Source organism: Kitasatospora sp. Ki12 (genome assembly GCF_054601375.1).
In genome coordinates this window covers 1,646,990-1,704,660 of record NZ_BAAIHT010000002.1, presented here as the reverse complement: position 1 = coordinate 1,704,660, position 57,671 = coordinate 1,646,990, and the positions used below count along the sequence as shown (strand labels likewise).

Sequence of the window (57,671 nt, the reverse complement as noted above, 5' to 3'; positions counted from 1 at the left end):
AGGGACCGGCGGGAGCGCCCCGCCTGCCCGTTCAGGCTCGCACTGACTGAAAAGTCAGTCAAACTCGCGGGCGTGGCGTCACGCATCCTCGACGCCGAGGGTGCGGAGCGTGACGCCGACCGGCGCAAGCGTGGGGATTCCGTGCGGATTCCGCGTGACCGGGAACCGGTCCTGGCCGCCGAAAACGCGGGATCCGGCCCAGGAAGCGGACCCGGCTCAGGAGCCGAGCCGGGCCACCTCGGCGTCGATCGCGTCGGCCAGCAGCGTCCGGGCGTGCGCCAGCGGGAGGCTGCCGCTGAGCCAGCGGGTACTCAGCCCCTCCAGCAGCGCGGTCAGCCGCTCCGCCGCACCGGCCAGCGCGACCGCCGAGGACATCGGCCGCACCACGCCGAGCAGTTCGGCGATCTCCTGCACCCAGATCCGGGTGGCCCGCGCCAGGTCCTCGCGCAGCGTCTCGTCGAACACCGCGCTCGCCCGCAGCTCACCCCAGGCGGTGCTGTTCTCCCGCACCTCGACGGTGTCCTGGAGCTCCAGCAGCAGCGTCTGCTCCAGCTCCTCACGCGGAGTCGGCGGCGGCGCGTCGGCGGGGCGCTCGGTCGTGTAGCGCTCCGCCCGGTCGTTGATGAACTCCAGGGTCTGACGGAGGATCCCCGTACGGTCCTTGAAGTGGTAGTAGATGAGCGCGGTCGACACACCCGCCTCGGCCGCGAGCTCTTCCACCCGCAGCCCGCGCACGCCGCGCCGGGCGATCACCCGTGCCGCTGCTTCCAGGATCGACGTTTTACGACTGGCCACGATCGACCACCTTACCCGGGCACCCCGGCACGATCGGCACCGCGTCTGAGGAACCGGTCAGCCGGGGCGCGTGGAGACGGCGGCCGGACGGGGTGTCGGTGGCCCGGCGGACGGGAAGATCCCCGCTGCCCGTACGGTGCCCCTGCCCCTGCCCCTGCCCCTGCTGCGATCGGATGCCCGGCCTTGGACTCCCTGCTGCTCTCCCGCCGCGACCTCGACTTCCTGCTGCACGACTGGCTGGACGTCACCGCGCTGACCAGGCGCGCCCGCTTCGCCGACCACGACCGGTCCACCTTCGACGCGGTGCTGGACCTCAGCGAGACCGTCGCGACCCGGCACTTCGCCCCGCACAACAAGAAGAACGACGCCGAGGAGCCGCGCTTCGACGGCGAGCGGGTGCACCTCGTCCCGGAGGTGGCGCAGGCCCTGGCGGTGCACGCCGAGGCCGGCTTCATCGGCGCGGCCATGGACGAGGAGATCGGCGGGCAGCAGCTGCCCCACGTGGTCGCCAACGCCTGCCGGGCCTGGTTCCAGGCCGCGAACATCGCCACCGCCTCGTACCCGCTGCTCACCGTCGGCAACGCCAACCTGCTGCTGGCGCACGGCAGCCGGGAGCAGGTCGACACCTATGTGCGGCCGATGGTCGAGGGCCGCTTCTTCGGCACCATGTGCCTGTCCGAGCCGCAGGCCGGCTCCTCGCTGGCGGACATCACCACCCGGGCGGTGCCGCAGCCGGACGGCGGCTTCCGGCTCTTCGGCACCAAGACCTGGATCTCCGGCGGCGACCACGAGCTCGGCGAGAACATCGTCCACCTGGTGCTGGCGAAGATCCCCGGCGGTCCGGCGGGGGTGAAGGGCATCTCGCTCTTCATCGTGCCCAAGTTCCTGGTCCGCCCGGACGGCACGGCGGGGGAGCGCAACGACGTGGTGCTCGCCGGCCTCAACCACAAGATGGGCTACCGCGGCACCACCAACGCCCTGCTCAACTTCGGCGAGGGCCGGCACACCCCCGGCGGCGCCCCGGGCGCGGTGGGCCACCTGGTCGGCGAGGCCCACCACGGGCTCGCGTACATGTTCCACATGATGAACGAGGCCCGGATCGGCGTCGGCCAGGGCGCCACCGCCCTCGGCTACACCGGCTACCTGCACGCCCTCGACTACGCCCGCACCCGCCCGCAGGGCCGCCCGCTCGGGGGCAAGGACCCGGCCGCGCCGCAGGTGCCGATCATCGAGCACCCGGACGTGCGCCGGATGCTGCTCGCGCAGAAGAGCTACGTCGAGGGCGCGCTCGCCCTCGGCCTGTACTGCAGCCGGCTGCTCGACGAGGAGGCCACCGCCGAGCGGGAGGACGACCGCGCCCGGGCCCACCTGCTGCTGGACGTCCTGACGCCGATCGCCAAGAGCTGGCCCTCGCAGTGGTGCCTGGCCGCCAACGACCTCGCCATCCAGGTCCACGGCGGCTACGGCTACACCCGGGAGTACGACGTCGAGCAGTTCTACCGCGACAACCGGCTCAACCCGATCCACGAGGGCACCCACGGCATCCACGGCCTCGACCTGCTCGGCCGCAAGGTCGTCATGGACGGTGGCGCCGGGCTGCGGCTGCTCCTCGACACCCTGGCGGAGACCACGCTGCGGGCCCGGGCCGCCGGGGGCGAGGCTGCCGGGCTCGCCGATCGGCTGGACGCGGCTGCGGCCCGGGTGGCCAGGACCACCGCCGTGCTCTGGTCCACCGGGGACCCGGCGACCGCGCTGGCCAACGCCACCGTCTACCTGGAGGCCGTCGGCCACGTGGTGCTGGCCTGGATCTGGCTGGAGCAGTACCTCGCCCTCGGCGGCGGCACGGACGCCTTCCGGGAGGGCAAGCGGCAGGCCGCCCGCTACTTCTTCACCGTCGAACTCCCGCGCACCGGGCCGCAGTTCGACCTGCTGGACAGCCTGGACCGGACCGCCGCGGAGTGCCGCCCCGAGTGGTTCTGAGGAATCGGTGCCCCACCCTGGCCGCTGCCTCCCCGGATCGGCGGCGGCCCCGGGTCACCCTCAACGATGATCTTTGTACTGATCGTCATCACCACCGTGGTGGCGGCCTGGTCGCTGGTCGCCGGACGGCTGGAGACGTGGCACGTCCGGGCGCCGCTGGTACTGGTGCTCGCGGGGGTCCTCACCGGGGTGTTCACCCACAGCCACCTCGCCGCCACCATCAACTCCGAAGTCGCCCAGCACGTGGCCGAGGTCATCCTGGCCGTCCTGCTGTTCGTCGACGCCACCGAACTGCCCGGCGGACGGCTGTTCGGCAACGACCCCGCCTCGGTGGCCCGGGTGCTGCTGGTGGCGATGCCGCTGAGCCTGCTGGCAATGGTCCTGCTCGGCGCGCTCGGACCGCGCGGCACCACCTCCATCGTCTTCGGCCTGCTCGCCTTCAACGGCCTCCCGGACGGGCTCTACGTCGTCCTCGCCCTGGACACCATGACGCTCACGGTGGCCGGCAGCGTGGTGCTCCACGGGGCCGGCTGGGTGGCCATCACCCGGCTGCTGCACGGCCCGGCCCCCGCCGCCGCCGAGGCCGGCGGTGCCGCCGCGGCGGGTGCGGCGGCCGCGCCGTCCGCGGGCCGGGAAGACGGGAAGGGCGGCGGATGAGAGGGTCGTCCCCATGGAACAGCGTGTACTCGGCCGCACCGGACGGCCCGTATCGATCATCGGACTCGGCACCTGGCAACTCGGCGCGGACTGGGGGGACGTCCGGGAGGAGGACGCCCTGGCCGTGCTGGAGGCCTCCGTGGCGGACGGCGTCACCCTCTTCGACACCGCCGACGTCTACGGCGACGGCCGCAGCGAGCGGCTGATCGGCCGCTTCCTCAAGGAACGCCCGGACGCGGAGGTGTTCGTCGCCACCAAGTTCGGACGCCGGGTCGAGCAGCGGCCCGAGCACTACCGCCTCGACAACTTCCGCGCCTGGGTCGACCGTTCCCGGGCCAACCTGGGCGTCGACCGGCTCGACCTGGTGCAGCTGCACTGCCCGCCGACGCCGGTCTACTCCTCGGACGAGGTGTTCGACGCCCTGGACACCCTGGTGGCCGAGGAACGGATCGCCGCGTACGGGGTGAGCGTGGAGACCTGCGCGGAGGCGCTGACCGCGATCGCCCGCCCGGGCGTCGCCAGCGTGCAGATCATCCTGAACGCCTTCCGCCTCAAGCCGCTGGAGCGGGTGCTGCCCGCCGCCGAGGCGGCCGGGGTCGGGATCCTGGCCCGGGTGCCGCTGGCCTCGGGGCTGCTCTCCGGCCGCTACAGCGAGCGCACCGTCTTCGCGCCCGACGACCACCGCAGCTACAACCGCCACGGCGAGGCCTTCGACCAGGGCGAGACCTTCTCCGGGGTGGACTTCGCGACCGGCGTCGAGGCGGCCGCGGAGTTCGCCGCCCTCGCCCCGGAGGGCGCCACCGCGGCGCAGACCGCGCTGCGCTGGATCGTCCAGCAGCCGGGGGTGACGACGGTGATCCCCGGCGCCCGCAACGTGGCGCAGGCCCGCGCCAACGCGGCCGCCGCCGAGCAGGCGCCGCTGCCGCCGACCACCCTGGCGGCCGTGCGGGAGCTCTACGACCGCCGGATCCGGCCGCAGGTGCACGACCGCTGGTGACGGCGGTGCGCGTACGCCCGTGACGTCCCGGCGGCGCGGTGGCGCGGCGGCGTCAACCCGCGCCGCCGGGACGGGTGGTGAGGTCGAGGAAGCGGTCGCGGTCGGGCAGGGTGGCCGGCAGCGGGTAGTCCAGCAGGACGTGCAGGTTGCAGGCGGCGAGGACGTAGGAGTGCAGCAGCAGGTCCGCGGTGCGGTCGGCGCCGAGCTTGCGCAGCACGGTCGGGGTGGTGCGGCTCCTGGTCGTGAGCTCGTCCCAGCGGGCGCGCCGGCCCGGGTCGTCGCCCAGCAGCTCCAGCACCTCCTTGGCCCGGGCGGCCCGGGCGGCGCGGTCCGCGTCGTCGGCCCCGGCACCCCCGCCGGCCGCGTCGGCCGCGCGCGCGTACGCGTCGGCCACCCGGTACGGCGACTGCGCGATGTGGACCAGCGCACCGGTCGGCCCGCCGGTCAGCCCGGCCCGGGCGGACCACCGGACCAGCTCACTGCGCCGCAGGCTGGTGCCGACGTCGTACATCACGCTCTTGATCCGGACCAGCGCGAGCAGTTCGCCGACCGCGGGGACCCACGAGGAGCGGAACGGCTTCCAGGTCATTCCGGCCGAGGCGTTGACCACGACGATCTCGTCCAGCTCGTAGTCGACCTGCGGGTGGTCGGGGCGCCGCACCCGCTCGGCCAGCCCCACCAGCCACTGGTCGGCCATGTTGTCGTACACCCCGCCGTCGGTGAGCACCAGGTCGGCGGCCGGCCCGGCGGGCCCGGCGGGCGGCGGGAAGCGGTGGCGGGCCGTGGGGAGCCGGCGGACGGCGAAGGCGCCCGGCAGACAGGCCGAGGCCTGGACCGCCGTGGACAGCGGGAGACCGCCCGGCACGCCGGTGCCGAAGCGGAACCCGTAGACGAACCCGGGCGAGAAGTAGAAGTGGTCGCCGCTCTGCAACTCGGTGGTGCAGAAGACGTGGTCGACGGAGCGTCGCACGGCGGAGAGCTCCGTCGGGCGGCCGTCGCGGTGGAAGAACGCCCCGGCCAGCGCCCGGTCCACGACGGCGCTGCGCCGCCCGAACACCGCCAGCGCCCCGACCAGGAGCAGCAGCCCCGCGCCCAGCAGCACACCGGCGAGCAGCCGCAGACCGTCCACCGCGGTGACCACGACCCCGGCGAGCAGGGTGGCCAGCGCCAGCGCGGCGAGGGCGAACAGCGAACGCACGTACCGGTTGGTCGACGGCCCCCAGAAGAACAGGCCGGTACGGGCGCAGTGGTGGACCAGCGGGCGGACCCGCTCGGCGAACCCCTCACCCGGGTCCTGCCGGAAGTCGGTCTCGTGGGCGACCACCCCGTTGGCGACCGAGCCGCCGGACACCGAGGAGATCGCCACCACGTCCTTGTTCCGGCCGTGCTCGGCGAGGTACAGCAGGGCGCCGAGGCCCCACATGGTGGCGCGGTAGCCACCGCCGGACAGGGCGACTCCGATGCGGGCCATGACTCAGACCTCCACGGTCGTGCCGACCGCCGACGTCGCCGGGTAGACCGCGGTGTAGCGGCGCTCCTGCTGGAGCGCGGCGTCGGCCCAGGGTTCCGTCGTCGGGCTGCGGTAGTTGAAGACGATCTCGGCGGTCCCGGCGCCGCGGCTCCCGGCCGTGATCATCCGGTCGACCGCCGCCTTGTCGGGGTGCTTGAAGACGGCGCCGTTGGTCGAGACGAGGAAGCGGCGGGTGTCCAGCCGGGACAGCAGGCCGTCGGTGTTGTTGGCCGCGCTGCCGTGGTGCGGGACCTTCAGGGCGTCGACCGTCACCGTGTCGCCGCCGCGCTGCGCCATCAGCCGGTCCAGGCCGCGCCCGAGCACGTCCCCGTGGCTGTCGCCGGTGAGCAGCAGCCGGTGCCCGTCGTGCTCCAGCAGGAAGGCGATGCTGGAGCCGTTGGGGATCGAGGTGTCCGGCCGCTCGCCGCCGAGCAGGTCGTGGGCCAGGCCGCGCAGCCGCTTGCTCTCGGCCAGCAGAGCCAGGGCCTGGTCGGGGTTGCCGGGGGTCATTCCGAGGCTGCGCACCGTCTTTCCCCATTCCCCCATCAGCTTGTCCAGCTCGGGGCGACCGGGGGAGAGCAGGGTCGCCCGGGCGCCGCCGGGCAGTTCGGCGGTCGGCAGGTCCCCGGTAGCGGGGAGACAGAGGGCGTGCGGCGGGTCGCCGGGCGGGGACTTCCCGAAGGAGGCGTTCCAGGACAGCTGCTGGCGGTCGATCATCGCCTGGACCATCTCGCCCTGGGCGGGGCCGAGCAGGTCGGCCTCCTCGAAGATCTGCGGCCAGCCGTTGAACCAGACGTCGTCGATGGCCAGGCCGAGTTTGGGGCGGTCCAGCAGGAGGCGCACGACGCCCTCGATGTGGTCGGCGTCCACATGGGTCACGACCAGGACGTCCAGGTGGCGGCTGCCGGCCGGCAGCGCCTTCACCTTCTCGAAGACCGCCCGGTAGACCGTGCTCGGGCCGCCGTCGACCAGCATCCGGTGGACGTCCGTACCGCTGCCGGGCCACTCGACCCACAGCGCGTCGCCGTGCGCGGCGGGCAGCATCTCGATGGTGATCACGGCGTGCCTCCCGGTGGAGTGTCGGTGACGGCCCCCCGGTTGCCGACCAGCCAGCGGGCGTCACCGAAGGCCACCACCGCCATGGCGAGCGTGCAGCCCCTGAGCAGCAGCTGCCGCCGGATGTCGCGTACCAGCTCGCCGATGCTCAGGTCCTGGCGGGTGTTCCCGGCGAGCATCCCGCCGGCGATGCTCGCCATCACCGTCGCCTGGCGGCCGAGAGTCGGGACGAGCGTCCCGACCACCACCGGGGCGCTCTTCTCCAGGAACCGCGCCGCCACGTTCTGCCAGCTGATGTCCTCCTGCGCGGTGTTGCAGCCGAGCAGCATGACCACCGGGCCGACCTCGTGGTCGTGCCGGTCGGAGACGATGTGCCGGCGGTCGATCAGGAGCGACGGCAGCTCGCTCTGCTTGCCGATCACCAGGACCGGGATGCCTCCGGCGTCATGGGTGTTGTGGGGAACGGCCAGCAGCAGCGGGGGGCCTTCCGCCTCGACCACCGTCAGCCAGTGCCGCCAGCTCTCGGCCCGGTGCAGGGCGGTGCCGCCGAGGGAAGCCAGCAGGGCCTGGACGGCCTGGTCCAGGTCGGGCTTACGGCACTTCCGGCTCGCCGCGAACAGGGCGCTGTCGACCGGGCGCAGGGTGCTGCGGGTGCCCTGCGGGGCCTGTTCCACCACGGTGCGGTCGAGCCCGGCGCGTTCCACCCGGCGCTCGATCACCATCCGCAGACCCCAGAAGCCGAGCGGGCAGATCGTCCGGTGGCCGTGCTCGGGACCGCCGTCGGACGCGCAGCAGGCGCAGGTGCCGGTCTCCAGGCCCTGCCGCCACCCGGCGCAGAGGGCAGCGGTGTCGAGGGGATAGCCGTGGTCGTAGACGAACTCCAGCGGCCAGAGCTCGGCCGCCTCGGTCGAGACCAGCTGCAGCGCGACGGCGTCCTTCAGGTCGCCGAACCCCGAGTCGTCCAGCTTGCGGTAGAGGGCGCTGCCCTGTTGGGCGAGGCCGAGGAGCAGCCGGAGCGGGGCTGGTGCGTCGGGCCCGACGGCGGCGGCGTCCTTGTTCACGGAGTCACCGAGCAGTTCCCGGACCCTGGCCCGGAACGTGCCGAGCTCCGAGATCCGCACCCGGTTGTTCTCCCCGACGCCGACCACCAGTTCGCTGTCGCTCTCGATCCGGATCGTCTCCGAGCGGGTCGCCGCGGCCTGGTCGGGCTGGGGCTGCGGCGCGGCGAGCACGTCGAAGGCCTCGGTGTTGACCGCGATCTCCCGTCCGTCGACCGCCTCGTCGGACGCGGCGACGGGGCCGGTGATCACCAGCCGCTGCAGCTGGCGCTTGCGGTAGAAGACGCGGGCCGTGCAGCGGATCGTCCGCTCCCGCGCGCGGACCTCGACCGGGAAGACGGCCTCGCTGGACGCGCCGCGCGGCGGCAGGAAGACCTTCACCGGATCGTGGAGGGAGGCCTCGTCCCGCTCCTCGTCGAAGGTGACCGTGAGCCGCGCCGCCCCGCCCTTGAACTCCAGGCCCTGCTCGGGAAAGGCAGCCGTCGTCCGCCGCCACTCGGCGCTCTCCGGCCCCACCCGGATATGGATGTCGTTGGTCGCGTCGGGACGGAAGGCGTGCCGACGTGGGGTGCCCGTACCTCCGTCGGTGACGGACGCCTGGAGGTAGCGGTCCTCGGCGGGGGCGGTCGCCGCCTGGGCACTGCGGACCTTCCGGCCGGCGGCCGTCTTCTCGCTGAGCCTCGGCCGGGCGGACCGGACGGCGGCGCCGAGGCGGCTCCCGGCCTGGCTGAGGACCCTGGCGGCGCCCCGCAGCCGGCCGGAGGGCCCGGAGAAGCCGGACCCCTCCCCGCGGAGGTAGGCATCCGATGGCGCCGGAGGGAGGTTCGGCAGCGGGGGATTCGCGGTCCCACCGGCCGGTGTGTCCCTGAGCGCCGCGTGGAACTCCATTTCGTAGGGGTGGACCACCGTCAGCCAGGAGCCCGCGTGGTCGGCCGCCTCGTCGAGGGCGGGGTTCTCGCTGAGACTGCGGACGAACCGGGCGAGCCAGTCGGCGGCGTCGGTGTCCGAGAGGTCCGCGACGACCCAGCCGGTGGCGTCGAGGTGGCGCGCGGTCACCGCGAGTCGGGCCAGTTGGTGCGGATCGGGCAGCTGGGAGGCGCACCAGACCAGACCGGTGACACTGAGGCCGCTGTCGGTCGACAGCGTGTCGAGGTCGGCGGTGTCGGAGACGGCCAGGAGGTCGCAGTCCTCGTCCGGTTCGCCGAGGGGGTGCGCGTCGATCCCTCGCGCGACTTCCTGGGCAAGGCCGCCGAACAGCTCCTCGGCGGCCTGCGGGGTGACGGCGCGGACCCGCAGCGGCCACTGCCAGTTCGGCTCCGGCCGCAGGGTGTGGTCCGCGATGACGATTGCGCCGATCTCGGGGCGCGCCTGCGCCAACCGCGTCATCAGCACGTGCCGCTTCGTGCGCGGCACCCCGTACAGGGCCAGCCGCACCGGATCGGGGTCGCGCTCCGCGGCCTCGACCCAGCTCCGGCTCAGGTTTGCCTGCAGTTCGGCGTCAGCGGTGAGCCGGTCCAGGAGACCGGGGGACCAGCGCCAACGCCAGGGCCGCCCCGGATCCGGGGGCTCGATCGAGGCGCGCCCGCCTCCGACCCGCCGGCCCAGCACGCCCACGGCCGCGAGGGCCTCCGGGGCGATGGAGCGGAGGTCGTACTGCTGTGCCATGGGAGACCTCGGCAAGGACTCCGGGGGAGGTCGGCCACCGCTCAGGTCGCTCTCCCGGCCCCTCCACTCTGCCACGGATCGGGCGCGGCGGGGAGGGTGGCCGGCTGGTGCCGTGACCACGAACGTTCACGGTGGCGGCTGCCACGCCGTGGGCCGTTCCGGGCGCCCAGCTCGACCGCGCGGTGTACGTCGGCGGCGTAAGCCTCGGGCTGTTCCCAGGCTGCGAAGTGGCCGCCGGCACGGTGTTCCACGTAGTCGCAGACGTTCAGGAACGCCTCGGCGTAGCTGCGGGGTTCCGGTTTGATGTCGCGCGGGAACACGGAGAGCACGGTCGGAGTGTCGATCCGGTCAGGGAGGACGGCCGGTTCGACATAGGTGGTGAAGGATGTGCCGATCGTGCCGGTGACCCAGTAGGCGGTGACCCAGGTGAGAAGGTCGTCCGGCGTGAAGGCCGACTCGTCGGACCAGGACTCCAGTTTCTCGATGATCCAGGCCGCGAGGCCGGCGGGTGAGTCGCCGAGGGCGACGGCGAGTGTGTTCGGCCGCGTGGACTGCTCCGCGATGTACCCGCCCTCGGTCCGGAACCACTGCGCCGACCGGCGGAGGTAGGCCGCCGCGTCGGGCGCGAGCTTCGCCGGGTCCGCCGTGAGCGCACGCTGCGGGGCGATGTTCGTGAGGTGCAGGGCGGCCACCCGGTCCGGGTGTTCGGCCGCGAGGAGTTCCGCGACGGTGCCACCCACATCGCCGCCGGACACCGTGTACCGCGAGTAACCGAGTTCGTCCAGAGCGTCCGCGACGATCCCGGCGATCCGGTTGACGGACATGCCGGGAGTGGTGAGCGGGGGCGCGAACGGGAAGCCCGGCAGTGCGGGAACCACCACGTGCATGTCCGCGAGCAAGGGCAGGACACGCTCGAACCGCAACACCGAGTCCGGCCAGCCATGGAGCAGCACGACAACCGGAGCACCGGGACTCGCGGACCTCTGGTGGATCACCCGCAGGTCGGTGTCGCCTGCCCGCACCGTCGCCCAGGGGAACTCGCTGATGCGGCGCTCGTGCACGCCCCAGTCGTACCCGTTCACCCAGCGTTCGAGCAGTTCGTCGAGGTGGGTGCCGCCGATGCCGCGCGTCCCGTCGTCACTCCACGGGGTCGCGACACGCCGCGTTCGCCGGAGTCGTTCCCGCATCTCGTCATTCATGTGTATCAGCGTACACATGATGTGTATGCTCGTACACATGAATTCGCGCAATGCTGCCGCCACCAGGCAGCGGATCCTGGAACACGCGCAACGCCAGTTCGCCCAGCACGGGTACGCGGCGATCACGGTCAAAGGCGTGGCCGACGCGGCCGGGGTGTCGCCCAACCTCATCACGCGCTACTTCGGCGGCAAGGACGGCCTTTTCCTGGCGGCAACCCGGGTGGAGATCCCGGTCTCCACCTCCTTCGACGGCGACCGTTCCGCGCTGGGTTCGCGCCTTGCGGCGAGCATCGTCCAGCGCTGGTTCGGCGCACCCGGAGAGGATCCACTGCTCGTGCTGCACCGCGCGTCCGGCGAACGCCCGGAGGCAGCGGAGGCGCTGGCCGCCTTCCTCGACACGCACTCACTGGAGCCGCTGCACCGCTACCTGCGCGACAGCGGCCTGGACGACGCGGACGCCCGCAGCCGAGCCGCAGCGATCGACGCCTTCGTGCTCGGCGTCTCGACCCGCCGCCGGGTCCTACGTTCCGAACTCGGCGACCCCGCCGATCTCCAAGCCTGGCTGAGCGCCACCATCCAACGCCTCGCCGACGGGTGAGCACGACAGCAAGAAGTACTGGGACTCCGCTTCCGGTCAGCACCTGCGGTGCGGTCGTCGGCGTCTGTCCGACCATCGCGGTCACGGTACTGGCAGGCTGAAGGTCGAACGGTCGACCACCGTCGGCCAGGGGCCGCCGGGGGCCGGCCGGTTCGCCGTGAGGCCGTGGCGTTCGGCCAGTACGCCCGCCTGGAAGCGGCTCTCGGCGCCCAGCGCGCTGTACAGGCCGGCGATGTGGCGGCGGCAGTTGCGCAGGGAGAGGCCGAGCCGGCGGGCGATGACCTCGTCCTTCAGCCCGTCGGCCAGCAGCCGCAGGATGGTGGTGCGCAGTTCGTCGGAGACGGCGCGGGCGGCGGCCGGTCCGCTGCGGAAGGCGGCGCCCTGGTGCCAGAGCGTCTCGAAGGAGTCGGCGAGGTGGGCCACCACGGAGGGCTGGGTCACCAGGACCAGTCCGGCGGCCCGTTCACGCTCCGGCAGGAAGACGCACTCCCGGTCGACGACCAGCATGGCGCCGCAGCTCTCCCCGGTGGTCCGTACCTCGGCGCCGACGCCCGCGGCGGTCCGGGCCTGGTGCTGGGTGGTGAGGTGGAACCGGGCGGGGTGCTGGTGGACGATCCGGGTGCGTGAGGCGGGCCGGCCGCGGGGGAGACCGGTGAGCACCAGCTCGGCCAGCGCCGCGCCGGTCGGGTCGCCGCCGGGGCAGCAGAGCGAGACCTCGCGGGCTCGCGCCAGCCGCTCGCGGACCGCCGTGCGCGCCGCCGTCGGATCGAGGGCGTCGTGGTGGATCCTGGGGGCGGGGGCGGTCTCCGGGGCGGGGTCGATGGAGAACCGGGTGTCCATTCCGTGGCTCCCTTGGTGGGGGTCGGGGGACGGCTCCCGCGGGGTGGGGGAGCTCGGGGAGTGCCGGTGGCCGGGCCGGGCGCGGTGAACGCGGCGCGGACCCTTCTCCGTTCTTTCCTGGCACCCCTCGTGACAGCCGGGGCGATCCGCACCGTGTCCGGTGTTCGGTGCGATGCCCTGGCGGCTGTTCGATAGTCGCCACCGCGGGCGGCGGACGCCAGGGGCCGGAGGGTGACAGGAAGATGTTGGCCGACTGAGGAGGGGTGGATGAATCCGACCAATGCGGGCACGGTTCGGCCGTCGGGGCGTGCGGCGCTGCTCGATCACGAGGCCCGGCTGGTCTACGAGTGGGCGGTGCGGCACCGGGGGTTCGAGCCCGCCGACCGGGGGCGGATCGCCGACGAGCTCGGGCTCACCGAGGCGCAGTGCCGGCGGGCCGTCGACCTGCTGGTGGCGCTCTGCCTGCTGGTCCAGCGTCCGGGGGAGGGGCCCGGCCGCCTCGCGGCGGTCGGCCCGGAGGCGGCCGCGGCGCGGCTGACCGGGCAGGCGGAGGCCCGGTTGCGGGTCGAGGAGGCCGAGTTGGGCCGCCGCCAGGCCGAACTGGCCAGGCTGCGCGCCGAGGTGGCCTCGCTGGAACCGGTGTACCACTCGCAGGGCGGCGGCTCGGACGGCTCGGTCCGGCTGCTGGAGGACCGGCACGTGGTCCGTTCGGCCCTCGACTCGGTGCTGGGCGCCGCGCGGGAGGAGGTGCTGGCGGTCCAGCCGGGCGGCGGGCATCCGAGAGCGGCCCTGGTGGAGGCGCTGCCCCGGGACCTGGACATGCTGGAGCGGGGCGTCCGGCTGCGGTGCGTCCACCAGCACCTGACCCGCTTCGACCACCCGACCCGCTCCTACACGGAACTGGTCATCGCCGCGGGGGCGGAGATCCGGACCAGGGCCGAGGTGCCGGGCCGGCTGGTCGTGGTGGACCGGACGACGGCCCTCGTACCGGCCCGGCCGGCCGGCGGCGCGGCGCTGCTGGTCCGGGAGCCGTCCCTGGTGGCGTACTTCGTCCGGCTCTTCGAGCACGAGTGGAGCCAGGCCGTTCCGTACGACACCGCGCAGACCGCGGTCCGTACGGTGTCCCGCGACGTGGAGGACGTGATCGCCGTGCTCCTCGCGGCGGGGGAGAAGGACGACACGATCGCGCGCCGGCTGGGCATGTCGACCCGCACCTGCCGGCGCCACATCGCCGAGCTGCTGCAGCGGCTCGGCGCGCAGAGCCGGTTCCAGGCCGGGGTGCTGGCCGAGCGGGAGGGGCTGACCTTCCCGGCGGACGCCACGGCGCCCTGCTGACACCGGCGGGCGCGCGGGGCGGGGGATGAGCCGGGACGGGCGGCTGCCCGCCGGGTGGGGCCGGCGGGCAGCGACGTCGTCGACTGGGCGGTCGGTCCCGGGCGCCGTCAGGGCCGGGGGAAGTCCGTGAGGCCGGGCAGCGGCACCGGGCCGAGCACCGCCTCGTGCAGGGCGGTCAGGATCCCGGCGGCGCCGGTGGCGAGGTCGGCCGAGAGCCGCATCGAGCGGCCGCCCGGGGATGCCGGGCCACCCCGGTGGTTCATCACCTGCGACTCCAGCAGGCGCAGCTGGCGGTCGGCCTCGGCCGGGTGCCCGGTCCGCAGCAGGTGCAGCAGCAGCCCGGCCCGGCCCTCGAACAGGCCGGGCGCGGCGACAAGGTCGGGCGCGGTGACCGGGTCAGGCCGGCAGAAGAGTGCGGCGGCCGCCAGCGCCTCGGCTAACCGGGCGGGCAGCCGGTCCGGGCCGGTGCGCAGGGCCAGTTCGGCGATCAGGCCCGCGGTGCCGACACCGCCCGCCGCCAGGTACGGGAGCTTGCGGCGGTAGCGGTCCTCGACCAGGACGAGCATCCCGTCGCCGATGTCTGCGCCGTCGAGTTCGCGGCCCAGCGCCGTCTCGGCCGCCGTGAGCCAGCCCGGGTCGCCGGTGTGCCCGTGCAGCCGCAGGAACAGCGCGGCCTGCCCGCTCCAGCCGTCCAGCGGACCGCGCAGCCGTGGCGCGGGCTCCTCCCGGGCCAGCTCGTGTCCGAGCGCCAGTGCCCAGGTGGCGAGGCCGCGCCGGCCGACCGCCTCGGCCAGGTCGAGCAGTCCGAGCGCGAGGCCGGCCCGTCCGGAGCCGAGCCCGGGGTCGGCCGGCGGCTCGGCGGCGATCACCCGCTCGATCATCGCGCAGGCCGCCTCCCGCCGGCCCAGCCGGGCCAGCGCCCAGGCGATGCCGGTCAGCCCGTCGTACAGTCCGGGCGGCAGGTCCGGCGCGGCGGCGGCGCGGGCCACCAGCCAGTCGACGTGCTCGGCCGGGGCTGGGCGGCCGCAGGCGTGCAGCGCGTACAGCACGCCGGCCGCGCCGTAGGCGAGGCCGAGTCCGCCGTGGCCGGGGTCGAACTGCTGGACGTCACTTGGGAAGAGACGGTCCGTCCGGTCGGGCGTGGCCGTCGCCAGGATGCCGTCCGCCAGCGAGTCCAGTACCGGGCGCCAGGCCTCGGTGTCCGACGCCGGGGCCTTCGGCCAACTCTCGTGCGGAGGTGTGGAGTTGCGCTCGGTGGTGGCGGTGAACCGTCCGTCCGGGCGCTCGGCGCGGGCGGGGGCGTGGTGGCGCGGCGGGTCGGTGAGGCGGTGGCGCTCGGAGCGGTCGTCCACGGTGCCCGCCTCAGCCCGCGGTCCGCGGCCGGGGGCCGCCCGCGCCCGGTCCGGCGGCCGCCCGGGTGTCGGATGTCGTCGTCATGGGTGCCCCCCTGCCTGCAGTGGATCCCGCCGGTCGCGGGCTGCTTCCGACCCTGCCACCCGCCGTCCGCGGGGTCGACGGCCCCGATCCGCCACCTTCGTGCCAACCGGGGTGGGGGAAGTGCCGGTCGTCGGCGCGCCCCTTCGGCTCGCGGGCCGGGCGTGGGGCCGGGGCAAAGGTTTGGCGGGCGGGCCGGGGAATCTTGTATGGTTCCTGGCGAATCATCCAGAGGGGTGGAGGGACCGGCCCTACGAAGCCCCGGCAACTCCCCGTTCGACCCGGCGTCCGAAGTACGCGCCGTGCCGTCCGGGTCAGTGCCAACTCCGGCCTGTCGCCACTGTGGCGCGGGAAAGATGAGGAGACACGGTGCTCTCTGTGCTGTCCTTCGCCCGGGCGCTTCCCGCCCCGGCCCTTTCGCGTACCCGTCTCGTGCCCGGCGCAGGCTCTCGGCCGACTTCCCCGGCCCGTCCGCGCTGACCACCCCCCAGGCTCCCCGCGTGGAGCCTCCGTGAGCCGGACCCACCCGCCGCTCACGGGACTTGAGACGGAGTACCCATCCCATGCAGAACACGAGTGGCGTCGGCGTGCTCGACAAGGTCACCTCGATCCTCGGCACCCTGGAGGCCGGTCCCGCGACCCTGGCCGGGCTCGTCGCCGCCACCGGCCTGGCCCGGCCCACCGCCCACCGGCTCGCGGTCGCGCTCGAACACCACCGGCTGGTCTCCCGGGACCTGCAGGGACGCTTCGTCCTCGGCCCCCGGCTCTCCGAACTCTCGGCGGCCGCCGGCGAGGACCGGCTGCTGGCCGCCGCCGGCTCGGTCCTGACCCACCTGCGGGACGTCACCGGGGAGAGTGCCCAGCTCTACCGGCGGCAGGGCGAGGTCCGGATCTGCGTGGCCGCCGCCGAGCGGCTTTCTGGTCTGCGGGACACCGTCCCGGTGGGCATCACCTTCCCGATGAAGGTCGGCTCGGCCGCCCAGGTGCTGCTGGCCTGGGAGGAGCCGGAGCGGCTCCACCGGGGCCTCCAGGGCGCCCGTTTCACCGCCACCGCGTTGAGCGGCGTCCGGCGGCGCGGCTGGGCGCAGTCGATCGGCGAGCGCGAGCTCGGGGTGGCCTCGGTCTCCGCGCCGGTCCGGGGTCCGTCCAACCGGGTGGTGGCCGCGGTCTCGGTGTCCGGCCCGATCGAACGGCTCACCCGCCACCCCGGCGCCCAGCTGTCCCAGGCCGTCATGGAGGCGGCCACCCGGCTCACCGAGGCGCTGCGCCACCCCTGACCGGCCCCGCCCCTCCCCGCCCCCGCCCGAAACTCGCCGTCGCGCCGCCCGGTTCAGGTCCGGGGCCGGGCGACGGCGAAGGAGGGGCGGGGGATCCGGCTGACCACGGCGCCGATCAGGGTGCCGATCGACACCCCGAACACCGCCGAGACGGCCGCCAGCACCGACTGGGCGCCGTTCCCGACCTCGATCTGCGCGGTGTTCAGCAGGCCGAAGGAGCCCGGCACCACGATCCAGAACGCCGGCAGGTAGAGCACCTGCCAGAGCGGGCCGCCGGGCAGCCAGTGCACCAGGGTCGCCGCGACCGCCGCCGAGACCGCCCCGGCCAGGCCGCCGATGGCCGCGCCGTGCACCGATCCCACCACCACCTGGACGGTCACGCTCACCGCGATCACCACGACGATCCACGGGACGGCCGCGGGCGGGGCGTGGACGTTGACCACCACTCCGGCCACCGCGACCGCCAGCCCCAGCCCGATCACCCACCAGCTCGGTTTCGCCACCTGGACGTTGGCCAGCGCGGCGGCCGGCAGGCCGATCGCCGTCGCGGCCGCCGCCACCCCGGCCAGGAAGAGCGCCAGTTGCACCGCGCCGGACACCAGCCGGGCGGTCCCCGCGCTGGCCGCGCCCGCGGCGATCTCCGACAGGCCGGTGACCAGCAGCCCGCCCGGCAGCAGGATCGCCAGGGTGGCCACGATCGTCCGCAGGGGGCCGTCCAGCAGGGAGGCGCGGGCCAGCGACAGGACCAGCAGCGCCACCAGGAACCCGGCGGTGACGGGCAGCAGCGGCCGCAGGTACGGCAGGCGCCGCGCGAGCACGGTCAGCCCCACCACGATCAGCGAGCCGAGCCCGGCCGCCAGCACGTTGGCCGCCGCCGGCTGCAGGAACAGGCAGACCCCGACCCCGACGGGCAGCGCCCCGAGGTCCGCCACCCAGCCGGGCCAGCGGGCCGGCGCCCGCCGGATCCGGTCCAGTTCGGCGAGCGCCCGGGGTCCGTCCAGCTCGCCCGCCCGCAGCCGGTGCACCAGGTGCAGGACGTCCGCCGTCTGCTCGAAGCGAAGCGCGGCGCCCACCGGCTGGAACCGGGTGCCCTCGTCGGCGGTCAGCGCGACGAACAGGCCGTTGGTCAGCGCGGCGACCCGTACCTCCGGCGCCCCCAGCGCCCGGCCCAGTCCGCGGAGTTCCTCCTCCACCTCGTGGACGGGCAGACCACCGCCGAGCAGGGCTTCCCCCAGGTCGAGCAGCAGACGGCGGAGCGGATCGGGCGGGGCGGCGGCGTCCCGGACCGGCGGAGACTTTCTGGACATGGCAGGTATCGTCCCACCCCGCCCGCTTCGGTCCGCCTGTGCCCCGGTCCGTCCGCTTCCCTCCCGGCCGTGCCCCCGTTTCCGGAGGGCCCCGCACGGGATGTGGGGCAGGCGTGAAGGTCGCGGGTGGGGCCGGTGATCGGCCGTTGATCGCGCGTAGACGCCGAGCCTGGAGCATCGGGAACCGGAGGGAACCGGTTCGGAGGCCACAGCCTGACCACCGGGTCCCGTACGGCCGGACCACGGGCCGTACGGGTGCCCGGTGCTCACGCCGCCGGACCGGGCCTCCAGTGAGTGTCCGAACCACGGAAGGGCAGACGAGGCATGGACAGCGGGCAGTCGGTGCAAGCGGTGAGGACGGCGGCGGGCTTCGGAGAGCTGCTGCGGGTACGGCGCGAGCGGATCGGGCTGACCCAGCAGTGCCTGGCCGACCACGCCACCCTGAGCGTGCGGGCGATCCGGGACATGGAGGCCGGCCGGGTCCGCCGGCCCCGCAACGAGACCGTGCGGCTGCTGGCGGACGCGCTGCGGCTGGAGGGCCGCAGCCGGACGGACTTCGAGGAGTCCGCCCGCCGGCACCCGCTCGGCGACGATCCGGTGGCGCTGCCGGTGCCGGCCGCCCCGCCGGTGGCGCGCGGGGCGATCGTCGGCCGGGAGATGGAGACCGAGGTCCTGGTCGACGCCTTCGCCGTGCACGGGGACCGGCTGGTCTCGCTGGTGGGCCTCGGCGGGGTGGGCAAGACCCGGCTCGCCCTGGAGGTGGCCCGGCGGGTGCACCTGGCCGCCCGCTGGTCGGTGCGGTGGGTGGAGTGCGGCGGCGGCGCGCACCCCTGGCGCGGCCGGGCGGACGAGCTCGTCCGGGAGATCGGCGACCGCCCCGCCCTGCTGGTGCTGGACGGCGCCGACGGCGGAGTGGACACCGGACAGCTGGACGCGCTGTTCCACCACTGCCCCGGGCTGCGGGTGCTGATCACCGCCCGGGAAGCCCGGCCGCTGCCCGGCTGCCAGGTCATCCCGCTCGCGCCGCTGCCCGTCCCGGCGCCCGAACTCGACGCCGATCCGGAGGCGCTGGCGCAGGTCGGAGCCGTCCGGCTGCTGCTCTCGCACCTGTGCCGGCTGCGCCCCGGCTACACCCTGGAGCGCTCCGAGGCGCCCGCCGTCGCGGAGCTCTGCCGCCACCTCGACGGCCTGCCGGGCGCGCTGGAGCGCGCGGCGGGCTGGGCGCTGGTGCAGTCCCCCGGCCAGCTGGTGGACCGGCTGGCGGCCGTCCCGTTCACCCTGGCGGCGCCGCCGCTGGTGTACGGCGCGCGCGGTGACGTCCGGGACGAGGTGGAGCCGGCGATCCGCCGGCTGACGGAACGCCAGCGCGCCCTGCTGGAGGTCCTGGTGGACGGGCCGGGGGACTGGTCCGGGGAGGACGCGGTGGTCCGCAGCGGCTGGGCCCTGCAGACCTGCCTCGCGACGGTGCACGAGCTGCTGTCGCGCGGACTGATCCGCAGCGTGCCCGCCCGGGACGGCGTGCGGTTCACGGTGCTCAACCTCTGCCGGCGCCTCGTCCGGGAGGAGCCGGGGCTGCGGCTGGCCGCGGCCGGGGACGTGCCGCTGCTGGCGGTCGCGGGCTGATGCGGGCCGACCCGGCGGCAGCGCCTCCGGCGGCTGTGCCTTCGGTGGTCGTGCCTTCGGTGGCTGTGCCCCCGGCGGCAGTGCCTCCGGTGGGCGCCGATTCTGCCGCATTGTGCCGCTGGAGCTGCCGCTCACCGGGCCCGATCGTTCCTAACGTTCTCCGTGGGGCTGGGCCGTCGCGGAACGCGCGCCGGAGTTCCCGGACCGCCGGCCCGGGCGTCGGCGGAATTCCATCGACGATCTCTACCGATGAGGGCTGAGTTGTGGAGCACGGAAATGCCGAAGACGGCGGGTTGGACGTCGTCGTGACGACGCTGGCCTCGGATTCGCACACCTGGAACCTGGTCTTCCTGCAGCTGCTGCTGGAGGAGATGGGCCACCGGGTGACGAACCTGGGCGCCTGCGTCCCGGACGCGCTGCTGCTCGCCGAATGCCGCCGGATCGTGCCGGACCTGATCGTCATCAGCAGCGTCAACGGGCACGGCCACCAGGAGGGCCTGCGGGTCATCCCGGCCCTGCGGGCCTGCCCGGAACTGCGGCGCACGCCGACCGTCATCGGCGGAAAGCTCGGCATCGCCGGGGCCGACGACCCCGACCGCGAGCGGACCCTGCTGTCGGCCGGCTTCGACGCCGTCTTCGAGGAGGGCGGCTCGGTCGCCCCGTTCCGCGAGTTCGTCGACGGGCTGCGCTCCCGGGTCCTGCTGTGACCGGCTTCGGCGCGTTCGTGGCGCAGGCCGCCGACGCCGGGGCCCTGGTGGTCCAGCCCCGGATGGGCATGGCGGAGGCGGCCCGGATGCGGGACGGCCTGCTCGCCACCCGGGGAGCGGCCGCCGTCACCGTCGGCACCATCACCCTGGACAGTTACACCCGCACCGGCGACCTCGACGCCGCGCGGCGCGCCCTGGCCCTCGGGGCGGGCCTCAACGGCTACCCGATCGCCACCCACCCGGTCGACGTCACCCGGGCGGTGCTGCACGGCGTCGCCGACGCGGGCTTTCCCGTGCAGGTCCGGCACGGCTCGGCCGCGCCGGAGCGGATCTTCGAGGCGCTGCTGGCGGCCGGCCTGGACGCAACCGAGGGCGGACCGGTCTCCTACTGCCTGCCGTACGGCCGCACCCCGCTCCACGAGGCGGTGGCCTGCTGGCGGCGCAGCTGCGAACTCCTCGCCTCCATCCGGGAGTTCGGAGCGGAACCGCACCTGGAGACGTTCGGCGGCTGCATGATGGGCCAGCTCTGCCCGCCCTCGCTGCTGATCGCGATCAGCGTGCTGGAGGCGCTGTTCTTCCGCCAGCACGGACTGCGCAGCATCTCGCTCAGCTACGCCCAGCAGACCAACGCCCGGCAGGACGAGGAGGCGCTGGCCGCGCTCGGCCGGATCGCGGACGAGCTGCTCGCGGACGTCGACCGGCACCTCGTGGTGTACGCCTACATGGGCGTCTACCCGCGCTCGCCCGGTGGCGCGCGGCTGCTGCTGGAGGACGCGGCGCGGCTCGCCGTGCGCGGCGGCGCGGCCCGGCTGATCGTCAAGACCACGGCCGAGGCGCACCGCATTCCGACCGTCACCGAGAACGTCCGGGCGCTGGAGGCCGCCGCCGCGGCCGCCACGGCGGAGCGCACCCGCCCGCGGCCCGCCGCGCCGCCGGACACCGGGATCGAGGCCGAGGCCAGGGCGCTGATCGGTGCCGTGCTCGACCTGGACGCCGACCTCGGGCGGGCCCTGGTCCGGGCGTTCGCGGCCGGCTACCTGGACGTGCCCTACTGCCTGCACCCCGACAACGCCGGGCGGACCCGCAGTTCGCTCGGCCCCGACGGGCGGCTGTACTGGTCGGCCGTCGGCTCGATGCCGATCGCCGGGCTGGTCGAGGGCGGCCGCCCGCCGATCCTCGGCTCGGCCGGGCTGCTGTCCGCGCTCTCCCACGTCCAGCGGCGCTACGACGGCCGGGACCCGCGGCCGGCCGCCACGCCGCCCGTACCCCGGGGCCTGCCGGCCGCGCGCTGAGCCGACCGCCCGCTGAGGCAACCCGAGACCCCCGCTTTCCGAGCACAGACCCGCCTTTCCGAGCACAGACCCGCCCCGAGAGATGAGGACCCCGACCATGCCCGACGCCACGCCCCTGCCCCCGACCGACCCGGGCCGGCACCTGACCGCGCCGGCCACCCGCAGCGCGCTCCGCGTCCAGCAGCAACTGCTGACCGCCGCCCGCGAGTTCCTGCGCGGCCGGGGCTTCACCGAGCTGCTGCCGCCGATCATCGGCCCGGTCACCGACCCCGGCGCGCGCGGCTCCAAGCAGGTGGACATCGACTTCTACGGCCATCGCTACAAGCTGATGACCAGCGCGATCCTGTACAAGCAGGCCTCGCTGCTCGCCTTCGACAAGATCTTCTGCATCGCCCCGAACGTCCGCCTGGAGCCCCTGGAGACCGCCGGGACCAACCGGCACCTGGCCGAGTTCCACCAGCTGGACGTGGAGGTCGCCGGCGCGAGCCGCGACGAGGTCGTCCAGCTGGCCGAGGAGCTGGTGGTGCACATGGTCGACAGCGCGGTGCGCGAGCTGCCCAAGGAGTTCGCCGAACTCGGCCGGGACCCGCAGGCGTTCGCCGAACTGCTGAAGGGCTCCTTCGGGCGCATCCGGCACGCCGAGGCGGTCACCGAGCTCCAGGGCATCGGGCACCCGCAGAGCGCCGACGCCGAACTCGACTGGGAGGGCGAGGCGTTGCTGTCGGCCCGGCGCGACCGGCCGTTCTTCGTCACCGACTACCCGAAGGGCTCGCGCGGCTTCTACGACCGCGAGCACCCCGACGACCCGGGCCTGCTGCGCAACTTCGACCTGCTCGCGCCCGAGGGCTACGGCGAGCTGTGCAGCGGCAGCCAGCGCACCAACGACTACGCGGAGATCGTCACCCGGATGCGGGAGACCGGCGAGAACCCGCAGAAGTACCGCTGGTACCTGGACCTGGTGCGCGAGGGCGTGCCGGCCAGCGCGGGCTTCGGCATCGGGGTCGAGCGGCTCACCCGCTACGTCGCCGGGCTGGACGCCGTCTGGCAGGCCAGTGCCTTCCCGAAGCTCGCCGGGGTGGTGTCGCCTTGAGCGATCTCAGCGCACCCGGTTTCCCGGAGGAGGAGGTCCGGCGGCGGGCCCGGGCCGGGGCGGCGGCCGCGTTCCCGCCCGCCGAGGAGTACGGGCACGTGCTGTTCGGTGCGGGCGGGCCCGACACGGCCGACCGGTTCGTCCGGCCGGACGCGCTGGACGCCCTGCGGATCGTCCCGCCGCTGTTCCTGCCGCAGCGGCTCGCCAAACTGATCGACCTGGGCCGCGAGCCCGACTACCGGGACGTCGAACTCACCACCACCATCGGCGGGTTCACCTCCGCGCTGCCGGTGTACGTATCCGCGACCGGCTCCACCCGGGCGGCCGGCGGGGACCTGGGGCTGGCCCTGAGCCGGCAGGCCGGCGCGCTCGGGATCCCGATGGTGATCGGCGAGAACGTGGTGCCGGTGAACGGATACGGCCGGCTCGGCGAGGCGGCCGACCGCACCCTGCTCGGCCGGCTGCGCGCCTACGGCGAGGAACTCCCGGACGGGCTGGGCGGCGTGGCCGTCCAGCAGAGCACCGAGGACGCCGACGCCGAGGTGTGGAACCTCGTCCACAGTGACCCGGCCGCCCTGCCGCTGCTCGAATCCGGGCGGCTGGCCTTCGAGTTGAAGGTCGGCCAGGGCGCCAAGCCGGGCCTGGGCGGGATGACCGTGCTGGAGGCGGAGGCCGCCGCCGCGCTGGGCGACCGCTTCGGGCTGGATCCGCTGTTCGGCGACGGCCGGGTGCTGCGCGCCGCGACCCCGGGCACCTTCACCGCGGAGATCCTGCGCCAGCAGATCCGGCTGATGCGCAACAACTACCCGAGGGTGCGGATCTGGGTGAAGCTCTACCCCGGCCGGGACGTGGCCGAGGCGGCCCGGGTGGCGCACGAGGCCGGCGCGGACGCCGTCGTGGTGGACGGCGCCGAGGGCGGCACCGGCTGGGCGCCCGGGGTGTTCCTGCCGCACGTCGGACTGCCGCTGGCGGAGTGCCTGCGCCGGCTGGCGGCCGACCCGCCGCCGAGCCTGCTGGTCTCCGGGCGGATCTGGGAGGGGGCCAGGGCGGTCAAGAGCCTGGCGCTGGGCGCCCGCGCGGTGGGCCTCGGCCGGGCGGCGCTGCTGGCCGTCGCGGAGGACCGGGAATCCGGGCTGCGCCGATTCGCGGAATGCCTGGCGCTGGAACTCCGACTGCTGATCAGTGCGCTCGGAAAATATGCGCCGGACGCCCTCGACCGGGCTGACGTATGGTCTTCCGAGGAATTCTGAACCACCCCGGCCGGTAGCCCTGGCCTGCTCGGAAAGCGGCATGATGAAACTGCCGATTTCCTTCCGCTCGTTCTGCCGATAGGGCCTTCGAATTCCCCCTATCGTTGATTTCGTCGCCGATTTCTCTCACGATCTGGGGTTGGATGATGTCCTCTCGCGGTTTCCCCGTCGAATTCACGGCGCCCGAATTCGGGCCGTTCGCCGCCGCCGTCCGCCGCTTTCCGGAGCGGCCGGCCGTCCGATCCGGCGGCCGGACCGTCAGCTACCGGGAGCTGGACGGCCTGACCGCCGCCCTCGCCGCCCGGATCGCCCCCGGGCGGACGGTGGCCGTCACCGGCCGCGACCGGCTGGACCACGTGGTCGCGCTGCTGGCGGTGCTGCGGGCGGGCGCCACCTATCTGCCGCTGGACCGGGAGGCCCCCGAGGACCGCAACCGCTGGATCGCCGAGGACGCCGGGGCCTCCCTCGCCCTCGACGGCGAGACGCTCACCGAGCTGACCGCACAGGCGGATTCCGCCGCCGCCGGCTACGTCATCTACACCTCCGGCACCACCGGCCGCCCCAAGGGCGTGCACGTGCCGCTCGCCGCGCTCACCGGCCACCTGGCCGCGGTGGTCGAGACCTTCGGCCTCACCGAGCGGGACGTGGTGCTGCAGTTCGCCCGTCCGACCGTGGACGTGGCGGTGGAGCAGGTGCTCGGCGCCCTCGCCGCCGGGGCCTGCCTGGTCCTGCCGGAACAGCAACTCCTCGCCCCGGCCGAGCTGCTGGACCTGCTGGACACCGAGGGCGTCACCGTCGCCAACCTGGCGGCCGGCTACTTCCAGGACGTGGTGGCGGCCCTCGGCGGCCGGGTGCCGCGCACCCTGCGGCTGATGGTCTCCGGCAGCGACAAGCTGGAGCCGGCCACCGCCGCCGCCTGGTGGGCGGCGACCGGGGTGCCGCTGCTGAACGCGTACGGCCCGACCGAGACCGTGGTCACCGCCACCACCCACCGGCTGGCCGGTGAGCAGCCGGCCGCCCGGGTGCCGATCGGCACCGCGCTGGGCGCCCGGCGGCTCTACGTCCTGGACGAGCGGCTGCGGCCGGTGCCGCCCGGCGAGTCCGGCGAACTGTACGTCGGCGGGCCGCTGTTGGCCTCCGGCTACCTGGGCCGTCCCGGCCTCACCGCCGACCGCTTCGTCGCGGACCCGTTCGCGGCCGGGCCCGACGGTCAACAGGAACAACCAGGCGGCGCGCGGATGTACCGCACCGGCGACGTGGTGCGCCGCACGGCCGAGGACGGCCCGCTGGAGTTCCTCGGCCGCAGCGACCACCAGGTGAAGATCCGGGGCTTCCGGGTCGAGCCCGGGGAGATCGAGCAGGTGCTGGCCGGCCACCCCGGCGTCACCGGCTGTGTCGTGGTGGCGTACGAGGGCCGGCTGGCCGCGTACGTGACGGGCGCCGTGCCCGGGTACGCCGAGGTCCGGCCGTGGCTGGCCGAGCGGCTGCCGGAGCACATGGTCCCGGCGACGCTGACCGCCCTGGAGGCCTTCCCGCTGACCGCGGGCGGCAAGGTGGACCGGGCCGCGCTGCCCGAGCCGCAGGCCGCCGCCGAGGGCAGGCCGGCCGGCCGTCCGCCGCGCACCCCCGCCGAGCAGCTGATCGCGGCGGTCTGGGCGGACGTGCTCGGGGTGCCGGAGGTCAGCGCCGACGACAACTTCTTCCACCTGGGCGGCGATTCGCTGACCGCCGTACGGGTGGTGGGCCGGGTCTTCGACGTCTTCGGCATGGTGTCGCCGTACACCATCTTCGACGCGCCGACGCTGGCCGAGTTCGCCGCCGCGGTGAGCTCCGCGACCGGGGGCGAGCGCCCGGAGCTGGTCCGGTCGGGCGCCACCGAGGCCCCGCTGTCCAAGTTCCAGCGCGGCCTCTGGTTCCTCGACCAGTGGAACCCGGACGCGCCGACCTACGTGGTGCCCTGGGTGTTCCGCTTCGCCGGGCCGGTCGACCCGGAGCTGCTGCGGCGGGCGCTGGCGGGGGTGGTGGAGCGGCACGAGAGCCTACGGACGACCTTCGAGCTCGCCGAGGACGGTCCGCGCCAGGTCGTCCACCCGTCGGTGGAGCTGCCGTTCACGCTCACCGAGACCACCGCCGACCGGGTGGACGAGCTGGTCGCCGAGGCCGCGCTGGTCCCCTTCGACCTGGAGCGGGGGCCGCTGGTGCGCGCCCGGGTCTTCCGGGCCGACGGGGCGACCACGCTGCTGCTGCTCTTCCACCACATCGTCTGGGACGAGGGCTCGCTGGCGGTGCTGGAGGGCGAACTCCAGGAGCTGTACGCCGCGGCCGCCGAGGGCCGTCCGGCCGCGCTGCCGGAACTGGCCGTCCAGTACGGCGACTACGCCGCCTGGCAGTACCGGGACGACACCGCCGAGCGGCAACTCGACTACTGGCGTGAGCAGTTGCGCGACGCCCCGACGGAGCCGGCGCTGGCCACGGAACACCCCAGGCCCGAGGAGCAGGCCTTCCGCGGCGCCTTCCACCGCTTCGCGATGCCGGACCCGGTGGCCGAGGCCGTCCGGGCGCTGGCCCGCAGCGAGGACGCCACCCCGTTCATGGTGCTGCTGGCCGGGCTGGCGCTCACCCTGCACCGCCGCTCCGGGCAGCGCGACCTGGTGCTCGGCTCGCCGGTGAACGTCCGGGGCCGGGCCGAACTCGACGGCCTGATCGGCTACTTCGTCAACCTGCTGCCACTGCGGCTGAAGCTGGAGGAGGGGGCGTCCTTCCGCGAGCTGGTCCGGCACGTGCGCGAGGTGTCGATCGGCGGCTACCGCCACCAGGAGGTGCCCTTCGACGACATCGCGAACGCCGTCCTGGAGGAGCGCCCCGAGGACCGCAACCCGCTCTGCCAGGTGCTGCTGGAGCTGCACCCGCTGGACACCCGGCCGTTCACGGTCGGCGGCCACCAGGTGACCCGCGCCCTGCACTCCAACCCGGTCTCCCGCTTCGACCTCTCCGTCTCGGTGGACGACCTCGGCACCGGCTTCACCGGCCGCTTCGAGTACGACAGCGACCTCTTCGGCCCGGCCGCCATGGCCGGCCTGTGCGAGGAGTGGCTGGGCACCCTGGCCGCCGCCGTCGAGGTGCCGGTGCACGCGCTGTTCGAGGCGCGGGCCGCCGGCGCCCCGCACGCCACCGCCCTGGTCTCCGGCGAACGGACCGTCGGCTACGGCGAGTTGAACGCCGACGCGAACCGGCTCGCCCGCCACCTGGCGGGCCTGGGCATCGGCCGCGGCGACACCGTCGCGGTGCTGGCCGAGCGCGGCCCCGAGCTGGTCACCGCGCTGCTGGCGGCCCTCAAGACCGGCGCCGCCTACACCCTGCTGGACCCGGACTTCCCGGCCGAGCGGCTGGCCGGCGCGGTCGCCGAGACCGGCGCCGCCACGGTGGTCACCCACCGGCGCGCCACGGTGCCGTTCGCCCTCCCGGAGCGGGTGGGCCAGGTGGACCTGGACGCCTCGGCCGCCGAACTCGCCGCGTACCCGGCGCACGACCTCGGCCTGCCGGTCGGCGGCGCCGACCTCGCCTGCGTGATGTTCACCTCCGGCTCCACCGGCCGCCCCAAGGGCGTGGCCGTCCCGCACCGGGCGCTCACCAGCACCTACCTCGGCCAGGACTACGCCCGCTTCGGCCCGGAGGAGGTCTGGCTGCAGTGCTCGCCGGTCTCCTGGGACGCCTTCGCGCTGGAGCTCTACGGCGCCCTCTGCTTCGGCGGCAGCTGCGTCCTGCAGCCCGGCCAGCGGCCGGACCCGCAGACCATCGCCGAGCTGACCCGCCGCCACGGCGTCACCCAGCTCCAGCTCTCCGCGAGCCTGTTCAACTTCCTGCTGGAGGAGTTCCCGGAGACCTACGACGGCCTCAAGCTCGCCTTCACCGCCGGTGAACGGGCCTCCGTCACCCATGTGGCGAAGGCCCTGGAGAACCACCCCGGCCTGGCGGTCGCCAACGGCTACGGCCCGGTCGAGAGCCTCGGGCTGACCACCTGCCACCGGGTCGCCCCCGCCGACCTGGCCGGCGGCTCGGTGCCGATCGGCGCCGCGCTGAACGGCAAGGGCGTCCACGTCCTGGACGAGCTGCTGCGTCCGGTCGAGCCCGGCGTCACGGGCGAGCTGTACGCCGCCGGCGGCGGCCTCGCCCACGGCTACCTCGGCCGGCCCGCGCTGACCGCCGAACGCTTCGTCGCCTCCCCGTTCAGCGAGTCCGGCGAGCGGCTCTACCGCACCGGCGACCTCGGCTTCGTCAACGCCGAGGGGCTGCTGGAGGTCACCGGCCGGGTCGACGACCAGGTCAAGGTCCGCGGCTTCCGGGTCGAGCCCGGCGAGATCGAGGACGCGCTCACCCGCCACCCGGCCGTCCAGGAGGCGGTGGTCACCGTGCACGAGCCCGCCCCGGGCGACCGCCGGCTCGCCGCCTACGTCACCGTCGGCGCCGATGCCCCCGACCCGGACGCCCTGCTCGACCACCTGGCCGCCCTGCTGCCCGAGCACATGGTGCCCGCCACCCTGGACGTCCTGGACGCGCTGCCGCTCAACCACAACGGCAAGGTCGACCGCCGGGCGCTGCCCGCCCCCGTGGGCCGCCGGGCCGCCGCGCCCGACCCGCTGACCGAGGCCGAGCGGCTGGTCGCCGACGCGATGCGCGAGGTGCTCGACCTCGCCGAGGTCGGCCGCGAGGACAACTTCTTCCGGATCGGCGGCAACTCGCTGGCCGCCGTCCGGGTCGCGATGCGACTGTCCCGGGAGACCGGTACCCGCGTCCCCCCGCAACTGGTGTTCCGGGCCCGCACCGTGAGCGCCATCGCCGAACGGCTGGCCGCCCGATGACGGGCCGTACTGCACAGGAAGGGAACGAGCCCGTGGGCCCGTCACAGGAAGGGAACGAGGCCGTGCGCCCGTCCGACCACCCGGCGCGCACCGCGCCCGTCTCGGGGCTGCAGCGCGGCCTCTGGTTCCTCGACCGCCTCGACCCGAAGGCCGTCACCTACTGCACCCCCTGGACCGTCGAGGTCACCGGCCCGCTCGACCTCGGACTGCTCCAGGGCGCGCTGGACGCCGTGACGGCCCGGCACGAGGTGCTGCGCACCACCTTCGCCCTGCACCCGGACGGCCCCCGCCAGGAGGTGCACCACGCCCTGCGGGTGCCGCTCGCGGTGACCGACCTGCGTCCCTCGGCGGGCGTCGGCCTGGAAGAGCGGCTGGAGGAGCTGCTGGCGGCCCGCTGCGCCGAGCCCTTCGACCTGGCCACCGGCCCGCTGCTGCGGGCCGAGGCCTTCCGGCTGGCGGACGAGCGCACCACCGTGCTGTTCACCGTCCACCACATCGTCTGGGACGGCTGGTCCGCCGAGGTCTTCGGCCGCGAACTCGCCGAACTGTACGGCGCCGCGGTGGCGGGCCGGGAGGCCGTGCTGCCGGAGCTGACCGTGCAGTACGCCGACGACGTGCGGGAGCGGCTCGGCACCTCCTACGAGGACCACCTGACCTACTGGAAGGAGCAGCTGGACGGCGCGCCCGGCCTGCTGGAGCTGCCCACCGACCGGCCCCGGCCCGCCGAGCGCGGCGCGGCCGGCGGCACCGAGGGCTTCGGCCTGGCCCCCGGGACGGCGGCCCGGGTCCGCGACCTGGCCGAGGCGGAGGGCGTCACCCCGTTCACCGTCCAGCTGGCGGCCTTCGCCCTGCTGCTGAACCGCTGGACCGGCGCCGACGACCTGGTGATCGGCACCCCGGTCACCACCCGCGACCGCCCCGAACTGGAGCACCTGCTCGGCTACTTCGTCAACCTGCTGCCGCTGCGGCTGCGGCTCTCGCCGACCCAGACCTTCCGGGGCCTGCTGGAGCACGTCCAGGACGTCGCCTTCGACGCCTACGGCTACCTCGACGTGCCCTTCGACCAGCTGGTCGACCACCTCGGCGCCGCCCGTACCGCGCAGCACCCGCCGCTGGTCCAGGTGGTGTTCGGCGCCCACGGCGAGGACCGCACCCCGTTCGCGCTCGGCCCGGCCACCGCGGAGAGCCGGGTCCGCTCCAACGGCACCAGCAAGTTCGACCTCACCTGGTCCCTCTTCGACGGCGGTGACGGCGGTGAGCTGCGCGGCGAGGCCGAGTACCGCAGCGAGCTGTTCGACCCGGGGACCGTCCGGCGCCTCGCCGCCGAGTTCGACGCCCTGCTCGGCGCGGCCCTGGCCGAGCCCGACGCCACCGTGCTGCGGCTGACCACCAGGAGCGACGACGGGCCCCGCGCCACCGACACCCCCGGCCACTGCCTGCACCACCTGTTCGAGCGGGCCGCCGACGCCCACCCGGACCGGCCCGCCGTCAGCGACCAGGACCGCACCCTGAGCTACGCCGAACTCGACCGCCGGGCCAACCGCCTCGCGCACGCCCTGCGGGCCCGCGGCGCCGGCCCCGGCGACCGGATCGGCATGCTGCTGGACCGCACCGCCGACGTCCTGGTCACCGTCCTCGGCGTGCTCAAGACCGGCGCCGCGTACGTGCCCGTCGACCTGGCCGCCCCCGCCGACCGCGCCGCGCTCGTCTTCGGCGACACGGACGTCACCCTGGTGGTCACCGACCGCGCCGACCGGGTGCCCGAAGGCCCCTGGCAGGCCTACGACCTGGGCGCCGAGGCCGCCGACCTGGCCGCCCGGCCGGACACCCGCCCGCCCGCCGCCGGCCGGCCCGGCGACGTCGCCTACGTCATCTTCACCTCCGGCTCCACCGGCCGCCCCAAGGGCGTCGCCGTCGCCCACGAGCACGTCAGCCGGCTCATGGCGGACGGCGAGCGGCACTTCGGCTTCGGCCCGGAGGAGACCTGGACGCTCTTCCACAGCTACGCCTTCGACTGGACGGTCTGGGAGATGTGGGGTGCGCTGCTGCACGGCGCCCGGCTGGTCGTCGTCCCGTACGTGACCAGCCGCTCGCCGGAGGAGTTCGCCCAGCTGCTGGAGGAGGAGCGGGTCTCCTACCTCTGCCTCACCCCCTCGGCGCTGCGCCAGCTGGAGCCCGTGCTGCGCCGCAGCCCGCGCGCCCTGCCCGCGCTGAAGTGGATCATGCTCGGCGGGGAGGCGCTGGACCCGGCCGTCGTCCAGCGCTGGTTCGAGCTCGACCCGCCGCCCCCGGCCCGGCTCTGCAACCTGTACGGCATCACCGAGACCACCGTCCACGTCACCACCCACGACCTGGCCGGCAGCGAGGGCTTCGAACGCAGCCTGATCGGCGCGCCCATGCCGCACCTGACCGCGCAGGTCCTCGACGACTGGCTGCGGCCCTGCCCGCCCGGTGCGGCCGGCGAGCTGTACATCGGCGGCGGCAGCCTCGCCCACGGCTACTGGGGCCGCCCCGGCCTCACCGCCGGCCGCTTCGTCGCCGACCCCTACGGCCCGCCCGGGTCCCGGCTCTACCGCACCGGCGACGTCGCCCGCCGGCTGCCCGGCGGCGGGCTGGAGTACATCGGCCGCGCCGACTTCCAGGTCAAGCTGCGCGGCTTCCGGATCGAGCTCGGCGAGATCGAGAACGCCCTCGCCGCCCACCCGGACGTGGACGCCTGCGTGGTCACCGTGCACGAGGACCGCCTCGCCGCGTACGTCACCGGGCGCGAACCCGCCGACGTCCGCGCCTTCCTCGGCCGCTCGCTGCCCCCGTACATGGTCCCGGCGAGCTACACCGTGCTGGAGTCGCTGCCGCTCACCGTCAACGGCAAGGTGGACCGGGCCGCGCTGCCCGCGCCCGGCCAGCGCAGCACGGCCACCGGCGGCCGCCACGTCGAGCCGCGCACCCCGGAGGAGGAGGCCTTCGCCGCCGTCTGGACGGAGGTCCTCGGGGTCGACGGCATCGGCGTCCACGACGACTTCTTCCACCTCGGCGGGGACTCCATCCGGGCCGTCCAGCTGGCCGGCGCGCTGCACGAGCGCGGCTGGGGGGTGAGCCTGCGGGACGTCTTCGACGCCCCCACCGTCGCCGCCCTGCTGCCGCTGGCCAAACCCGTCGCCGGGGGAGCGGAGGCCCGCGAGCCCTTCGCCCTGATCACCCCGGAGGACCGCGCCGACCTGCCGCCCGGCCTCGCTGACGCCTACCCGATGGTGTCCATGCAGCTCTCCATGGTCTTCCACATGGAGATCGCCGGCGGCACCGACAGCTACCACAACGTCAACTCCTACCGGATCTCCGGCGACCTCGACGAACCGGCCTTCCGCCGCTCCGTCGCCGAGGCGATGGACCGGCACGCGGTGCTGCGCACCGGCCTCGACCTGTCCGGCTACGGCGAACCGCTGCAACTCGTCCACGGCCGGCTGCCCGCCCCCGTCGAGTTCGCCGACCTGCGCGGCGAACTGGACCAGGACACGGCCGTCCGGGAGGTCTTCGACGCCCACCGGCTGACCCCCTTCGACCTCACCGCGCCGCCGCTGTTCCGGATCACCGTGCAGCGCCTCGCCGACGACGTCTTCCAGCTCACCGTCTCCGAGCACCACGCGATCCTGGACGGCTGGAGCTTCACCTCGCTGCTCACCGAGATCCTGGAGCGCCACACCGCCCTCGCCGCCGACCCGCTCGGCGCCCCCACCCCGCCGCCGCGCACCGCCTTCCGCGACTTCGTGGCCGTCGAACGGGAGGCCGCCCGGGACGAGCGCTCGCTGGTGTACTGGCGCGAGCGGCTGTCCGGCGCCAGCGGCCAGCTGTTCCCCGGCAGTGAGGACGTGCACGAGCTGTCGCGCACTGTCGAGCGGGTGCTGCCCGAGGCGCCCGGACAGCTGCGGCTGGTCGCCGAGGCGCTCGCCGTCCCGGTCAAGTCGGTCGCGCTCGCCGCCCACCTGCACGCCCTCGCCGCGATCACCGGGCGCTCCCGGGTCACCACCGGCCTGGCCGTCAACGGCCGGCTGGAACGGCTCGGCGGCACCGAGGTGTACGGGCTGTTCCTCAACACCGTCCCGCTGAGCTGCGAGCCCACCGACGACCTGCTGGCGCTGGCCCGCGAGGTGCACCGGGAGGAGCTCGACATGCTGCCGCACCGCAGGGTGCCCTTCGCCCGCCTCGCCCGGCTGATGACCGACACCGCGCTGGACACCCAGTTCGGCTTCCTGCGCTTCCACGCCCTGGGCCGGCTCAGCTCGGCCCGCATCGTGGACGGCCGGATCGGCTGCGAGCCGACCCTGCGCCACGAACCCAACAGCTTCGCCTTCGGCGCCTCGCTGATCCAGGACCCGGTCTCGCAGCGCGTGCTGCTCGCCGTGGACCACCAGCGCTCCCTGGTCACCGACCGCACCGCCGAACAGTTCATCGACACCTACACGGCCGCCCTGCACGCCATGGCCGCCGCCGCCCGAGACCTCTGAGGACCCGCCATGACCGACCTGCTGCAGCGCCTGCGCGACACCGTCGCCGCCCACCCCGAGCGCACCGCCGTCCTCGCCGGCGCCGACCGCCTCGACTTCGCCGCCCTCGACCGCCGCACCGCCGCCCTGGCCCGCGCCCTGCGCGCCCTCGGCGTCGGCCGCGGCGACCGGGTCGGCGTCCACCTCGGCCGCACCGCCGACCTGCCGGTCGCCCTGCTCGCCGTCTGGCGGGCCGGCGCCGCCTACGTCCCGCTCGACCCGGCCTACCCCGCCGAGCGGCTCGCCTTCATGGCCTCCGACGCCCGCCTCACCGCCCTGATCAGCGCCGACGGCCTGCCGGCCGCCGAGGGCGTGCCGGTGCTGCGCCCGGACGCCGCCGCCGACGGGCCCGAGCTGCCCGAGCGGACGGACCCGCTCGACCCGGCCTACGTCATCTACACCTCCGGCTCCACCGGCCGCCCCAAGGGCGTCGAGGTGCCGCGCGGCGCCGTCGCCGGACTGATCGAGGGGCTGGAGGCCACCGGCGCCTTCCGCGCCGAGCCCGGCGTGGTCGGCTGGAACGCCAGCATCTCCTTCGACGCCTCCGTCCCGCAGTGGACCAGGATCTGCCGCGGCGACACCGTCCTGGTCATCGGCGACGAGCACCGCGCCGACCCGGCACGGCTGGCCGCCCTGCTGACCGAACACGCCGTCACCGACTTCGACCTGACCCCCTCGCACTGGGAGCTGCTGCGCGAGCCGCTGGCCGGCGCCCGGGTGCCCCGGCTCTTCATGGGCGGCGAGGCCGTCCCCGAGCGCACCTGGCGGGAACTGGCCGACGGCGGCATCGACGCCCTCAACCTGTACGGGCCCACCGAGTGCACCGTCGAGGCCGTCACCGCGCCGATCAGCGGCCCCGGGCCGCACCTGGGCGCGCCGATGCCCGGCGTGGTCCTCCACCTGCTCGACGAGAAGCTCGCCCCGGTCCCCGACGGCGTGGTCGGCGAGCTGTACCTGGCCGGGCCCGGGCTCGCCCACGGCTACGTCGGCCGGCCCGGACTGACCGCCGAACGCTTCGTCGCCGACCCGTCCGGCGGGCCGGGCGCCCGGATGTACCGCACCGGCGACCAGGCCCGGCGCGGCCAGGGCGGCCTGCTGGAGTACGTCGGCCGGGTGGACCGCCAGGTCAAGCTGCGCGGCTTCCGGATCGAGCTGGGCGAGGTCGAGCACGCGCTGGGCCGGCTGGACGGCGTCCAGGCCGCCGCCGTCACCGTGTACGAGCCGGCCCCTGGCGACCGCAGGCTGGCCGGCTACGTCACCGGCGCCGTCACCCCCGCCGAGCTGACCGAGCGGCTGCGGGCCACCGTGCCCGCCCACCTGGTGCCCTCGGTGATCACCGTGCTGGACGCCATGCCGCTCACCCCCAACGGCAAGGTCGACCTGGCGGCGCTGCCCGTCCCGGCCGCCGCCGAGGAGGCGGAGCCGCAGGAGGCCACCGGCCTGGCCGGCCAGGTCGCCGAGGTCTGGAGCACCGTCCTCGGCGTGTCCGGCCTGGTGCCCACCGACGACTTCTTCTCGCTCGGCGGCCACTCCCTCGCCGCCCTGCGGGTCGTCCACCTGCTGCGCCGCCGGCTCGGCATCGAGCTGCAGCTGCGCCACCTGCTCGACTCGGCCGACCTGGCCGCCTTCACCGCCACCGTCGAGGGGGCCACCCGGGCCGGCACCGCCGCCCCCCGGCCCGCCCTGACCGCCCGGGCCCGGTGAGCGGCGGATGACCACCGCCACCCGGGTCCGGCCCCGGGTCGAGGGGGACTGGCTGTTCGTCCCCGTGCCCCAACCGCGGGCCCCGTTCCGGCTGTTCTGCTTCCCGCACGCCGGGGGCGACGCCACCGCCTACACCCCGCTGGCCCGCGCCCTCGCCCCCGCCGCCGAGGTCTGGGCGGTGCGCCCGCCCGCCCGCGGCGGCCGCCTCGCCCACCCGATGCCCGCCAGCTTCGACCTGCTGGTCGACGCCGTCGTGGAAGCCCTCACCCCGCACCTGACCGGGCGGTTCGGCTTCTACGGGCAGAGCTTCGGCGCCCTGCTGGCCTACGAGGCGGCCCGGGCCCTGCCCGCCGAGCGGCGGCCCGAGCTGGTCGTCGCCGCCTCCGCCTCGCCGCCGGCCGCCTGGGCCGGGCGGGACCGCCCCCGGCACACCGCCGACGACCTGCTGCGGCTGGCCGGCATGGGCGAACTCGTCGAGGGCGAAGCGGACCTGAAGGAACACGCGCTGCGCGGCATCCGCACCGACCTGGACGTGGTCGCCACCTACCGGCCGCGCCCCCACCCGCCGATCGGCTCCCACCTGCACACCGTCGTCGGCGTCGAGGACCCGCTCCTCGCCGCCGGCGGGCTCGAAGGCTGGGCCGTCCACACCCGCGGCGACTCCGGCCACCACGTCGTCCCCGGCGGCCACCTGCTCGCCACCGTCGACGGGCCCGGCCCGGTCGACCTCCTGACCTCGCTCATCGCGCGGCCCGGCGCCGCCACCCAGTCCACGACGGAGTTCTCATGCTGACCACCACCGCGGTCGACCTCACCGACCCCGACCTCTGGGCCCGCCCCGACACCCCCGGCCTGATCGCCGAACTGCGCCGGGAGGCCGCCGTCCACCGCACCGACACCGTCGACGACGGGCCGGTCTGGTCGGTGCTCTCCTACCGCCACTCCGCGCAGGTGCTGCGCGACGCCGCCCTCTACAGCTCCGAGCAGGGCTCGCTGCTCGGCGCCGGCGAGGGCAACGTCCCGGTCGGCTCCGGCCGGATGATGGCCCTCACCGACCCGCCCCGGCACCGCGAACTCCGCGCCCCCGCCAACCCGTTCTTCGGCCCCGGCCCGGTGCGCGGTGCCGCCCCCGGCATCACCGGCCTCGCCACCGCGATCGTCGACAAGGCCGTCGAACTGGGCGAGGTCAACCTCGTCGACGCCGTCTCCGCCCTCCCGCTGTCCGTCATGTGCGACCTCCTGGACGTCCCCGAGCAGGACCGCGAGATGGTCGAACGGGTCTGCGACGTCGCGTTCCTCGGCAACACCCCCGAGGAGCGCCGGGCCGGCCACCAGCAGCTCATCCCGTACCTGCTGCACCAGGTGATGCTGCGCCGGATGAACCCGAAGGACGACCTGATCAGCAAGATGGCGACCTACCGGGTCGGCGGCAAGCTGCTGCCGGTCGAGGACGTCGTGCTCAACCTGGACAACATCGTGGTCGGCGGCGTCCAGACGGTCCGCCACACCGCCGCCATGGGCCTCTACACCCTCACCCAGAACCCGGAACTGTGGCGGAAGCTGCAGCGGGGCGAGGTCGGCATGGACTCGGCCCTGGACGAACTCCTGCGCTGGACCTCGGTCGGGCTGCACACCCTGCGCACCGCGAGCCGGGACACCGAACTCGACGGCCACACCATCCGGCGCGGCGACCGGGTCGCCGTCTGGGTGTGGTCCGCCAACCGGGACCCGGAGGCCTTCGACCGGCCCGAGGAGATCCTGCTCGACCGCAGCCCCAACAAGCACCTCGCCCTCGGCCTCGGCGCCCACTACTGCATCGGCGCACCGCTGGCCAAGGCCGAACTCGGCGCCCTGTTCACGGCGATGCTGGAACGCGTCGACACGATCGAGCCGACCGGCCCGGTCACCCACAACCGCTCGATCATCAACTTCGGCCTGGACCACTTCCCGGTCCGCCTGCTCCCGCGCTGACCGCCCGACGCGCTGACCGCCCCCCGACGGCGGCAGTCGCCCGCACCTTAACTGCCGCGTACCTGCCTCGCCTCCTGCCGTTACGGGCCCCGGGCCGCCCGTACCTTCGAATCAACCCAAGGAGGACACCATGAGCAACCCGTTCGAGGACGACAACGCCGGCTACCTGGTGCTGGCCAACGACGAGAACCAGCACTCCCTGTGGCCCGTCTGGATCGACGTGCCGGCCGGCTGGACCACCGTCCACGGCGAGGACACCCGCCAGGGCTGCCTCGACTACATCGAGGCCAACTGGACCGACATCAGGCCCGCGAGCCTGGTCGCCTCCCTCGCCCACCAGTGAGCGCCGCCATGCCGACCTGGGAACTGAACCCCGGCCGACCGGCCCTCGCCCACGCCCCGCGCACCGCCGACCTCGGCGAGGCCTGCGACTGGCTGCGGGAGAACGAGGCCGAGCTCACCGACGCCCTGCACCGCCACGGCACGATCTTCCTGCGCGGCCTGCCGGTCGCCAGCACCGAGGACGTCGCGGCCGTGCGCGACGTGCTCATCCCCGAGCGCACCCCCTACCGCGAGAAGGCCACCCCGCGCAGCGACTACGGCAACGGGGTCTTCTCCTCGACCGACCTGCCGCCGGCCCAGCCGATCCGGATGCACAACGAGAACAGCTACACCCTCACGTTCCCCGGCCGGCTGCTCTTCGCCTGCCTCACCGCCCCCGAGGAGGGCGGGGCCACCCCGACCGCCGACTGCCGCAAGGTGCTCGAGCACCTGCCGGCGCACCTGGTCGAGCGGGGGCGGACCTCCGGCTGGACGCTCACCCGCAACTACTCGGACTACGTCTCCCTCGGCTGGCGCACCGCCTTCGCCACCGAGGACCGGGCCGAGGTCGAGGCCTACTGCCGGGAGAACGGCATCACCTGCGAGTGGCGCCCCGACGGCAACCTGCGCACCAGCCAGCTGCGCCCCGCCACGATCCACCACCCGCGCACGGGTGAGGAGGTCTGGTTCAACCACCTCGCGTTCTGGAACGAGTGGTCGCTCGACCCCGACATCCACGAGGCGATGACCGAGGAGTTCGGCCCGGACGGCCTGCCGTTCAACACCGGATTCGGTGACGCCGAACCGCTCGGACGCGCCGACGTCGACGCCCTCAACGAGGCGTACCACGCCGCGACCGTCCGCGAGCGGTGGCAGGTCGGCGACGTGATGCTGGTCGACAACGTGCTCTGCGCGCACGGCCGGGACCCGTACCGCGGCGACCGCAGGATCGCCGTCTCGATGGGACAGCCGGTCGACGTCCTGGACTGCCGGCCCAGCGTCCGGCCGGACCTGGCCGCCGTCTGACGGCCGTCCGCGAGACCAGCCCCCACCACCCCGTGCCGTGTCGTGTCGTGTCGTGAGTAGAGGAAGCACCGTGATCCCGGTTTCGTACGCCCAACAGCGTCTCTGGCTGATCGACCAGATCGAGGGGCCGACCGCGCTGTACAACCTGCCGTTCGCCCTGCGCCTGCGCGGCGAGCTCGACACCGCCGCGCTGCGCGCCGCGACGGTGGACGTGGTCGCCCGGCACGAGGCCCTCCGCACGGTGTTCCCGGTGGTCGGGGGAGTCCCGGTGCAGCGGATCCTGCCCGCCGAGGAAGCGCGGCCGCGCTTCCAGGTGGTGGACCGCGCACCGGCCGACTACCCCGCCCACCGGGACGCGGCCGCCGCCGAGACCTTCGACCTGAGCCGCGAACTGCCCATCCGGGTCACGGTGTTCACCCTCTCCCCGACCGAGCACGTACTGCTGGTCGTGCTGCACCACATCGCCGGTGACGGCTGGTCGCTCGGCCCGCTGCTGCGCGACCTCGCCACCGCCTACCGGGCCCGGCTCACCGGCCGCGCCCCCGACTGGGAACCCCTGCCCGTCCAGTACGCCGACTACGCGCTCTGGCAGCGCGACCTGCTCGGCGACGAACACGACCCCGAGTCCCTGCTCGCCCGCCAACTCGACCACTGGCGCACCGCCCTGGCCGGCCTGCCGGAAGAACTGGAGCTGCCCACCGACCGACCCCGACCCCCCGCCCCCACCGGCGCCGCCGACTCCGTGGACCTGGCCTGGGGCACCGACCTGCACACCGCCCTGCTCGACCTCGCCCGCACCCACCGCACCACCCTGTTCACCGTCCTCCAGGCCGGCCTGGCCGCGCTGTTCACCCGGCTCGGCGCCGGCACCGACATCCCGCTCGGCACCGGCCTCGCCGGCCGCTCCGACGAGGCCCTGGACGACCTGGTCGGCTTCTTCGTGAATTCGCTGGTGCTGCGGGCCGACACGTCCGGAGACCCGAGCTTCGCCGAGCTGCTCGGCCGGGTCCGGGAAGCCCAGCTCGACGCCTTCGCCCACCAGGACATCCCCTTCGAGCGCCTGGTGGAGGAGCTCAACCCGCCCCGCGCGCTCGGCCGCCACCCGCTGTTCCAGACCCTGCTGGTCCTGCAGAACCACGGGCAGGACGCCGAACTCGACCTGCCCGGGCTGGAGTCCGCCACCGAGCCGATCGGCCTGCGGGTCGCCAAGTTCGACCTCAACATCGGCATCGCCGAACACCACGCCCCCGACGGCGCCCCCGCCGGGCTCACCGGCTCCATCGAGTACGCCGCCGACCTCTACGACCGCACCACCGTCGCCGCCCTGGCCGACCGGCTGGGCCGGCTGCTGGCCGGCGCCGCCGCCGCCCCGCACGCCCCGATCGGCACCCTCGACGTCCTCGCCCCCGAGGAGCGCACCCGCGTCCTCGTCGAGTGGAACGCCACCGAGGCCCCCCGCCGGACCGGCACCCTCGCCGAGTCCTTCGAGCGCCAGGCCGACCGCACCCCGGACGCCGTCGCCCTCGCCCACGACGGCGGCACCGTCTCCTACGCGGAACTCGACGCCCGCGCCAACCGCCTCGCCCACCACCTGACCACCCTCGGCGTCGGCACCGAGACCCCCGTCGCGATGCTGATGGAACGCTCCGTCGACGTCGTCGTCGCCACCCTGGCGATCCTCAAGGCCGGCGGCTGGTACGTCCCCATGCACCCCGGCCTGCCGCCCGAGCGGATGGCCGACGTGCTCGCCGACACCGGCGCCCCCGTCCTGCTCACCGACCGGGCCGACCCCGGCTTCCCGCACGCGGCCGCGGTGGTCCGCCCCGGCGACGAGGCCGGCGCCCCCGACCACCGCCCCGGCCTGCCCGTCCACCCGGACCAGCTCGCCTACGCGATGTTCACCTCCGGCTCCACCGGGCGCCCCAAGGGCGTCGCCGTGCGCCACCGCGACGTCCTCGACCTCGCCGCCGACCGGCGCTGGCAGGACGGCCGCCACCGGCGGGTCCTGCTGCACTCCCCGCACGCCTTCGACGCCGCCACCTACGAGATCTGGACGCCCCTGCTGGCCGGCGGCACCGTCGTGGTCGCCCCGCCCGGGGCCCTCGACGCCGCCGCCCTGCACGCCGTCACCACCCGGCACGAGGTCACCGCGGTCTTCCTCACCAAGGCCCTGTTCGACCTCGTCGCCGAGCAGGCCCCGGAGACCTTCGCCGCCCTGCGGACCGTCTGCACCGGCGGCGAGGCCGCCTCCGGCGTGCTGCTGCGCCGCGTCCTGGACGCCTGCCCCGACCTGCTGCTCGCCCACGTCTACGGCCCCACCGAGACCACCACCTTCGCCACCCACCACCCGCTCACCGCCGCCGACCTGGCGGGCCCCCGGGTCCCGATCGGCGGCCCGCTCGACAACATGCGCTGCCACGTCCTGGACGCCCGGCTGCGGCCCGTTCCGCCCGGGGTGCCCGGCGAGCTGTACATCGCCGGGGCCGGCCTGGCCCGCGGCTACCTCAACCGGCCCGGCCTGACCGCCGAGCGCTTCGTCGCCTGCCCGTACGCGCCCGGCGAGCGGATGTACCGCACCGGGGACCTGGTACGGCTGCGCGCCGACGGCGCGGTGGAGTTCCTCGGCCGGATCGACGGCCAGGTCAAACTGCGCGGCTTCCGGATCGAACTCGGCGAGATCGAGGCGGCGCTCTCCCGCCACCCCGCCGTCCGCCAGGTCATCGTGATCGCCCGCGAGGACCGGCCCGGCGACCTCCGGCTGGTCGCCTACTGCACCGCCGACCCCTCGCTCACCGCGGACGGGCTGCGCTCCTTCGCCGGCACCACCCTGCCCGGCTACATGGTCCCCGCCGCCGTCGTCCTCCTCGACGCGCTGCCGCTCAACAACAACGGCAAGGTCGACCGCCGGGCCCTGCCCGCCCCCGACCTCGCCGCCGACGGCGACGGCCGCGCCCCGCGGGACGAGCGCGAACGCGCCCTGTGCGAGCTGTTCGGCGAGCTGCTCGGCATCGACGACATCACCATCGACGACGACTTCTTCGCGCTCGGCGGCCACTCCCTGCTCGCCACCCGGCTCACCGGGCGGGCCCGCACCGACCTCGGCGTCGAACTCTCCATCGGCGACCTCTTCCAGGCGCCGACCGTCGCCGGACTGGTCGAGCGGCTCGCCGACCGCGACCCCGGCGCCACCGGCCCGGCCCGCCCGGCGCTGCGGCCCGCCGCCCGGCCCGAGCGGGTGCCGCTCTCCTTCGCCCAGCGCCGGCTCTGGTTCCTCGACCGGGCCGACGGCCCCTCGGCCACCTACAACGTCACCCTCGCCCTGCGGCTGACCGGCCCGCTCGACGCCACCGCCCTGGCGGCCGCCCTCGGCGACGTCGTGCACCGGCACGAGGCGCTGCGCACCGTCTTCGGCGAGCAGGACGGCACTCCGTACCAGCGCGTCCTGGACGCCCCCGACGGCGGCCTGCTCACCGTCACCGACCGGCCCACGGACGAGCTCGCCGGGCACACCTTCGACCTCGCCGCGGACCTCCCGGTCCACGCCTACCTGCGGCCCGAGGGCGCCGAGGAGCACGTGCTGGTCCTGGTGGTCCACCACATCGCGGGGGACGGCGCCTCGCTGGGCCCGCTCTACCGCGACCTCGCCGAGGCCTACGCGGCCCGCCGCGACGGCGCGGCCCCGCGGTGGGAGCCGCTGCCCGTCCAGTACGCCGACTACGCGCTCTGGCAGCACGAGCTGCTCGGCGACGAGGACGACCCGGAGAGCCCGCTCGCCCGCCAGCTCGACCACTGGCGCGAGGCGCTGGCCGGCGCCCCCGAGGAGCTGCCGCTGCCGGTCGACCGCCCCCGCCCGCCGGTCGCCTCGCACCGCGGTGCGATCGTCCCGCTGGAGTTCGACGCGGACCTGCACACCCGGCTGACCGCGCTCGCCGCCGAGCACGGCGTCACCCTCTTCATGGTCCTGCGGGCCGCGTACGCCACCCTGCTGCACCGCTTCGGCGCGGGCACCGACCTGCCCATCGGCACCCCGCTGGCCGGCCGCCTCGACGAGGCGACGCACGAGCTGGTCGGCTTCTTCGCCAACACCCTGGTGCTGCGCACCGACCTGTCCGGCCGCCCCGGCTTCGCCGAGCTGCTGGGCCGGATCCGGGAGAGCGACCCGGCCGCCCACGCCCACCAGGACGTGCCCTTCGAGCGGCTGGTCGAGGAGCTGAACCCGACCCGGTCGACCGCCTGCACCCCGCTGTTCCAGGTGATGATCGCCTTCGCGGGCGCCGCCGAGGACGGCCCGGCCTTCCCCGGGGTGACGGTGACGGAGGAGCCGGTCGACTTCGGCACCGCGACCTTCGACCTGACGCTGCGGCTGGTCGAGCGCCAGGGCGAGGACGGCGCCGCCGCGGGCCTGGCCGGAGTCCTGGAGTACGCCACCGACCTCTTCGACCGGGAGACCGGCGAACGGCTGGCCGCCGCCCTGGAGTCGATCCTGCGCCAGGTCGCGGACGACCCCGCCCGGCCGGTCGCCGAGCTGGACGTGCTGTCGGCGCGGGAGCGGGCCGAGGCCGCGGGCGGCCACACCCCGCTGCCGGAGGAGGTGCCGCTGGTGCCGGCCGCGTTCGAGGCGCAGGCCGCCGCGACGCCGGACGCCGTGGCCCTGGTCTGCGGCGAACTCTCCCTGACGTATGCGGAGTTGAACGTCCGGGCGAACCGGCTGGCGCACCGGCTGATCGCGGGGGGTGTCGGCCCCGAGTCCGTGGTGGCGCTGGCCCTGCCGCGCTCGGCGGAGACGGTGGTGGCGATCCTGGCGGTGCTCAAGGCCGGCGGCGCCTACCTGCCGCTGGACGCCGAGTACCCGGCCGACCGCACCGCCGACACCCTGGCGCAGGCGGGCCCGGCGCTGGTGCTGACCGACGGGCGCTGGCCGCTGCCCGAGGTCCTCGACGGGCACCCGGTGCTCGACCTCGCCGAGGGCGGGGCCTTCGCGGAGACGGACCCGGCCCCGCGTTCGTCCGCCGAGGACGCCGCGTACGTGATCTTCACTTCCGGTTCGACCGGGCGCCCCAAGGGTGTGGTGGTCCAGCACGGCAGTATCGCCGCGCTGTTGGCCGCTCACCGGACGGGTGTGATGGCCGGTGTCTCCCGGCAGCGGGTGGCGCTCACCGCCTCGCTCTGCTTCGACGCCTCCTGGGACGGTCTGCTCTGGCTGGTCGCCGGGCACGAGCTGCACCTGATCGGCGGTGAGACCCGGCGCGACGCCCGGGCGCTGGTCGGCCACGTACGGGAGCGCGGCATCGGTGTGCTGGAGGTGACGCCGTCGTACGCCGAGCAGTTGATCGAGGAGGGGTTGCTGGAGGAGCCCGCGCCCGCCCTGGTGCTGCTCGGCGGCGAGGCCGTCGGCCAGGCCCTCTGGACCCGGCTGCGCGAGGCGCCGGGCACCGCGGCCCACAACCTGTACGGCCCGACGGAGTGCACGGTCGACGCGCTGACCCACCCGCTGGACGCGACCGAGCGGCCGGTTCTGGGCCGTACGGTCGCGGGTACCCGGGGCTACGTGCTGGACGAGTACCTCAACCCGGTCCCGGTCGGGGTGCCGGGGGAGCTGTACCTGGCGGGTGCCGGTCTGGCCCGCGGCTACCTGGCCCGGCCGGGCCTGACCGCCGAGCGCTTCCTCGCCTGCCCCTTCGAGCCCGGGGCGCGGATGTACCGCACCGGGGACCTGGTCCGCCGTACCCGTGACGGGGGGCTGGAGTACCTGGGCCGCACCGATCACCAGGTCAAGATCCGCGGCTTCCGGATCGAACTCGGCGAGATCGAGCGCGCCCTGACCGCGCACCCGCGGGTCCTCCAGGCCGCCGTCCTGCCCGACGGGGACGGGCTGCGCCTGGTCGCCTACGTGGTCACCGACGGCCCGCTCGACCCGGCGGAGGCCCGGGCCACCGCCGCCCGGACACTGCCCGGCTACATGCTGCCCGCCGCGATCGTGGTACTGGACGCCCTGCCGCTGAACGCCAACGGCAAACTCGACCGGACCGCCCTCCCGGCACCGGACTTCGGCGCCCTCGCGGCGGGCCGGGCGGCGCGCACGCCGCAGGAGGAGATCCTCTGCGGGCTGTTCGCGGAGGTCCTCGGCCTCGACGGGATCGGCATCGACGACGACTTCTTCGACCTCGGCGGGCACTCGCTGCTGGCCACCAAGCTGCTCAGCCGGATCAGGGCGGCGCTCGGCGCCGAGCCGGGCATCCGGGACGTCTTCGAGGCGCCCACCGTGGCCGGACTGGCCGCCCGGCTGGACACCGGCTCGGACCGCCCGGCGCTGACCGCGGCCGGTGACCGGCCGGAGCGGGTGCCGCTCTCCTTCGCCCAGCAGCGGCTCTGGCTGATCGACCGGATGGAAGGCCCCAGCGCCCTCTACAACGCGCCGCTGGCGCTGCGCCTGGCCGGCGAACTGGACACCGCCGCCCTGGAGCTCGCCCTCGGCGACCTGCTCGCCCGGCACGAGAGCCTGCGCACCCTGATCGCCGAGGAGGACGGCACCCCGTACCAGCGGATACTGCCCGCCGACGAGGCCGCGCTCCCGTTCGACACCCTGGACCGCCCGGCCGCCGAGGTGGCCGCCACGGTCGCCGGACTGTGCCGCCGCGCCTTCGACCTGCGCACCGAACTCCCGGTCCGTGCCGCCCTGTTGACGGTCTCGGCGGAGGAGCACGTACTGGTCCTGGCGCTGCACCACATCGCCAGCGACGGCTGGTCCCTCGGCCCGCTGGTCCGCGACCTCACCTCCGCGTACGCGGCCCGCACCGGCGGCGCCGCCCCCGGCTGGGCGCCGCTGCCCGTCCAGTACGCCGACTACGCGCTCTGGCAGCGCGAACTGCTCGGCGAGGAGACCGATCCGGAGAGCCTGGCCGCCCGCCAGCTCGCCTACTGGCGCGAGACCCTGGCGGACCTCCCGGAGGAGGCCACGCTGCCGCTGGACCGCCCCCGCCCGCCGGTCGCCTCCCACCGCGGCGACCGGGTCGCGCTCAGCCTCGGCGCCGAGTGCCACCGCGAGCTGCTCGGGCTGTCCCGGGCCCACCGGGTGACGATGTTCATGACGCTGCAGGCGGCGCTCGCTGCGCTGCTGACCCGGCTCGGCGCGGGCACCGACGTCCCGATCGGCTCGGTGGTGGCCGGGCGCTCCGACGAAGCCCTGGACGACCTGGTCGGCTTCTTCGTCAACACCCTCGTGCTGCGCACCGACACCTCGGGCAACCCGAGCTTCGCCGACCTGCTCGGCCGGGCCCGGGAGACCGCCCTCGGCGCCTACGCCCACCAGGACATGCCCTTCGAACGGCTGGTGGAGGAGGTCAGGCCGACCCGCTCGCTGGCCCGCCACCCGCTGTTCCAGATCATGCTGGTGCTCCAGAGCAACGAGCAGGCCGAACCGTCGACGGCCGGCCTGCGGGTCGAGCCCCTGGCGGCGGCCACCGGCTCCGCCAAGTTCGACCTCAGCCTGATCGCCGAGGAGTCCTTCGGCCCCGACGGCGAACCCGCCGGGATCGACTGCGCCCTCGACTACGCCGTCGACCTGTTCGACCGGGAGACCGTCGAGGCGATCGCGGCCCGGCTCGGCCGGCTGCTGGCCGCGGTGGCCGCCCGGCCCGAGCTGCCGATCGGCCGGATCGAACTGCTCCCCGCCGAGGAGCGGGCCGCGCTGCCCACGGCCGGCCCCGCCCTGCCCGCCGGACTCCCACTGCTGCCCGCCGCCTTCGCCGCCCGGGCGGCCGAGACCCCGGAGGCCGTCGCCCTGGTCTGCGGCGACACCTCGCTCACCTTCGCCGAACTGAACGCCCGCGCCAACCGGCTCGCCCACCGCCTGCTGGCCGCCGGCGCGGGCCGGGAGTCGGTGGTCGCCCTCGCCCTGCCGCGCTCGGCGGAGACGGTGGTCGCCATGCTGGCCGTGCTCAAGGCCGGCGGCGCCTACCTGCCACTGGACGCCGAGTACCCGGCCGAGCGCACCGCCCACATGCTGGCGGACGCCCACCCGGCGCTCGCCCTCACCGACGGCCGCTGGCCGCTGCCCGAGGTGCTGGACGGACTGCGCACCCTGGACGTCACCGAGCCCTCCTCGGAGAGCGCCACCGACCCGCAGCGCTCCACCGACCCGCGGTGCGCCGTCGACCCGGGCGACGCCGCCTACGTCATCTACACCTCCGGCTCCACCGGCCGCCCCAAGGGCGTGGTCGTCCCGCACGGCGCCGTCGCCGCCCTGCTCGCCGCCCACCGGGCCGCCCTGATCCGGGGCACCGAGCAGGCCCACGGCCGGCAGCGGATCGCGCTCACCGCCTCGCTCTGCTTCGACGCCTCCCTGGAGCCCGTGCTCTGGATGTACGCCGGGCACGAGCTGCACCTGATCGGCGACGAGCTGCGCCGCGACCCGGCCGCCCTCGTGCGGCACACCGCCGCGGCGGGCATCGACGCCCTGCACCTCACCCCCTCCTACGCCGAGCAGCTGATCGAGGAGGGCCTGCTGGACGCACCCGCGCCGCGCCTGCTGCTGCTCGGCGGCGAGGCCGTCGGCCAGGCCCTGTGGCAGCGGCTGCGGGAGCACCCGGACACCGCGGGCCACAACTTCTACGGCCCGACCGAGGCCACCGTGTACGCGCTCACCCAGCCGCTCGACGCGGCGCGGCGCCCGGGGCTCGGCGGCCCGATCGCCGGCGTCGAGGCCCACGTCCTGGACGGGTACCTCAACCCGGTCCCGGTCGGGGTGCCGGGGGAGCTGTACCTGGCGGGCGCCGGTCTGGCCCGCGGCTACCTGGCGCGGCCTGGACTGACGGCGGAGCGCTTCGTCGCCTCGCCCTTCGAGCCCGGCGCGCGGATGTACCGCACCGGCGACCTGGCCCGGCGCACCCGGGAGGGCGGCGTGGAGTACCTGGGCCGCACCGACCACCAGGTGAAGATCCGCGGCTTCCGGGTCGAACTCGGCGAGATCGAGCAGGTGGTGGCGCGCCACCCCGCCGTCCGCCAGTGCGTGGTCACCGTACGGGAGAGCGACAGCGGCGACCGCCGGCTGGTCGGCTACTGCACGGTGGACCGGGAATCGCCCGAACTCGCCGCCGAGCTGCGCCGGTTCGCCGCCGAGTCGCTGCCCGGCTACATGGTGCCGGCCGCCGTCGTCCTGCTGGCCGCGCTGCCCCTGACCGGCAGCGGCAAGGTGGACCACCGGGCGCTGCCCGCACCGGACTTCGGCGCGCTCGCGGCGGGCCGGGCGGCGCGGACGCCGCAGGAGGAGATCCTCTGCGGGCTGTACGCGGAGGTGCTCGGACTGGAGGGCGTCGGCATCGACGACGACTTCTTCGACCTCGGCGGGCACTCGCTGCTGGCCACCAAGCTGCTCAGCCGGGTGCGGTCGGTGCTGGGCGCGGAGCTCGGCATCCGGGACGTCTTCGAGGCGCCGACGGTGGAGGGGCTGACCGCCCGGCTGGGCAGCGGCCCGGAGCGCCTGGCGCTGACCGCGGCCGCCGAGCGGCCGGAGCGGGTGCCGCTCTCCTTCGCCCAGCAGCGGCTCTGGCTGATCGACCGGATGGAGGGCCCCGGCGCCCTCTACAACCTGCCGCTCGTCCTGCGGGTGGCGGGGGAGCTGGACACCGCCGCCCTGGAGCTCGCGCTCGGCGACGTGGTGGCCCGGCACGAGAGCCTGCGCACCCTGATCGCCGAGGAGGACGGCAGCCCGTACCAGCGGATCCTGCCCGCCGGGCAGGCCCGCGTCCGCGTCGAGCTGCTGCCGCCCGGCACCGCGCCGGCGGGCTGCACGGCCCGGCCCTTCGACCTGGCCGCCGACCTCCCGGTCCGCGCCCACGTCATCCCGGCCCCGCCCGGCGAGCACCTGCTCGTCCTGGTCCTGCACCACATCGCCGGTGACGGCTGGTCGATGGGCCCGCTGCTGCGCGACCTCGCCGAGGCCTACGCGGCCCGCCGGGACGGCGCGGCCCCGCAGTGGGAGCCGCTGCCCGTCCAGTACGCCGACTACGCGCTCTGGCAGCGCGAGCTGCTCGGCGAGGAGAGCGACCCGGAGAGCCTGCTCGCCCGCCAGCTCGACCACTGGCGCCAGGCCCTGGCCGGTCTGCCCGAGGAACTGTCGCTGCCCGTCGACCGGCCGCGCCGCGCGGCCGCCAGCCACCGGGGCGAGCGGGTCGTCGTCCCGTACGGCGCCGAACTCCACCGCGCGATAGCCGAGTTGTCGCGCGAGCACCGGGTGACGATGTTCATGACCGTCCAGGCCGCGCTCGCCGCGCTGCTCACCCGGCTCGGCGCGGGCACCGACGTCCCGATCGGCTCGGTGGTGGCCGGGCGCTCCGACGAGGCCCTGGACGACCTGGTCGGCTTCTTCGTCAACACCGTGGTGCTGCGCACCGACACCTCCGGGAACCCGAGCTTCAGCGAGCTGCTGGCCCGCGTCCGGGAGACCCAGCTCGACGCCCACGCCCACCAGGACGTGCCCTTCGAGCGGCTGGTCGAGGAGCTGAACCCGGCCCGCTCGCTGGCCCGTCACCCGCTCTTCCAGGTGATGCTGCTGCTGGAGGGCCGGGGGGAGTCGGCACCGCTGGCCCCGGCCGGTCTGGACGCCCGGGTCGAGTCCTCCGACGGGACGGTCGCCAAGTTCGACCTGAGCGTCGGCCTCGGCGAGTCCTTCGACGCGGACGGCGCGCCCGCCGGCCTGGAGTGCGCGATCGACTTCGCGACGGACCTCTTCGACCGGGAGACCGTCGAGGCGATCGCCGTCCGGCTCGGCCGGCTGCTGGCGGCGGTGGCCGCCCGGCCGGAGCTGCCGATCGGCCGCATCGAACTCCTCTCGGCACAGGAGCCCGTCACGCTGCCCGCGGCCGGGGCCGCCCTGCCGGAGCGGGTGCCGCTGGTGCCCGCCGCGTTCGAGGCGCAGGCCGCCGCGACGCCGGACGCCGTGGCCCTGGTCTGCGGTGAACTCTCCCTGACGTATGCGGAGTTGAACGTCCGGGCGAACCGGCTGGCGCACCGGCTGATCGCGGGGGGTGTCGGCCCCGAGTCCGTGGTGGCGCTGGCCCTGCCGCGCTCGGCGGAGTCGGTGGTGGCGATCCTGGCGGTGCTCAAGGCGGGCGGCGCCTACCTGCCGCTGGACGCCGACCACCCGGCCGACCGCACCGCCCGCACCCTCGCCGACGCGGCCCCCGCCCTCGTCCTCACCGGGGACGACTGGCCGCACCCCGAGGCGCTGGCCGGACTGCCGACCCTGGCGGTCGCCGGGGCGAGCGGCCCGGAGACGAACCCGACGGCGCGTGCCTCCGCCGAGGACGCCGCGTATGTGATTTTCACTTCCGGGTCGACCGGGCGTCCCAAGGGTGTGGTGGTCCAGCACGGCAGTATCGCCGCGCTGTTGGCCGCTCACCGGACGGGTGTGATGGCCGGGGTGGATCGGCAGCGGGTGGCGTTGACGGCTTCGCTCTGCTTCGACGCCTCCTGGGACGGTCTGCTCTGGCTGGTGGCCGGGCACGAGCTGCACCTGATCGGCGGTGAGACCCGGCGCGACGCCCGGGCGCTGGTCGGCCATGTGCGGGAGCGCGGGATCGGTGTGCTGGAGGTGACGCCTTCCTACGCCGAGCAGTTGATCGAGGAGGGGTTGCTGGAGGAGCCCGCGCCCGCCCTGGTGCTGCTCGGTGGCGAGGCCGTCGGCCAGGCGCTCTGGACCCGGCTGCGCGAGGCGCCGGCCACCGCGGCCCACAACCTGTACGGTCCGACCGAGTGCACCGTCGACGCGCTGACCCACCCGCTGGACGCGACCGAGCGGCCGGTCCTGGGCCGTACGGTCGCGGGCACCCGGGGCTACGTGCTGGACGAGTACCTCAACCCCGTCCCCGTCGGGGTACCGGGGGAGTTGTACCTGGCGGGTGCCGGTCTGGCCCGCGGCTACCTGGCCCGACCGGCCCTGACCGCCGAGCGCTTCCTCGCCTGCCCCTTCGAGCCCGGGGCGCGGATGTACCGCACCGGGGACCTGGTGCGCCGCACCCGTGACGGGGAGCTGGAGTACCTGGGCCGTACCGACCACCAGGTCAAGATCCGCGGCTTCCGGATCGAACTCGGCGAGATCGAACACGTGCTGACGCTCCACCCGGAGGTGACCGCCGCCGCCGTGCTGCCCGACGGGGACGGGCTGCGCCTGGTCGCCTACGTGGTCACCGACGGCCCGCTCGACCCGGTCGAACTGCGCGCCTTCGCCGCCGGCCACCTGCCCGGCTACATGCTGCCCGCCGCCGTCGTCCCGCTGGCCGCGCTGCCGCTCACCGGCAGCGGCAAACTGGACCGCGCGGCGCTGCCCGCACCGGACTTCGGGCAGCTCAGCGGCGGCCGCGCCGCCCGGACGCCGCGGGAGGAGATCCTCTGCGCGCTGTTCGCGGAGGTCCTCGGCCTGGAGACCGTCGGCATCGACGACGACTTCTTCGACCTCGGCGGCCACTCCCTGCTCGCCATGAAACTGCTCGCCCGCATCCGCGCCACCCTCGGCGCGGACCCGGGCATGCGGGCCCTGTTCGAGGCGCCCACCGTGGCCGGGCTGGCCCGCCTGCTCGACCGGGGCCCGGCCGCCGACGCCCTGGACGTCCTGCTGCCGCTGCGCACCGGCGGCGACCGGGCCCCGCTGTTCTGCGTCCACCCGGCGGCCGGCATCAGCTGGGTCTACTCCGGGCTGCTGCGCCACCTCGGCCCCGATCAGCCGGTGTACGGCCTCCAGGCCCGCGGCCTGCGCGGCGGCGCCCCGGCGAGCGTCGCCGAGATCGCCGAGGACTACGTGCGGCAGATCCGCGCCGTGCGCCCCGACGGCCCGTACCACCTGCTGGGCTGGTCCTTCGGGGCCGTGGTCGCCCAGGAGATGGCGGTGCGGCTGCGCGCCGAGGGCGCCGAGGTCGGCCTGCTGGCCCTGCTGGACGGCGCCCCGGCGGTCCGTACCGCCGCCGCCCCGATCGTCGAACCCGCCGACACCCTGGACGAGTTGCTGCGCTCGCTCGGCCACGACCCGGCCGACGACCGCGGCCTGGCGAGCCTGAAGGCCGTGCTCGGCGAGGCCGTGGCGGTGCTGCCCGAGGTCTTCGACCGGCACCGCAAGCTGATGGCCGAACACGTGCCGGACCGCTACCGGGGGGACGCCGTCTTCTTCGGGGCGACCACCGGCAAGCCCGCGGACTGGCCGTACGAACAGGCCTGGCGCCCTTACCTGGACGGCCCGGTCGAGACCCACCGCCTCGCCTGCGCCCACGGTGAGCTGACCCAGCCGGAACCCCTCGCACGGATCGCCGCCGTGCTGACCGAGAAGCTCGGAGCGTGACCGCGATGACCACCACCGTCCCGATCGAATCCCCGGCGCCGCCGGAGCGGCCGCGCGGCCGCTGGGGCCTGTGGGCCCAGGGGGACTTCCGCCGGCTCTGGCTCGGCGAGACCACCAGCACCCTCGGCACGGCGGTCGGCAGCGTGGCGCTGTCCCTGGTGGCCGTCGTCACCCTGGGTGCCGGCCCGCTCGCGGTCGGCGTGGTCAACGCCGCCGCCTGGCTGCCCTGGCTGTTCCTCGGCCTGCCGGCCGGCGCCTGGGTGGACCGCTGGCCCCGGCTGCGGGTGATGCTGGTCTGCGACCTGCTGCTGCTCGTGTTCTTCGGCAGCGTGCCGGTGGCCGGCTGGCTGGGGGTGCTCTCCCTCGCCCAGCTGGTCGTGGTGGCCCTGCTGACCGGCGCGGTGAAGGTGTTCTTCTCCACCGCGTACGGCGCGGTGCTGCCCACCCTGGTGGCCAAGGCCGACCTGCTGGAGGCCAACGTCAAACTGCGCTCCGGGGCCTCGGCGGCGGACATCGCCGGCCCGGGCGTGGCCGGTCTGCTCTCCCAGGCCTTCGGCGCCGCCAGCGGAATGCTCGTCGACTCGCTCACCTACCTGGTGTCGGCGGTCTGCCTGCGGCGGATCAGGACCGAGGAGCACCCCCCGCCGGTGTCCGAGCGGCGCGGCATCCAGCGCGAGATCGGCGAGGGCGTCCGGTTCCTGCTGCGCGACCCGTACCTGCGTACCTTCGCCTGCTTCGCCGCGATCGGCAACCTCGGCCTGAACGGCATCCAGGCCGTGCAGACCGTCTTCCTGGTGCGCACCGTGGGGATCGAACCCGGCGCGGTGGGCGGGGTGTTCGCCCTGGTGAGCGTCGGCGGACTGGCCGGGGCGATGCTGGCCGGGCGGATCGCCCGCCGGCTGGGCACCGCCCGCGCCCTGCTGGTCTGCGAGCTGGTGGTCGCCCCCTTCATCCTGCTGCTGCCGCTCGCGGGCGAGCGGCTGCCGCTCCTGGTCTCCGCGCTCGCCTGGGCCGTCGCGGTCTGCGGCGTGGTGGCGGGCAACGTGCTGGCCGGCAGCTTCTCCCAGGCCTACTGCCCGCCGGAGCTGATCGGCCGGATCCGGGCCAGCTCCGCGACCGTCAACTACAGCGCGATCCCGGTGGGCGCCCTGCTCGGCGGCTGGCTCGGCGAGGTGATCGGCGCCCGCGCCACCATCTGGCTGATGGCGGGCGTGCTGCTCTCGGCCGGCCTGCTGCTGCTGGCCAGCCCGCTGCGCGGCCTGCGCGACTTCCCCACCCGGCCGTCCACCCCGGCCGCCTGACCCCGTCCTTGTGCACGTCCGCTTCCCGCACCGCCGCTTCCCGCACCGCCCCGACTTGGAGGACCCGATGACCCGCACCGCCCGTCCGCGCCGCTACCTGATGTGCCGTCCGGACCACTTCGACGTCACCTACGCGATCAACCCCTGGATGGACCCGGCCAAGCCGGTCGACACCGACCTCGCCGTCGCCCAGTGGGAGCGGCTGTACGCCCTGTACGCCGAACTCGGCCACCAGGTCGAGCTGATCGAGCCGCTGCCCGGCCTGCCCGACATGGTCTACGCGGCCAACGGCGCCACCGTGGTGGACGGCCGGGTGCTCGGGGCGCGCTTCCGCAACGCCGAGCGGGCCGCCGAGGGCCCCGCCTACCTGGACTGGTTCCGCGACCGGGGCTTCGCGACGCACGACCCGGAGTTCGTCAACGAGGGCGAGGGGGACCTGCTGCTGACCGCGAGCTTCGTGCTGGCCGGCCGGGGCTTCCGCAGCGTGGCCGAAGGGCACGCCGAGGCGCAGGAGTTCTTCGGCCGCCCGGTGGTCGGGCTGGAGCTGGTCGACCCGCGCTTCTACCACCTGGACACCGCGCTGTCGGTGCTCGACGGCGACGAGATCATGTACTACCCGGAGGCCTTCTCGCCCGGCAGCCGGACGGTGCTGCGCCGGCTCTTCCCGGACGCCCTGCTGGTGGACGAGGCGGACGCCGAGGTGTTCGGTCTCAACGCGGTGAGCGACGGCCTGCACGTGGTGCTGCCGGAGGCGGCCGTGGGCCTGGCGGCGCGGCTGCGGGAGCGCGGGTTCCGGCCGATCGGGATGGACCTGAGCGAGCTGCTCAAGGGCGGGGGCAGCGTCAAGTGCTGCACCCTGGAGATCCGCGGGGCGGCCTGATCACCGCCCGGTGATCAGCGGTGCTCCGCCGTAGATCGGCCGTTGACCGGCCCCCGCAAGACTGGTGCCACACCACGAAGGACACCTTCCCTCCACAGGGAAGCCACCGAAGGAGCACCAGAGATGACGCAGCGTCCGGCCACCGCCTCCGCCCGCCTCCGGCTGTTCACCGTCGGCCTCGGGGTGGTCGTCGCCCTGGGCGCCGGCCTCTCCGCCACGGCCGCGGTGGCGGAGACGGCCGGCGGCGGGACGGCGACGGTGGTGGTCGGCGACGCGACGCCGACGCCCACCCCCGTCACCCCCGCCCCGACCGCCACCACCGGGCACGGCAGCTCCGGTGACTGGAACAGCACCGGCTCCTGAGCGGCCGGGCTGCCGCAGGATCGATTCCTCACGGCCGGTGATCAGGCCGTGAACCCCGTCAGTCAGCCGTAGCCAGCAGTAGCCAGCAGTAGGGCCGCAGTGCGAGGCCGGAGCGCGTCAGCGCCGACCGGTCACCGGCACCCCGGCCGCCTCCCGGTCCGCCGACCGCCCGTCCCGCGCCGACGGGACGCCGTCCCGCCCCCGGGCCAGCAGCCCCGCCACCTCCTGGGCGTCCGGCAGCCCCAGCCGGACGAAGATCGCGTGAGCCTCCCGCCACCGGTCCCACGCCTCGGCCTCGCGCCCGAGGTCCGCCAGCGTCCGGCCCAGCACCACCAGCGCCTGCGCGTGGTCCCGCTCCGCCCCCAGCTCCTCGCACAGGGCCAGCGCCTGGCCGGCGTGCTCCAGCGCCTCCTCGGTCCGGCCCAGCGACCGCAGACTGTCCGCCAGCCGGTAGCGGGCGTGCGCGGCCCGGGCCTGCAGACCGGCCGCCGTGGCCACCGCCAGGCACTCGCCGAACCAGGTCACCGCCTCCTCGTGCCGCTCCAGCCCGTGCAGCGCCAGCCCCAGCACGTACAGGGTGTACGCCCGGCCGGGATCGTCGTTGCGGGTGCGCAGGTCGGCCAGCGCCGCGTGGCAGATCGCCACCGCCTCGGCGGCCCGGCCGCTGCGGACCCGGGCCAGTGCGGCGTTCACCGTCGTCACCAGCTCCCCCGAGCGGTGGCCGAGCCGGCGGGCCAGCAGCAGGGCCTCGTCGTACAGCTCGACGGCCTCGTCGTAGCGGCTGAGGAACTGGCAGACCAGGCCGAGGTCGTTGAGCGCCTGACGCAGGATCACCGTGTCGCCGGCCGACCGGGAGGCGGCCACGGCCAGCCGGGCGGCCGCCTCGGCCTCCTCCAGCCGGGTGGCGGCCAGCGCGACGTTGCCGCGCAGGAAGTGCGCGCGACCGGCTGCCCGGTGGTCGGCGCGGTGGGTGGCCGCGGCCGCCAGGGACTCCGCCGTGGCGGCGAGTTGGCGACCGGGCGGGGCGAGGGTGAAGGGGGTGAGCGCGATCAGCAGGTCGATCGCGGCGCGCAGCGGGTCCGGCGGGGCGTCCTGGCCGTCCGGAGACGCGGGGGAGTCGCCCGCGGCGGCTGCGGCTGCGGCTGCGGGGGCGGGGGTCTCGGCCATCGTCCAGGCGGCGACCTGGGCGGCCAGCGCGATCGCCCCGGTGGACTCCGCCTCGGCCCAGGCCCGGGCGCCGTCCGCGCCGGTCAGCTCCACCCCGGCGCTGCGGGCGGGCCCGAGCGCACCGGCCGCCGGATCCCCGGGTACGGCGTGCTGGAAGGCCGTGCACGCGGTGGCGAGGAGGTGGTCCAGCAGCCGGTCGCGGGCCTCGACGGCCGCGCCGGGGCCGTCGGGCCGTCGCCGGGCGAAGGCGCGCAGCAGGTCGTGGTAGCGGTAGCGGCCGGGGAAGGGCGACTCCATCATCGCCACGTCCACCAGGGCCTCCAGCAGGTCCTCGGCGTCGTACTCGTCCAGGTCCAGCAGGGCGGCCGCGGCGGCCAGGCCGATGTCCGGGCCGTCCACCGAGGCGGCCAGCCGGAAGGCCCGGGCCTGGGCGGGCGTCAGCTGGCGGTAGCTGAGTTCGAAGGCCGCCTCCACCGCCAGGTCGCCGATCCGCAGCTCGTCGATCCGCCGCCGTTCGACCGCGAGCCGGCGGCCCAGCGTCTGCACCGTCCAGCTGGGCCGGGCGGCCAGCCGGGCGGCCACGATCCGCACCGCGAGCGGCAGGTGGCCGCAGACCTGCAGCAGGTCCCGGGCGGCCTCGGCCTCGGCGGCCAGCCGTTCGGCGCCGATGGTGCGGCCGAGGAGTTCGAGCGCCTCCCCGGGTTCGAAGACGTCCAGGTCGGTGTGGACGGTCGCGGGCAGGCCGGACAGCCGGGTACGGCTGGTGGTGAGCACGGCGCAGCCGGTCGCGCCCGGCAGCAGGGGCCGGATCTGCGCGGTGTCGTGCACGTTGTCGAGGAGCAGCAGCAGCCGCCGGCCGTCCACCACCGAGCGGAACAGCGCCGAGCGGGCGTCCAGTCCGTCGGGCACAGCGTCGGCCGGCACCCCGAGCGCCAGCAGGAAGCCGCTGAGCACGGCCTCCGGGTCGGCCGGGGTGGGGTCGGCGCCCCGCAGGTCGACGTAGAGCTGCCCGTCGGGGTAGGTCTCGCGGACGCGGTGGGCGACGTGCAGGGCCAGCGCGGTCTTGCCGACCCCGCCCATCCCGACCACGGTGGCGATCACCAGCGCCTGCTGCCCCGAGCTGCCCAGGGCCTCGCCGAGCCGTTCGACCAGGACCGTACGGCCGGTGAAGTCGGCCGCGTCCGGCGGGAGTTGGGCCGGTCTCGGGGCCAGCGCGACCGCGGGCTCGACCGGCGGCTCCGGCAGCGCGGGCACGGCCGCGGCCGGCTCCGCCGGGCCGGCCGGGGCGGCGGCGGGCGCCGCGACCACCGCCGGGGCGGCGGGCACCGGGGCGGCCAGCGCCGGGTCGCCCTCCAGGATCCGCCGGTGCAGCTGGTCCAGCTCGGCGCCGGGCTCCACCCCCAGCTCGGCCAGGAACAGCTGACGCACGCTCCGGTAGACCGCCAGCGCGTCCGCCTGCCGGCCGGCCTGGTACAGCGCGCGCATCAGCAGCCCGTACGCCCGCTCGTGCAGCGGGTGCTCGGTGGTCAGCGAGGTCAGCTCCGGGATGCACCGGGAGAACCGGCCCAACGCCAGGTCCAGGGCGATCCGCTCCTCCAGCAGGGTCAGCCGCAGCTCCTCCAGCCGCTGCCGCTGACGCTGCGCGAACGGCCCCGGGATGCCGGCCAGCGGCTCGCCCTGCCACAGGTCCAGCGCCTGGTTCAGCAGGTCCCGCGCCTGCTGCGGCTGCCCGGCGGCCGCCGTGCGCTCGGCCTGGGCCGCCAGCTCCTCGGCCTGCGCCGCGTCCACGGCGTGCTTGGGCAGCACCAGCCGGTAGCCGTCCCCGACGGAGGTCAGCACGGTCGGCGCATCCGGCTCCTCCCCGTGCAGGATCTTGCGCCACCGCCAGGCGTACGTCCGCACCGTCGTCATCGCGGTGCCCGGCGGCTCCTCGCCCCACAGGGCGTCGATCAGGTCCGTGGCACTCGCACCGTGCCCCGGACGTAGCAGCAGCACCGCCAGCATGGCCTGCTGCTGCGGACTTCCGACCTTCAGTACGGCGGTGCCGCGTTGTGCCCGCATCAGTCCCAGCACCGAGAACCGGAAATCACCCATTAGTACCGCACCTGCCCGCATTCGTGTGCTCGCCCCCGCCCGCGCACGTGCTTCCCCCCGATTGATGAGCCCCTATCAACCCACGCCACCCCTCCGGCTGTCGAGAGATCGTCGAGCCGGTGGTGATCGGGTGTTGATCGGCCGTCACCACAATCATGGGTGTGGCTCCCCTGCCGTCGGCCCGGCACCAACCGCCGGGCCCGCCACACCCCCGGTCGCCGGACCGCACCCCGGCGGCCACCACAGCTCTCGGAGGCGGACGCCCGTGAACACCGACCTGCTCCACCGGTTGCTCGACCTCGGCCCGGACGCCGGACCGGTCGAACTGCTCCAACGCGCCCGCGGCCTCCGCGACCTGCCCTACCTGGTGCTCGCCGCGCTCGCCCGGGAGGACGTCCGGATGGGCGAGCACGCCCGGGCCGAACTGCGGCGCGCCCGGGACCGCTC

At 75.1% G+C, this 57,671-nt stretch carries 32 protein-coding genes and 1 riboswitch (1 of these 33 cut by a window edge); of the genes, 23 read left to right on the top strand and 9 right to left on the bottom strand.

The genetic code is table 11. The features are described 5' to 3' along the window. Positions 1-216: 216 nt before the first annotated feature. Positions 217-795 carry a TetR/AcrR family transcriptional regulator gene (locus ACYP53_RS24925; RefSeq protein ID WP_189922044.1) on the bottom strand — a complete coding sequence of 193 codons (579 nt, stop codon included), beginning with the start codon at positions 793-795 and terminating at the stop codon, positions 217-219. Between the two features lie 183 nt (positions 796-978). Between ACYP53_RS24925 and ACYP53_RS24920 the strand changes: the two genes are divergently transcribed. From ACYP53_RS24920 to ACYP53_RS24910, 3 genes are all read left to right on the top strand, one after another. Then, positions 979-2,775: an acyl-CoA dehydrogenase gene (locus ACYP53_RS24920; RefSeq protein ID WP_189922046.1), complete on the top strand. Its 1,797-nt coding sequence runs from the start codon at positions 979-981 to the stop codon at positions 2,773-2,775. Between the two features lie 66 nt (positions 2,776-2,841). Next, positions 2,842-3,432 (top strand): hypothetical protein, encoded by a 591-nt coding sequence (locus ACYP53_RS24915; RefSeq protein WP_459649035.1) that lies wholly within the window; start codon positions 2,842-2,844, stop codon positions 3,430-3,432. A gap of 13 nt (positions 3,433-3,445) precedes the next feature. Further along, the gene (locus tag ACYP53_RS24910) at positions 3,446-4,429 is read left to right on the top strand and encodes an aldo/keto reductase (protein ID WP_459649034.1); all 984 of its coding nucleotides are present in this window, start codon (positions 3,446-3,448) and stop codon (positions 4,427-4,429) included. A 52-nt stretch (positions 4,430-4,481) separates the two neighbouring features. Here ACYP53_RS24910 and ACYP53_RS24905 read toward each other — a convergent pair whose 3' ends face one another. Genes ACYP53_RS24905 through ACYP53_RS24890 form a run of 4 tightly spaced genes read right to left on the bottom strand, consistent with a single transcriptional unit; the run spans position 4,482 to position 10,917 of the window. Next, positions 4,482-5,900 (bottom strand): patatin-like phospholipase family protein, encoded by a 1,419-nt coding sequence (locus ACYP53_RS24905; protein WP_459649033.1) that lies wholly within the window; start codon positions 5,898-5,900, stop codon positions 4,482-4,484. 3 nt (positions 5,901-5,903) lie between these two features. Continuing rightward, the gene (locus ACYP53_RS24900) at positions 5,904-6,998 is read right to left on the bottom strand and encodes a ComEC/Rec2 family competence protein (protein WP_459649032.1); all 1,095 of its coding nucleotides are present in this window, start codon (positions 6,996-6,998) and stop codon (positions 5,904-5,906) included. Then, positions 6,995-9,718 (bottom strand): hypothetical protein, encoded by a 2,724-nt coding sequence (locus ACYP53_RS24895; RefSeq protein ID WP_459649031.1) that lies wholly within the window; start codon positions 9,716-9,718, stop codon positions 6,995-6,997. Before ACYP53_RS24895 ends, ACYP53_RS24900 begins: the two co-directional genes overlap by 4 nt. A gap of 41 nt (positions 9,719-9,759) precedes the next feature. After that, entirely contained in the window at positions 9,760-10,917 is a 1,158-nt protein-coding gene (locus tag ACYP53_RS24890; protein WP_459649030.1) for an epoxide hydrolase family protein, read from the bottom strand. Between the two features lie 37 nt (positions 10,918-10,954). On the opposite strand from ACYP53_RS24890, the gene ACYP53_RS24885 reads away from it, so the two are divergent. After that, positions 10,955-11,515: a TetR/AcrR family transcriptional regulator gene (locus ACYP53_RS24885; protein WP_459649029.1), complete on the top strand. Its 561-nt coding sequence runs from the start codon at positions 10,955-10,957 to the stop codon at positions 11,513-11,515. Positions 11,516-11,596: 81 nt separating this feature from the next. On the opposite strand, the gene ACYP53_RS24880 is transcribed toward ACYP53_RS24885, so the two are convergent. Further along, on the bottom strand, positions 11,597-12,355 hold the full coding sequence (locus ACYP53_RS24880; protein ID WP_189922062.1) for a helix-turn-helix transcriptional regulator: 759 nt from the start codon (positions 12,353-12,355) through the stop codon (positions 11,597-11,599). A 267-nt stretch (positions 12,356-12,622) separates the two neighbouring features. Here ACYP53_RS24880 and ACYP53_RS24875 point away from each other — a divergent pair, with 267 nt between their 5' ends. Further along, a complete protein-coding gene (locus tag ACYP53_RS24875) occupies positions 12,623-13,690 on the top strand; it encodes a LuxR C-terminal-related transcriptional regulator (protein ID WP_459649028.1) in 1,068 nt (355 codons plus the stop codon). 107 nt (positions 13,691-13,797) lie between these two features. Here the strand turns inward: ACYP53_RS24875 and ACYP53_RS24870 are convergent, their stop codons facing one another. After that, on the bottom strand, positions 13,798-15,042 hold the full coding sequence (locus tag ACYP53_RS24870) for a lanthionine synthetase C family protein (protein ID WP_459649027.1): 1,245 nt from the start codon (positions 15,040-15,042) through the stop codon (positions 13,798-13,800). Between the two features lie 303 nt (positions 15,043-15,345). Continuing rightward, positions 15,346-15,487, top strand: a riboswitch (SAM riboswitch). A gap of 200 nt (positions 15,488-15,687) precedes the next feature. Here ACYP53_RS24870 and ACYP53_RS24865 point away from each other — a divergent pair. Next, positions 15,688-16,401: an IclR family transcriptional regulator gene (locus ACYP53_RS24865; RefSeq protein ID WP_189922069.1), complete on the top strand. Its 714-nt coding sequence runs from the start codon at positions 15,688-15,690 to the stop codon at positions 16,399-16,401. Between the two features lie 53 nt (positions 16,402-16,454). On the opposite strand, the gene ACYP53_RS24860 is transcribed toward ACYP53_RS24865, so the two are convergent. Next, the gene (locus ACYP53_RS24860) at positions 16,455-17,708 is read right to left on the bottom strand and encodes a threonine/serine exporter family protein (protein ID WP_189922071.1); all 1,254 of its coding nucleotides are present in this window, start codon (positions 17,706-17,708) and stop codon (positions 16,455-16,457) included. A 324-nt stretch (positions 17,709-18,032) separates the two neighbouring features. Here ACYP53_RS24860 and ACYP53_RS24855 point away from each other — a divergent pair, with 324 nt between their 5' ends. From ACYP53_RS24855 to ACYP53_RS24780, 16 genes are all read left to right on the top strand, one after another. Next, a complete protein-coding gene (locus ACYP53_RS24855; RefSeq protein WP_459649026.1) occupies positions 18,033-19,331 on the top strand; it encodes a helix-turn-helix domain-containing protein in 1,299 nt (432 codons plus the stop codon). Between the two features lie 293 nt (positions 19,332-19,624). Beyond that, positions 19,625-20,038, top strand: coding sequence for a cobalamin B12-binding domain-containing protein (locus ACYP53_RS24850; protein WP_459649025.1), 414 nt, complete (start codon positions 19,625-19,627; stop codon positions 20,036-20,038). Continuing rightward, positions 20,035-21,330: a methylaspartate mutase gene (locus ACYP53_RS24845; protein WP_459649024.1), complete on the top strand. Its 1,296-nt coding sequence runs from the start codon at positions 20,035-20,037 to the stop codon at positions 21,328-21,330. The genes ACYP53_RS24850 and ACYP53_RS24845 overlap by 4 nt, the downstream gene beginning before the upstream one ends. A gap of 97 nt (positions 21,331-21,427) precedes the next feature. Then, positions 21,428-22,420: an asparagine synthetase A gene (locus ACYP53_RS24840; RefSeq protein WP_459649023.1), complete on the top strand. Its 993-nt coding sequence runs from the start codon at positions 21,428-21,430 to the stop codon at positions 22,418-22,420. Then, positions 22,417-23,670, top strand: coding sequence for a glutamate synthase-related protein (locus ACYP53_RS24835; RefSeq protein WP_189922081.1), 1,254 nt, complete (start codon positions 22,417-22,419; stop codon positions 23,668-23,670). The genes ACYP53_RS24840 and ACYP53_RS24835 overlap by 4 nt, the downstream gene beginning before the upstream one ends. Before the next feature lie 143 nt (positions 23,671-23,813). Beyond that, positions 23,814-28,529 carry an amino acid adenylation domain-containing protein gene (locus ACYP53_RS24830; RefSeq protein ID WP_459649022.1) on the top strand — a complete coding sequence of 1,572 codons (4,716 nt, stop codon included), beginning with the start codon at positions 23,814-23,816 and terminating at the stop codon, positions 28,527-28,529. Between the two features lie 62 nt (positions 28,530-28,591). Next, on the top strand, positions 28,592-33,031 hold the full coding sequence (locus tag ACYP53_RS24825; protein WP_459649021.1) for an amino acid adenylation domain-containing protein: 4,440 nt from the start codon (positions 28,592-28,594) through the stop codon (positions 33,029-33,031). A gap of 9 nt (positions 33,032-33,040) precedes the next feature. Next, entirely contained in the window at positions 33,041-34,774 is a 1,734-nt protein-coding gene (locus ACYP53_RS24820; protein ID WP_189922085.1) for a non-ribosomal peptide synthetase, read from the top strand. 7 nt (positions 34,775-34,781) lie between these two features. Further along, positions 34,782-35,567 carry a thioesterase II family protein gene (locus ACYP53_RS24815; RefSeq protein ID WP_459649020.1) on the top strand — a complete coding sequence of 262 codons (786 nt, stop codon included), beginning with the start codon at positions 34,782-34,784 and terminating at the stop codon, positions 35,565-35,567. Then, positions 35,561-36,745 (top strand): cytochrome P450, encoded by a 1,185-nt coding sequence (locus ACYP53_RS24810; RefSeq protein ID WP_459649019.1) that lies wholly within the window; start codon positions 35,561-35,563, stop codon positions 36,743-36,745. The genes ACYP53_RS24815 and ACYP53_RS24810 overlap by 7 nt, the downstream gene beginning before the upstream one ends. A gap of 130 nt (positions 36,746-36,875) precedes the next feature. Continuing rightward, positions 36,876-37,088, top strand: a complete 213-nt coding sequence (locus ACYP53_RS24805) for an MbtH family protein (RefSeq protein ID WP_189922088.1) — start codon at positions 36,876-36,878, stop codon at positions 37,086-37,088. An 8-nt stretch (positions 37,089-37,096) separates the two neighbouring features. Further along, positions 37,097-38,092, top strand: coding sequence for a TauD/TfdA family dioxygenase (locus tag ACYP53_RS24800; protein WP_459649018.1), 996 nt, complete (start codon positions 37,097-37,099; stop codon positions 38,090-38,092). Positions 38,093-38,162: 70 nt separating this feature from the next. Beyond that, on the top strand, positions 38,163-51,419 hold the full coding sequence (locus ACYP53_RS24795; protein WP_459649017.1) for a non-ribosomal peptide synthetase: 13,257 nt from the start codon (positions 38,163-38,165) through the stop codon (positions 51,417-51,419). A gap of 5 nt (positions 51,420-51,424) precedes the next feature. Continuing rightward, positions 51,425-52,720 carry an MFS transporter gene (locus ACYP53_RS24790; protein WP_459649016.1) on the top strand — a complete coding sequence of 432 codons (1,296 nt, stop codon included), beginning with the start codon at positions 51,425-51,427 and terminating at the stop codon, positions 52,718-52,720. A gap of 67 nt (positions 52,721-52,787) precedes the next feature. Further along, complete coding sequence (ddaH, locus tag ACYP53_RS24785; protein ID WP_459649015.1) at positions 52,788-53,600, top strand: dimethylargininase; 813 nt, start codon at positions 52,788-52,790, stop codon at positions 53,598-53,600. Between the two features lie 123 nt (positions 53,601-53,723). Continuing rightward, positions 53,724-53,963 (top strand): hypothetical protein, encoded by a 240-nt coding sequence (locus ACYP53_RS24780; RefSeq protein WP_459649014.1) that lies wholly within the window; start codon positions 53,724-53,726, stop codon positions 53,961-53,963. A 117-nt stretch (positions 53,964-54,080) separates the two neighbouring features. Here ACYP53_RS24780 and ACYP53_RS24775 read toward each other — a convergent pair whose 3' ends face one another. Further along, a complete protein-coding gene (locus tag ACYP53_RS24775; protein WP_459649013.1) occupies positions 54,081-57,224 on the bottom strand; it encodes an AfsR/SARP family transcriptional regulator in 3,144 nt (1,047 codons plus the stop codon). A gap of 265 nt (positions 57,225-57,489) precedes the next feature. Between ACYP53_RS24775 and ACYP53_RS24770 the strand changes: the two genes are divergently transcribed. Further along, positions 57,490-57,671: the beginning of a hypothetical protein gene (locus ACYP53_RS24770; protein ID WP_459649012.1), read on the top strand. The gene runs 889 nt beyond the window's last position; the window shows 182 of its 1,071 coding nt (coding positions 1-182); its start codon is at positions 57,490-57,492; its stop codon lies off the right edge, out of view.

Bases quoted from the DNA above. Each gene is read 5' to 3' on its own strand.
- ACYP53_RS24820 (WP_189922085.1), top strand. From the start codon at position 33,041: ATGACCGACCTGCTGCAGCGCCTGCGCGACACCGTCGCCGCCCACCCC.
- ACYP53_RS24810 (WP_459649019.1), top strand. From the start codon at position 35,561: ATGCTGACCACCACCGCGGTCGACCTCACCGACCCCGACCTCTGGGCC.
- ACYP53_RS24815 (WP_459649020.1), top strand. From the start codon at position 34,782: ATGACCACCGCCACCCGGGTCCGGCCCCGGGTCGAGGGGGACTGGCTG.
- ACYP53_RS24880 (WP_189922062.1), bottom strand. From the start codon at position 12,355: ATGGACACCCGGTTCTCCATCGACCCCGCCCCGGAGACCGCCCCCGCC.
- ACYP53_RS24915 (WP_459649035.1), top strand. From the start codon at position 2,842: ATGATCTTTGTACTGATCGTCATCACCACCGTGGTGGCGGCCTGGTCG.
- ACYP53_RS24790 (WP_459649016.1), top strand. From the start codon at position 51,425: ATGACCACCACCGTCCCGATCGAATCCCCGGCGCCGCCGGAGCGGCCG.
- ACYP53_RS24895 (WP_459649031.1), bottom strand. From the start codon at position 9,718: ATGGCACAGCAGTACGACCTCCGCTCCATCGCCCCGGAGGCCCTCGCG.
- ACYP53_RS24780 (WP_459649014.1), top strand. From the start codon at position 53,724: ATGACGCAGCGTCCGGCCACCGCCTCCGCCCGCCTCCGGCTGTTCACC.
- ACYP53_RS24860 (WP_189922071.1), bottom strand. From the start codon at position 17,708: ATGTCCAGAAAGTCTCCGCCGGTCCGGGACGCCGCCGCCCCGCCCGAT.
- ACYP53_RS24800 (WP_459649018.1), top strand. From the start codon at position 37,097: ATGCCGACCTGGGAACTGAACCCCGGCCGACCGGCCCTCGCCCACGCC.
- ACYP53_RS24905 (WP_459649033.1), bottom strand. From the start codon at position 5,900: ATGGCCCGCATCGGAGTCGCCCTGTCCGGCGGTGGCTACCGCGCCACC.
- ddaH (WP_459649015.1), top strand. From the start codon at position 52,788: ATGACCCGCACCGCCCGTCCGCGCCGCTACCTGATGTGCCGTCCGGAC.
- ACYP53_RS24875 (WP_459649028.1), top strand. From the start codon at position 12,623: ATGAATCCGACCAATGCGGGCACGGTTCGGCCGTCGGGGCGTGCGGCG.
- ACYP53_RS24840 (WP_459649023.1), top strand. From the start codon at position 21,428: ATGCCCGACGCCACGCCCCTGCCCCCGACCGACCCGGGCCGGCACCTG.
- ACYP53_RS24885 (WP_459649029.1), top strand. From the start codon at position 10,955: ATGAATTCGCGCAATGCTGCCGCCACCAGGCAGCGGATCCTGGAACAC.
- ACYP53_RS24830 (WP_459649022.1), top strand. From the start codon at position 23,814: ATGATGTCCTCTCGCGGTTTCCCCGTCGAATTCACGGCGCCCGAATTC.
- ACYP53_RS24775 (WP_459649013.1), bottom strand. From the start codon at position 57,224: ATGGGTGATTTCCGGTTCTCGGTGCTGGGACTGATGCGGGCACAACGC.
- ACYP53_RS24890 (WP_459649030.1), bottom strand. From the start codon at position 10,917: ATGAATGACGAGATGCGGGAACGACTCCGGCGAACGCGGCGTGTCGCG.
- ACYP53_RS24910 (WP_459649034.1), top strand. From the start codon at position 3,446: ATGGAACAGCGTGTACTCGGCCGCACCGGACGGCCCGTATCGATCATC.
- ACYP53_RS24865 (WP_189922069.1), top strand. From the start codon at position 15,688: ATGCAGAACACGAGTGGCGTCGGCGTGCTCGACAAGGTCACCTCGATC.
- ACYP53_RS24855 (WP_459649026.1), top strand. From the start codon at position 18,033: ATGGACAGCGGGCAGTCGGTGCAAGCGGTGAGGACGGCGGCGGGCTTC.
- ACYP53_RS24805 (WP_189922088.1), top strand. From the start codon at position 36,876: ATGAGCAACCCGTTCGAGGACGACAACGCCGGCTACCTGGTGCTGGCC.